Source organism: Brucella oryzae (assembly GCF_041929965.1).
Classification (GTDB): domain Bacteria; phylum Pseudomonadota; class Alphaproteobacteria; order Rhizobiales; family Rhizobiaceae; genus Brucella; species Brucella oryzae.
The window spans coordinates 1-52,173 of sequence record NZ_JBHEEO010000021.1 but is presented as its reverse complement, the minus strand read 5'-3'; the positions used below and the strand labels follow the sequence as shown (position 1 = coordinate 52,173).

Sequence of the window (52,173 nt, the reverse complement as noted above, 5' to 3'; positions counted from 1 at the left end):
ATGTTTCAGACCTCGACGATAGGCCAACGCTGCAGCGAAGGTCAGGAATATCAAATTTCGGCCGGGAACGAACGTGTTAGGGAGGCCCGATTCCGCCATCTCGATCTGCATACCGCTCGTCAGCGCGGTATCGGAGATTTCGCCCAGTGCGGCGAGTGAAATCGTATGATCATCGCCAAGCCGATCCGCCCAGATCGGGTTGATGTTGCGCATCTGAACTCGCAGCGTATCCCTGCATTCGAGTTCAATTCGGTGGCGTTGACCGTAATCGAATCCAACCGTTTCAACGCGCTCGAACCGATCGAGCGCCCAGGCAAGGCAAGTGGTCGAGTCTTGACCGCCTGAAAACAGCACCAATGCAGTGGACGACATGGCGAGCTCCCCGTTATTCACCTTCATACTCCGCCCAGCAGGCCGGCGTCTCGAACACCTTTACCGAATTTAATTCCCCGAGAAGCGGCTTGACCTTTTTCCATATCCAGACGGCGATGTTCTCTGCCGTTGGGTTTTCTAGACCTTCGATATCGTTAAGTGTATGATGATCGAGGCTTTTAAGAACCGGCCCAAAGACTTTCTCCACATCAAAAAAGTCGATCACGAAGCCGGTCTTAGCATCGACGGTGCCTTTAAGTTGCAACTCGACACGATAGGAATGACCATGCATGCGATGGCACTTATGCGTCGAAGGCACGTGAGGAAGTTGGTGAGCAGCCTCGAATGTGAAAGCTTGAGTGATTTTCATGGGATACCGATCATTTTGTGGGTTTGAAGACTGAGGCGCCAGCGCGGATTTTCAAGGCAGAATGCCGTCACGGCAGCGATGTTTTCCTGCTGTTCCGCTCCGTCCATTGGCTGCAAAAAATAATGCTCGAAGTCGAGTTCAGGCAAATCGTCAGGAAGCAAATTGGACTGCGGGTAGACCAGTTTCAATTCACTTCCCGATCTCAGATTGAATGGTGCCCCGGCCTTCGGGCTGACGCAAATCCAGTCGATTCCTTGAGGAGGCTCGATCGTTCCATTTGTTTCAATGGCGATTTCGAAATCTTGAGCGTGAACCGCCGCAATCAGCGCTTCGTCGATCTGTAGAAGTGGTTCGCCGCCCGTAAAGACGACATATCGTCTGGTTTGTCCGCTACCCCAGGCGTGAGCGATTGCGCTAGCGAGTTCTGATGCATCGCGAAACTTGCCGCCACCATCGCCATTCGTGCCGATAAAGTCGGTGTCGCAGAACTGACAGATTGCTTTATGGCGATCCTCTTCACGTCCGGACCAAAGGTTGCAGCCGGCAAATCGGCAGAACACGGCTGCTCTACCTGCCTGGGCACCTTCTCCCTGGAGCGTTTTGAACAGTTCCTTGACCGCGTAACTCATTAGAAACCTGCCACTGCCTGGTTTGGTTTGTCTGCGCCTGCCTGACCCTCGTTGCGTCGACGTCGAACATCAGCGCGCACGATGCCGACGAGGTACTGAGCGAGCGTGACGATGTCTCGGTTGACGTTTTGAACAGACTTCCAATGCCGCTTGTCGTTTTCCGCAAAATTCCATTCGCCAGACGTCCAGGCGCTCTTGTCGACCAAACATGCTATTCCTCGGGCGAAGTCATCAAACGTTCTGGCACCGTCGAGGAGAACCAGAATTTCCATGACATAGCCGAGGGACATGATACCCGCCCCATGTACAAGGCGCGACGTCTTGGGCGTATGGTCTTTCCATGCGTCCTTGAAGACATATTGAACCGCTTGGTAAAAATCGCTGATCAACTTGAAGCAGAGGTCGGCGCCGTCGGGTTCGCGGATCAATTCACGCATGACGCCGTCGCTCAGTGAATTGATGATGACGCGCTGGATCGCCGTATCTCGAATGAGGCCGCCTGGGTTAGTGTGCTGGTAGATCTGGCCTTCGAGCGAGGAACTCTTGTCGTAGTTCAAGCGGGCTGCGATATCGGCCGCGACCGAACGATCACCTAGACGGCGCGGCAAGCCAGTCACGGTCGGTAGCAGTTCATAAATCAGCGACTTTGGAAGCGGCCGCGTGTTGTTGATCAGCACAAATTGACGGCGAAGCTCCTCGTCATCGCGGCAGATGATGGCCGAGACAAAAACCTGGAAATCCTTTTCGACCACCTGGCTGAGCGCGGTCAGACGCTGCTGTCCGTCGACAATCAAGCCAGGCGCACCCGCCGCGGTGTCGATTTCGACCAAGCACCGGCCATCATTATCCTCGTCGCTTATTTCAACATTGCTGGTGAAGGCCACGACGATCGGGTTTGGCAGGATCGCCTCGGGTTTTTCGAGATAATCGCGAATCTCCCGGATATGGCCCGCAATCTGCGGGCGCTGAAATCCACTCAAGCCACCCTCTGCATCGCGCGCGACCCGTTCGATGACCGCGAATTTTTGCAATTCAGACGCCAGCGCTGCAAATGAAAGAACTGTGTGCGCTTCGCTCTGTCTGGCTCTGATCGCTGGAAATCTTAGAATTGTCATTTCGCCCACTATTGCTCGGGAGTTGGTCAACGAGGGCGTTGTAGACCCCCAGATTATGGATTCCGCGCCGCTTATTGCGGTTGCTGGCACGGAAGATCACCACTTCAATTGAAAGTGACGAACAGATAGGGCAGGCGCACTGCTTCCATGGTTTGTCACTTAGCGTCCGCTTATATCTATCTCTCAGATCCTTGACCGCTTTTGCACCGGGCAATTCACTGATTGTTTCGCCCATGACGGCAGGGGTCGCATAGGCGAGCACCGTATCGAGCGTTTCTTCGAGTTCGGCCTGCCCGCGGTCATAGGATCTAAGCGCTGCGAGTGCATTTTTTTCCATCGCCACCAACTGTTCCTGGTTGAGGGCGCCGCGTTTGGCAAGCCTCATCAACTTGGGATTTTCAAGTGCCTGGGGTACTCGGATGGCGGTGTAATAATCGAGTTTCCCTGACTTGTTTGGTAGATAATAATTCGATTTGGCGTCCTTGAAGGCACGGATCAAAGGTGATGTCGTGTCGAAACTTGTTACATTGAAGGGACCGAAGGTGTCGATCTCGTCGGCTTTTGCAAAGCCGAGGATATGAAGACGCGTGTTTTGGGGGATCACCTCACGGATTGCAGCAAGGCAGGCTTTGATCTGTGAAGCTTTCAAAGGGACTGTACCGCCGAGGGCCAGATAATCGTAGCCCATCGCGACCAGTCGCCGGGCGCCTTCAGCCATGCTCCCGGGGGACCATCCCTGGATGACACCCAGGGGCGTGAATCGATTTGACATATGCTGGGTTGAAGTTCGGAACGCCGACGCGTTCTCAAGCGTGATCTCGAAACGCCGGCGAGCCTCCTCCGTGCCTCCCTCGAAACCTTTCAGGCTTTCGTCGAAGTCAAAAATGATATGGTCGACCGAACATCCGTGCGTAAATCTTGCGTCGTCGTAGAATTCCGCGGTGTCGTCGGGTGTGTAAGGCGGCTTGTCTTCTTTGTGGTAAGTGAACGCTCCGCAGTCGCCAAAGATGGGCAGTCGTTCGAACTGCGGTGTGTCAAGACGCAGGAATTCGCGCGCTCCGACTCTACGAAAACGCATGGCCTGAGCTTCGGTATATTTTCCGCCGACGGCAGCGCCCCCGACAATCCCGCGAGACACCAGCATTCCTTGGTAGGGTGCATAGCCCATAATCTCGTGCGGATAGGCATCATCCCAGTAAGGGGTCCTCCCTTCCGAGTAACGATCTCTGAGGAAATCATAGCCGGGATCGACGTGATCGAGACTGTCAGCAAAAATGAATTTCATCGTGCCGGCCTCGATAGCTTGCGGTCAAGTTGCATCAGATGCTCTGCGAGCAATCGGTTGTGTTGTGGCGTCCCCTGGATTTCATTCCACTTTAGTCCAAGCCCTTCCCATGTTCCTTCCGTCCACGCGCAGAGTGGTGCGATCCTCTGCAGCGCCTCTCGGACCTCGGTTTCGGGTGTCAACGAACTGTCGGCCCGCAGCATGACCTGGTCCATAAGTGCGCCAACTGCCTTGATACCGGCTGAATGCATTAACCGGCTTTCAGTTGGCTGCTTTCCCCAAGCGTCTGGAAAAATATCGCGAACGGCTGACCAGTAGAGGACAAGCGCCTCATACATGGCATCTGGGTTATAGATGTCAGGCAGGAGATATTGGCTCAATGCGCCATGAGGCCCTTTGAGATTCTTCCTAATAGCATCAATGAGAGCAGTATCGTTGACCACACTCTGTTCGTTGCCTGTGTCGGAGGCCCGGCGGATCAACCGATAGAATGGAGATTTCTGTTGCCTATTGAGGAGCGTGCACAGCTCGCTTGGCAGACGGTTCGCCGATAAATCCTTCGGCAAAAGTGTTCCGACCTCTGGAAGCAACTCGTTAATCAATCGGACATCAAGCGCTTTAACTTTGTTGACCAGGATAAACTGTTCTCTGTGGACCTGGACGTCCTGAGATACGAAACCTACGACTGGAACTGGAAAACGACTGTCCTTGGCTTTTGCTAGAGCGAGCGAGCGCTGCTGCCCGTCCACAATCCAGGCGGCGCGATGGCCGTCCTTGCCGACCGGAATGCTCAGTGTCCCCGATTGAGAAACTTCAGTCAGGCCATTTGGCTTTGGGCCACGTGAAACGTCAAAAGTAACGCCGGAAGAAAGCGCCAAAGTTATCGCGTTTGGAAAGAGAACGGGGCCGCTGTCGAGAAATTCGATAATTGACTTCACGTGGCTTCGGATTTCCTTGCGCTGGAAACCCTTCAAGTCCTTCTCGTCCCGGTGGATTCGGCTAATATCAGCGATCCGAGTGAGGTCTGAACCGTGCAGGAAGAACGCGTATACGTCGACCCCGTCGCCCTGCTGCGTCCTAACCGCACGAACCATGAGATTGTTCGAATCAGCGCTCATCTGCTTTCTCCTTCCGGATATCCGCTACAAGATTTGAAAAGCGCTTCTGCTCGCATGCGATGTTTAGTTCGTCGCGCAGTATTCGTAAAAGCGTTGTTGACCGCCCCCCGGCACGCGTCCAGTTGGTGCGGACAATGGATTTAACCTCTTCGTCCGACTTTCGGACACCGGCCTTTGCCGTCGGGCGTGTCCATGTTGCCAACGATGCCTCGACTTGCTCGCGATGAACGCGGCTGGAAGAATGCGGGTTTTTGACGAGTATTTCTTCAACGAAGTGACGTGCTGCTCGTGATGCGAAATCCGATCGGGTTCCAGGTAAACTGCTTTCCGGACCATCCAGGCGATCATCATAAGGAAGACGAGCGCTTTCCAGTCGCGGATTGAGATGGGGAACATTCCGCCCGCCAACGATCCTGATTCTTTCGCACAAACGGTTCGAGATATCGTCGAGTGCGGGTGCGACCATGCGCAGATAGGCCGAGGGCAAGGCGATCAGAATTATCCCGCTACTGCGATTGAGAGCCGCCCTCAAAGCCTCGTGGCCACCAAGCGCCCCCCACCAGTCTGCATCACCATGCCCCTCGAGTTTATCGAGAACGCAATCGTCGCCGCCGCGAGAGACAGTAAGATTATATGAAGGGATTACCTGCTGGCTATGGATCAGTCCAAGCCCAGCAGAAACGATGTGAAGCTCGGCTTGAGCAATGCGCGCTGCTAACTTGGCCTCGACGAACGAGCGGCCACAATAGATATCTTCCGCAGGAACCCGTTCCTCAGCTTTTGCTATTCGGTCATTCCACGACTTGACGACAGCCTGCAAAGAGCCCTGCGACAGGTCTCGGGCGCATAACAAAGGGCTGGGGGTAACCCGCTTTCTTTGCGTGCAGGCGGTGAAGACAATTGGCATAACGGGCGTCTCAGTGGGCGTCGCCCATTTACTGGAGTAACTAGGGTGGTCGTATCAATAACTGCGAATTCCTCGTCAGGTCAATACAGAAACTGCAGGCATCGGTTAGAATGACCCAAATTACTGCGGATTATGAAATCTCCTTCAATGCAGTTTCCCCATGATATCCAAGTTTTCATGTGATCTGGTTGTAATCATTCCGCTCAACATGGCAGAATCGGTCCCGACTGCACCGGGTTCGAACGCGGCGCACGGACTTGATTCTCGCCGCACGGCGCCGGTAATTTCTTCAGAACCGACGACCTGCGGCAGTTGGCAGCAGATACGGAGTTGGTTCATATGAACTCAACCCCAACAACGTTGCCGATATTCTTGGAAAGGTGACGAGTGGGCTTGAGGTTCGCTTCTTCAGCGCTAACGCTGATGTTTTGGAACTCCACGACGCTTACAAGAACGGCGTACAGAGGGAAAAGCGCCAACGACTGAGATCGCCTGATCAATTGTCTGGCGAGGTTCGGATCGAACTTCGATGAAGTGAAAGAGCGGATGCGTGTAAAACCGCTCCCATAAGGTGGCGAATGTTGGGCGCGGTTCTCTTCACGCTTCCATCCAGACCTGATTAAGTATCTTAGCGGCCAGCGCGGCCTTATCCTGCGGCAGAAATCGCCCGTAGTGGCTCGCCACCATGTCCGGCGTATCCTGGATTGCATAGCTCGCCTGTTCGTAGGAGCCAGTCTGCTTCAAGATATGAGTGGCCAGGACGTCCCGGACGTTGTGCGGACCATGGGGAAGCAATCCCCTTATCGCGCCTCGGTCGGTATAAGGGTTATAGATACCGTATCGCTGAATTGTGAGCCGCCAAGCCTCGTAGAATGTCGTTTGGTCATAAGCTGCATCCTTGCTGTTTGTTTTTACAGTTTTGACAAATAGCGTGCCCGGATCGCGGGCATTTCTCAACAAGACCGCCCGGTGCCGTTCAATGTAATCATTCAGGAATTTATAGAGGTCGAGCAGATCGGGTAAAACCAGACGAAACGGCTTCGAACCGAAGAAAGACGAATTTGCGTTCTTGAACGCGTTGGAAGGAATGAGCACTTCCCAGCCCTGGTCTCGGTCGCTCCAGCGGATTTCTCCGCGTTTCATATCCTCCAGACGTCGCTCCGGTGTCGGGAAATGTCCACGGGGGCAGACAAGAAGCTGTCGGAGATTCTTTTGACGCAAGCCGAGATGCAATCCAAGCCGCAGCATCAGAAAGGAGCGAACCGCTTCTGCCGCGGGAACCGGATAGCGGTTTTCATCAGGTAATCGTTTAATTATCTCGTCCGTTATTTTCCGATATTCGGCAAGTGGACTATCGGCTTCCAAAACGCACATGATCGGTTCGAACGGATCCCGGTGAACTCGCATCACGCGCTGGATTTCTCTGGAGCGGTGCGTTGCGTGCTTAAAGCACTCCGCGCATGCCCCATGCCAATCCTGCTGTGCAAAATCGATTTCCTCTACGGTCACCAATCCTGGAACAGGCTGCAGCCCTCTGGCTAATTCAGCATGTTGCCACATCCAACCGGTTTCGGGCCGTGTCATGCCGAGTATCGCGCTCAGCATGTCCTGCTCCCACGATGTGTAAAAGCCGCGTCGCTTTTCTCGCCACTGAAGGTACCAGTCCCAAATACCAGGAAAGACCAGCAAGCCGAACGTTATTTGCCGCAGAGGAATACCTCGCCCCCTGACTTCACTATCTGGAGAAGCAGCAAGGGCGCCGAATAAAAGTCCAAGATGCTCAACTTTTTGAGACGCAGTTTCTTCTCCCCAAACACCGTTTCTCTGAAAACCAACTGATGTCAGGGTTGCTGTCTTAAACCGCACAAGGTTGGCCATTTCCATCGCCAGGCGGGGTGGAGCGTCCACAACGCCTGCAAGCAGATCGGGATCTTCGATAAAATCATCTTCATCCACACTTCCTTCGAAATCTAAAGTTTCCGATCTAGTGCGTGGTGACAATACTGCGCCGTAAGAAATTCCGGGGAACCGGATCGCATATCTCTGTTTGGACGCCTTCCTCTGAAACTGGCGATAATCAGTCGAGCCCGATATGATCACACGCCGGACCCATTCGAGGATCTCTTCCCGTTTGCTAAGGGAAAGCTGATTAAAGTCGTCTGGTAAATGCCAGACAATGCGCCGCCGTTCGGCGGCACTAACATCGCTGCCGAGGTCGTGACCGTATATTGATCGTACCTGATGAGGCAGCCTGGATTTAAAATAACCTTCAGGGAGACGATATCGCTTTTCTAATCTCGTAAGAACGTCGAAGCTTTCGGCAGAGCGTGGCGTCTTCGTTCCATTCACCCAATTCGCTATCGTGCGGATGTCGAAAATCTCATGCTGTTTTATAATTGCGCGGTGGAGGCGCCAGTAGGTCTCACCGAACCTGCGCATATGATAATTCAAGGCCTGCTGGAAAGTCTGCGGATCTTCGGTCCACGCAAACAGCGGTTCCGGAAACTCCTCAATAGGATCCGCCGGCGCTAAACCGGGCGACTCTGGACGCACAGGAATTCTCACCGAGGCCGGGGCCCGGTCCTGCTTTGGCAAACGCATGGCGGGGCGACGATCACGTATTTTATGTTTTGGCGCAGTTTGATCGGATTGGGGAACGCTATTGTCGACCCATCGAATTAGGGCTTCTAATGCAGGCCGAATAATATTCTTCAGCTTCCCTGTTAACTCACAATCCACCCGGCTTTCCGATGCGAATGATAACCAGTCTATCTGGCTTCGGCGCATTGGAGGCTTTCGGTGCTGGACAATCAAATCATCGAGGTATGACTTGATCATATCGAGTATTTCTTCGGACACATGCGGCATGACGCGTTTGTCGCAGAATTCAGAGATCATATTCCGAAATTGAAGAGGTGAAGAAGTCTGTGTTTTCATTGCAGTCCAAATTGCTAAATTGACCGGCTTCTTGCCGGGGCGTGGGCTGCTAATGTGAATTGATTAATCAATTCTGAAGCTTACAGAAATTATCGGGGATGCCTGAGGTTCATGTCCCTTCAAGGCGTTGCGGATGGGATGCTGTACGGTTTACTCGGTGGTGCATCGCCAGCTTATCTCGCGCCGAAGATCAGGCAATTGGTCGCCGATTTCGCTGATGAATGGCTCAGCGACGTCCCCGCCGCATTGAGACTTAAACCCGGAAGCTTTCAGTTCCCTGTGGCCCAAAATAGGACGCGCACCTCGAAGCCTGAACAGAGCCAACTTATAATTGCGACATCACCGGAAGCACGTCACTGCAAATGCATCAGGCGGTTGATGTGCTGAGATTTCACGCCTGACGCAAATTGAACAGGGTTGTTGAGGTCGCAGTTTATCGTCGTGAGATCATAGCGTTTCACATTTTCGCAGTAAACAAACGGGTTGTCTTGTTTGTTTGTTGACACCCAGTCGACATCAAGTCATCTTCTGCTGCAGTGGGCAATAACGTCCACGCAGGGGAACAGGTGATCAATCCGTTTAGCTCGTCGATAATTTTCGACATAGGTGAGTTAGAAGCACCTTTCTTCCTAATTCAAAATCAGAAAGGAAGTATCGTGTTACGCGATGAATATGAATCTGCTGGCTATGGCGAGGTTGCGGTCGGATATGGGAAACGTCCCGCAATTCTGGTTATCGATTTTCAAAAATCTCACACATCGCAAGAATATCCTTTTGGCGGCAAGCCACTCGCAGTAAGAGCGCTTGAGAATACCCGCAAACTTCTCGATGTAGCGCGACCACTTTCGATCCCGGTGGCAGTCTGTTTCACAGCATATCAGAGTGAGCGCGACATGCCGTTCTGGAAAATCAAGCCAGTACGCGATAACTACATTATGCCCAACGATGCGATCCAACTCGAAGATAACCTCGTAGACTCGTCATATGATCTGGTTATTCGTAAGACGGGGCCATCGATGTTCTATGAAACAAAGGTTGAGCCATTTCTTACAAAAGCATCCGTAGATACCGTTATCGTAACTGGCGTGAATACGAGCGGTTGTATCAGAGCGACTGTTATTGATAGTTTCCAGCGCGGCTATCGAACGATTGTTCCTGAAGACTGCGTCGGTGATGTTGAAGAAGGTCCGCATCGAGACAATCTACGGGATGTAGGACGGCGTTACGCTGACGTCGTCGATTTGGAAAGTGTCCTCGCATACTTCAAAACACTTTAGAAACTGACACGTCTCCCCTCTCGTGTGTTAAATTCATGAGAGGGGATAGAATGGATAAACACCTAACGAATGTTGGAAATTCATTCCTCTTTGGTATCAGCCGGATCAACTCTACTCTCGACCAAAGAACTGTATAATTCGATAAGCTTTTGACCAGCCTGCACATCTCTATCGAATAGTTGATAGAGTGCAACTCCTCTCATTGTGGACATCATTAAATGTAAATGTTGAACATTCAGGCCCATCTTTCGGTCGGTGAAGTTTAAGCTTCGAAGAAATTCATCTCTAACATTGACCCATCTTGACATTTCATCCCTTAAACGAATGCCTAGATCGTTATCCAAACGTGCCGCAACCATAAGTTCAAGTGACGCTATATACCGTTTGTCTGAAAACAGATTCTCCCACAACTCGGTTATAAGTTGCGCTACAGTATACTCTTCGGTGGTTGGATTGGCGGTGAATGGCCTCACTTGCGACCAATCATTATGAAGTCGCTGCAAAGCTGCAACAAGAAGATCATTTCTTGAAGCGTATTGATGAGTCAGTGCACCGCGAGAGACCTTCGCTTTCTTTGCAATGAATGCAGTTGTTATACAGTGGTAACCAACTTCAGCCAAGGCCTCCAGCGTTGCGTTGCAAATTTTCGCTTGCGTATTTGATGAACGCTCCGCCTGGGTTTGTCGCTTGCCTTTTCTTCCTGCTCTGCCATCCATTTCAGCTGACTTTTCAATCATAGCACTGCTCCGCCACTGGTAACGAACGTCATCTTCGCTTGATCCTCCTAATCCCATATCTTTTCAATGTTGTTAAAAAAGACAGTCGTTTCAATGCCGTATACCACTCGGTGTAACAAAAAAACAAGCCAGCCCGTTTTTAACTGGACACTCATGCCATGGCGTGTAAGATTGGTGAAAATATACTTCATGTATGCACGACAAAAACAAATGGGGAAATAATTATGACGAGTTATGTCCTTTGCGGTGGCCAGGTTCTGGATGTTGATCAAGGTGTTCTGAAATCCGGTGTTGAGGTATTGGTCGAAAACGACCGGATCGTGAAAGTCAGTGAACAGCCAATCACGGAAGCAGGAGCAGAAAGGATCAATCTGGGCGGACGTACGCTTATGCCTGGACTTGTTGATGCCCATGTTCACGTCGCGGCCACCCTCGTGGATCTGGCGGAAAACGCGGCGCTACCCAGCTCGCTCATTGCGTTACGAAGCGCAAAAATTATGCGGGACATGCTGATGCGAGGTTTTACGACCCTGCGTGATCTGGCGGGAGCGGATCTCGGTTTGAAGCTCGCGGTCGATGAAGGCGCCATAGAAGCCCCAAGACTGGTAATTTGCGGCAAGGCATTAAGCCAAACTGTTGGGCATGGCGATTATCGAGCTCGTTATGACAATCGTCCATTGCATGAAGCGCGACTTGGTAGTCTTGGTCGGATCGCTGACGGTGTAGATGAAGTGCGCCGTGCGTCTCGTGAAGAAATCAAGAACGGCGCTCAGTTCATCAAGATTATGGCGAATGGCGGGGTTGCTTCCCCCAACGACCCAATCCACGTGCTGCAATATTCCAACGACGAAATCCGCGCAATCGTGGAAGAAGCCGAGAATTATGGGCTATATGTTGCCGCACACACCTATTCAGATGCCTCCATTCGCAGGGCGGTTGAATGCGGTGTGAAGTCACTGGAACACTGCAATCTCATCACTCCCGAGACCGCCCGAATGGCCGCTGAGGCAGGTGCCATTGCCTGCCCCACACTTGTTGCCTATGAGGGACTGGCACTGGAAGGCGCAAATTTCGGTCTCAACGAAGACTCCCAGGCAAAGATCGATACTGTACGCCGTGGTGGACTGGAATCGCTTGCAATCATGCGGGACGCAGGTCTACCGATGGCCTTTGGATCTGACCTTTTAGGTCAGCTTCACAAATACCAGTCGATGGAATTCTCTCTACGTGCAAGTGTACTCACAAACCGCGAAGTCCTCCATTCTGCAACAAGGGTTTCAGCGAAGCTGTGCGGCATGGAAAATGAGATCGGCGTTATCGCACCAGGAGCTTACGCAGATCTTCTGATTGTTGATGGCAATCCTCTCGAAGACATCACCACGCTGGAACGCCACGATGAATGTCTCACTGCCATCATGAAAGGCGGTAAATTTCACAAGAACAACCTGCCGGAGTAAGCCGTATGGTCCGAGGCAAATCTCTGACGGAGCGCCTGGGACGGTTGGGAGCGGCGACAATGATTGCATTCAGTCTTGTACTGATGCTTCTGCCCCTGGTGCTTGTTTTTTGGCTATCGATCATCTCGAACGAGATACTGTCGTTACCGGTGGAGGGATATTCACTGCACTGGTTTTCTGAGGCCTTTCGACAACCTCAGTTTCTGAGTGGCTTTCTGCTTTCTATCGCAGTTGCAACTTTCGCCATGCTGGCTGGCCTTTTGGTTTCGGTACCAGCAGCAATTGTAATTGTAAGACGTGATTTTCGAGGGCGAAGCGCCTTGATTCAGCTTCTTATGTCGCCCCTAACAGTCCCAGCAATTGTGATTGGCGCAGCGCTCTATATCGCTGTTGTGGAAATTGAGATTGCATCCGGAATGCCACTCGTCGGGTCGACAGGTGTCTTTGTAGCGGGTCATGTTCTTCTCACAATCCCGTGGTGTCTTCGACTACTTCTTGCTTCACTTGAAGGTGCCAATCTGTCTGTGGAAGAAGCGGCGGCATCACTGGGTGCAAAGCCAGCAACGGTCATTCGTTTGGTAACGTTACCCCTTATCAAGCCAGGCATCTTTGCGGCCGCTGTATTTTCGTTCGTCGTTAGTTTCGGAAATCTGGAAGTGTCGATTTTCTTATCGGGACCGGGACAGGTCACGCTTCCCGTGGCCGTGATGCAATATCTTGAATGGAAGATTGACCCAACCATTGCGGCTGTTTCCGTCCTGCAAGTACTCTTTGTGGCACTGATGCTGGTGATTTCAAACCGCTTTGTAAATATTTCGAGGATGGTTTAATGGCTGATGTTCAAATTAAGGGCCTGACCAAAACCTATGGGGCATTCACTGCAGTGTCAGACATGACACTTGATGTCCAGGAAGGCGAATTTCTTATATTTCTTGGCCCGTCGGGTTGTGGAAAAACAACGACCTTGCGCATGCTGGCCGGATTTATTGAACCGGACGCTGGTTCCATACGCCTCGGAAATAGAGAGATTAGCCAGGAGCCACCACATCGTCGTAACATCGGACTAGTCTTCCAAAATTATGCGCTTTTCCCCCATCTCACTATATTTGAGAATGTGGCTTTCGGTTTACGTCGCCGAAAAGTGCCGGAACCCGAACTGAAAAGCCGTGTAACGCATGCACTGGAGTTGGTCGACCTTTCACACTTGTTGGATCGGTTACCCAGGCAACTTTCAGGCGGCCAACAGCAGCGCGTGGCCATAGCTCGGGCCATCGCCATCCGTCCGGACATCCTTCTTTTCGATGAACCTTTGTCCAATCTTGATGCCCGACTGCGCCTTCAGGTTCGCGACGAACTGCGCAACCTGCAAAAGTCGCTCGGTATCACCACCATCATGGTGACCCACGACCAAGAGGAGGCGATGTCAGTCGGTGATAGGCTTGTTCTGATGCGGGCAGGTCTTATTGAGCAAATCGGATCAGCCGAGCAATTATATCAAAAACCAGCCAGCCGTTTCGTAGCTGACTTTATTGGACGAGCCAATTTTCTAGCCGGAACGCCGTCAGATGGTGGAACTTTTACCACAAACGGTGGGGTTCGATTGCTTACGGCGATCCCATCTGCGAAGGCAAAGGAAGTACTTATTCGTCCTGAAGCGTTGCGGTTGAGCCGTTCATCGGCTCCCTCTCTCAAGAACAATCAGACAGCTCGTATTAAAAAACACGTCTTTCTTGGAGGGATGATTGAAATCGACATCGAACTTAGTGACGGACAACATCTGACGGCCATCGCTTCACCTCGTGAAGTAAACGAGGCTGGTATCGATCTTATCCCTGAAAGCGCCATCACAATTAGCGTCGCGCCGGAGGACGTCGTGCCACTGTAGCCTTTCACCATAAGCGAGACGATAGATCTCCATCATTTCTTACTCATGATAAAAAGGGGAAAATGCAATGACTAAAATGACTAGAAGAACTTTTGGCATTCTTTCTGGCGGCCTTCTGGCATCAGGAATGATGCCATCCCTTGCCTCCGCCGCAGGGCGAATTGTAGTCGGAACATGGGGCGGTGATTATCAAAATTTACAACAGATTCACATTACGGACGCTGTTCTTAAGGACAGTGGTACTCAGGTAATTTATGATCCAGCCGCTGATACGGTACGCCGATCAAAAATGCTTGCAGAACGGCGTTTGCCACGTGGGTCGATGGACATATCCTGCCTTACCCGACAGGGTAGCTACGAAATGTATACAAACGGACTGATTGAAGAATTGGACGAGGCCAAGATTCCCAATCTGAGAAAGGTTCAATCGTTCATTCGCGCTCCCTATGCCGTCCCTCATATCTACACTGGCCGCGTGATCCTTTATAACCCCAAACAGGTAACTCCTGCTCCAACATCGTATGCTGACCTGTGGGATCCCAAGTATGCGGGGCGCATTGGTGTTATCGATCTGCAATACCAGACAACAATAGAATCCGCAGCAATGATTGCTGGTGGCGGCGCATCCAACTATGAACCTGGAAAAGCAAAGCTCATGGAGTTGAAGAAACAGGGTGTGAAAATCTATCCTACCAATGAAGCCCTCGCACAGGCGCTGAAATCTGGTGAAATCGTTATGTGCATCATGTGGAATGCGCGTGGCTACATGTGGAAGAAGGCCGGGATCGACATCGAGATAGCTATCCCGAAGGAAGGCATTTCTCTTTATCTGTCGGATATGGTCGTTCCTAAAAACGCGCGAAACAAGGAAGCTGCCTACCAGTATATTAATGCCATGTTGGAAGATCAGCCGCAGGCAGCCTTTGCCGAGCAGATGGGATATGCGCCGACCAACTCTGAAGTAACGCTACCTGCTGAGCTGGCGGCAGCTGTCGCCTATTCTGAAAGACAGCGGGATCAGTTTCTCCTGCCCGATCTGGAGTATGTCGCCAAAGCTGATGCCGATCTTCAGAATTGGTGGAATAAAGAATTCCGAGCCTGAACCATCGCAAACAATCCTGTCCGATGTTGTCGGACAGGATCAACTCGAACTATTCCGGTAGCGCCATGAAAAAAAGTTCATTATCCGCCGCAGCACTTCTTATGCCATCGACTTTGCTGGTCCTAGTGTTCATGGCTATGCCCCTTCTATATTTGTTGCGGTACAGCTTCAATGATTTCGTTCCGGGCGAGTTCATGGTGAACGGCTTCACATTTGCGAACTTCATCACATTCTTTTCGGATGCCTATTACCTCAAGGGTATGGCTACGACATTGATTATGGCGGGCTTGGTGACGGTTGTCTGTATTCTGCTTAGTCTGCCACTTGCAAACTGGATGTCGCGCCAAAGAGGGAACCTGAAGACCTTGTTGCTTATGGCCGTGATCCTCCCGTTGTTTATATCGAATGCCGTGCGCGCTGCAGGCTGGATGGTGGCTTTCGGACAAACAGGCGTGCTGAATTACTTGCTGTTGAAGATTGGATTTATAGCGCAACCTCTGACCATCATGCAGACACCGCTTGCGGTGTTCATAGGCATTACCGCCGTCAATGTTCCTTATGTCGTTTTAACACTGCAGAGTGTATTCGAAGGGCTGGACGAAAATATCGATTATGCATCTGCAAGCCTCGGAGCAACGCCGCTGCAAACGTTTACGCTTGTCCGCATGCCTCAAATTATGCCGGGTCTTCTCGCAGCCTCGGTTCTGTCCTTTATCCTTACGATGAATGCTTATGCAACCCCTGTTCTTCTGGGCGGCTCATCATTCCGGATGATGTCGCCTATGATCGTTACCGAAATTCTGAACCAGTCGAACTGGCCACTCGGGGCGGCTTTGGCTTTCATCTTGTTGACAGTCACGGTGACGATATCTGTGCTCGCGGGGCTTTTCATTCGTCGGCGATATTGAAGAAAGTCTTCGTCTCGGAAGTACGAGTTGTTATTCTCCAGCATCTGTCGAGCGAATAGTTCAATGCTGGCAGAGGGGACAAAAAAGTAACGTGGTGCCCAATTTTTTGGTAAGGGTTGGAATGAAAACCCCAGTTTAGAAAAGAAAACGACTTGGAACAGTTTAACTAGATTGTTCTTAGTAGATCGCGAACCGCTTGCGTCTCACTTTCTTGACTGGCAATCAACTTGGAACGTATTCACACGGATGATATAACTAAGCTGTTACGTTTCAGAATCCATGAAATCCATATTAATCGCGTATCTTATCTCGCCGTTAGAATTGACGATAACGTTCGAGAGGTAAGCCATTTGCTTCGACGTATCCATTAGAGCTGTGCATCGTCGCGCGATTATTTTCTTCCCAAAGTGCTGACTTAGCAGCAGCCAACGCTTGCGCAATCCCAATCTGGGCTGCAGGCGAAATATCTATCTTGTGGCGACGTACTTCAGAAAGAAGTTCACTGTAACTTCTGGCCAGAGAATGGCAGCAGACCGGTCGCACTGCTGTGCTTGGTCTGTCATCCAACGAGATGTCGATGCGTCGTCATGCTTTCTATATAAGGAGCTACCAACCAGTTCAGTAGATCTCTGCTTTCCGATATTGACGTGGAGCTCAGCATCGGAACAATTTCGGCGTTTCATGAGTTTGTCTCCGTATAAAAATGTATGTTTCGGCGCCAGTATGGAGGAGGGCGAGATGGGAGAATTGTTGTTCTGGATTGTTCTCCTTGGTTTGCCCGCGCTTCTCATCGGCGGATTTGCATACGCGCACTATCTGAAGCGTACAGGTGGTACGAGTTCGGGCGAAGATGGTGCTTAACGAAAGCAGGGATAAATCGATGGCACCCCGCGCAAACTGGAAAGGCCAGCTGAAAATTGATCAGCTTTTGTGTCCGGTCGCACTTTTCACGGCGGCATCGACCTCTGAGCGTGTTTCGTTTCATCTGATTAATCGCAAAACCGGAAATCGCCTCAACCGGGAATTCGTAGACAGTGATACAGGCAAACCAGTACCGCGCGAAAATCAGATCAAGGGCTATGAAGTGTCGTCGGGCGCCTATTTGAGTTTCGACGAAGCGGAAATCGCCGCGGCCATTCCCGAAAGCGACAAGACGCTGAATGTCACGCGATTTGTCAAATGCGACGAGATCGATGACGTCTATCTCGACCGGCCATATTATCTCGCCCCTGTTGGAGGCAGCGATAGTTTCGTACTCGTTCGTGAGGGCATGAAAGCCGAAAATGTAGCCGCAATTGCCGAGACTGTCCTTTTCCGCCGCGCGCGACAAGTACTGATCCGTGCCGACGATGATGGTCTGATAGCTACGACGCTTAATTTCGAATATGAGGTACGAGCGGCAGCGGAGGCATTTGCCGACTTGGGCACTTTCAAGTTCGATCAGGAAATGCTCGACTTGGCGCAGCATATTATCGACACCAAGATGGGCAGTTTCGACCCCGTAGGCTTCGATGACCGTTACGATGCAGCACTGACAGATTTGATAAAGGCCAAGATTGAGGGGAGACCGCTCAAGAAGCCGGTTGCGCCGAAGACTGCCGAGGTTATCGATCTCAAGGAGGCTCTTCGCAAGAGTGCAAGCCTGGGTCGGGCGGGGCAGGCGCCGACCAAAGCAACAAAAGGCAAAGCCAAGTCCGGGGCAACATCTGGAACAAAGTCTAGAAAAAAGGCCGGTTGATCATGGGACAGCCGCTTGAAACCTATCGCAGGAAACGCGATTTTACGCGGACTAAGGAACCACGCGGTAAGTCCTCACGAATGAAAGGTGATCTCTTCGTCGTGCAGAAACACGATGCCAGAAGATTGCATTATGATTTTCGCCTTGAGATGGATGGCGTGTTGAAAAGCTGGGCCGTGACGCGCGGTCCAAGCCTTGTTTCCGGTGAAAAGCGACTTGCTGTGCATGTCGAGGACCATCCTCTTGAATATGGGGGCTTCGAAGGCACGATCCCGAAAGGTGAATATGGGGGAGGTACAGTTATCGTCTGGGATACAGGGCGCTGGAAACCCATTGGCGACCCACATAAGCAATACAAAAAAGGACATCTTGAATTTGAGCTCTACGGGGAAAAGCTCAAAGGTCGCTGGCATTTGGTCCGGATGCACGGAAAGCCAGACGAGAAGCGAGAGAATTGGCTCCTCATCAAGGGTGAGGACGAATTCGCCAGAAATCCAGATGAACCTGACATTCTCGAAGAGATGCCGAAATCAGTAAAAACCGGTCGCGTCATCGCCGATGTCGAACACGAAGCGCCAGGTTGGTCGTCGAAAACAGGTCCGATCGACAAGAAGTCGACCGCTCAAGAGAAGGGTGGGGGCGCAAATATCAAAAATGCGAAGAAGCGACCGATGCCGAATTTCGTCAAACCTGAGCTCGCTACGCTCGTGTCATCTGCTCCAGATGGAAACCGCTGGCTTCACGAGATTAAGTTCGACGGTTATCGCATCCAGGCTCATATTGCGGGGGGCAAGGTCGCCCTTTATTCGCGTGGGGGACTGGATTGGACTGAAAAATTTGGCCAGCAGATCGCCAGCGATCTTGTTGGTACGGGTGTGAACGAAGCCATATTTGACGGGGAAATCGTTGTCGAAAACCAGTCGGGACTGTCCGACTTTTCAGCTTTGCAAGAGGATTTAAGCGAAGGGCGTTCGGATCGGTTCGTCTATTATCTCTTCGATCTTCTGCATGTTGATGGCGAAGATCTCCGCCAGATTCCTCTGGTTGAGCGCAAAACGTTGCTTGAAAAATTAATTTCCGGATCATCGTCAACGCTTCGCTTCAGCGAGGCTTTTGATGCCGATGGGGCTGCGGTACTGAAGAATGCCTGCGGACTTGGCCTTGAGGGCATTGTGTCGAAGCTCAGGGAGGCCGCTTATAGAAGCGGTCGCAGCAACGATTGGCGTAAGTCGAAATGCATTGGACGACAGGAATTCGTCATTGCAGGCTATGTTCCCTCGACGGCAACGCGAGCGGCAATCGGTTCGCTCCTTTTAGGTGTACAGGATAAAAAGGGGCTGGTTCCCGTGGGCCGGGTGGGAACGGGCTTTTCGGTTAGGATGGCAAAAGAACTTTACAAACAGCTGCAAGCCATGCGGCTGGAAGAAAGCCCATTCGCTGTGCAACTGACGGCAGATGAAAGGCGCGGTGCCAATTTCGTCACGCCGCAGCTGGTAGCGGAAATCGAATTTCGTGCCTGGACTGCCGATAAGCGATTGCGTCACGCGTCCTTCAGGGGGGTGCGAAACGATAAGGCTGCCAAGGACGTCATATGGGAGAAGCAAACCATGTCACCTCGTATTTCCAGTAACGGCCCCGAGGAGATCGACGTGAAGCTCACACATCCCGACCGGGTTTACTGGCCGGGCGAGGGTGTCACAAAACAGGGTCTCGCAGATTATTATTCCGCTATCTGGTCTCGCATCGAACCTTTCATCGTCAACCGCCCCCTCGCATTGTTACGCTGCCCAACCGGAATTGACGGAGAACACTTCTTTCAAAAGCACGCGTGGAAGGGGTTGAATGAACATATTATCGAGGTTCAGGACCCAAAGAACAAGGAAGAGGAGCCTTATATCAGCATTCGGGACTTCAACGGGCTGATCGGTTTGGTGCAAGCCGCGACGCTGGAAATTCACCCATGGGGTTCGACTCTCAAAAATTGGGAGCTACCGGATACATTGACGATGGATCTCGATCCGGGTGAGGGGGTTCCCTGGCCGCGCGTGATCGAAGCCGCAACCGAGATCAAGGAACGTCTAGAAAAACTCGGATTGACGACGTTTGTTAAAACGTCCGGCGGCAAGGGACTGCATGTGGTCGCGCCATTGAAGCCGAAGGTCGACTGGGACGCCCTCAAGAGCTTTACAAAAGCTATTGCCGACCAGATGGCTGCAGACAGCCCTGATCGCTATGTTTCGACGATTTCCAAGGCCAAGCGTAAAGGAAAAATTCTCATCGATTATCTGCGCAATCAGCGCGGCATGACTGCTGTAGCACCCTATTCGCCGCGGGCACGTCCCGGTGCTGCAGTTTCCATGCCGCTTGGGTGGGAGGAAGTGACGTCAGCAATAGGCCCGGCCCATTTTACTATTCTCAACACACCGACCCGGCTGGTCGCATTGAATAGCGATCCCTGGCAGGATTTTCGCAGCGCGGAAACGCCGCTGCCTAAGCTGAAGAAATAGGCAGAGCTCTTCGCATCAGCTTTTTTTGTTTTCACCGGCGAGGCTTTTTCGTAGAGCATCCATGATGTTGATAACATTGCTTTCGGTTTCTGGTGCAGTCTTGCGCGGCTTCGACCCCGTTGCCGTTTTCTTTTTCTTCTTTGCAGCAATCATCGACTGAAGGTTCTTCTGCATTGGGTCCTGAAGGAAATCGGGATTCCAATCTTCCGTCTTGCCCTTGATGAGCTTGCGGACCATGGAAAGAAGCTTCGTATCGGGTTTGCCTTCCTTAGTATCTGAAAAATAGTCGGTCGCTTTCCGCACTTCATCGCCGAAGCGCAGCGTCCACAGGACGATCCCGTGTCCGCGTGGCTCAAGCAGCACTGCTCTTTCGCGTCGGTACATGACAAGGCGGGCCAGACCGAAGACTGCGCTTTTTTCCATTGCCTCCCGAATGACGGAAAAGGCTTCCTGGCCTACTTTGTCGGATGGCGCGAGATAATGCGGTTTGTCGTACCAGATCCAGCCAATGCTGTCGCGCGGTACAAATTTGTCGATGTTTATAGTTCTGGTGCTCTCGAGTGCCACAGCCTCCAGCTCATCCTCTTCAAGAATGACATAGCTGCCGTCGCCTTTCTCAAACCCCTTGACCTCGTCGTCATCCCGCACGGGCTTGTGCGTAACCGAATCTACGTACCGGCTGATCACCCGGTTGCCGGTCTCCGCATTCAAGGTGTGAAAACGCACCTTCTCGCTGTCGCTGGTCGCAGGCGTCAGCTCCACCGCACAGGTGACAAGCGAAAGTTTGAGATAGCCTTTCCAGAAACTGTGGGGCACGACCTGATCCTCCGGGAAGAACAGGATAACCTGTTTGACGCCCGATAGTTCCCGATCAGATTTGTTCAGCCTGGGAACCAGTCGCGGTTTTTAGTGGTTATACGGCAAGGAAAATACGACTGGGGTTACCCATTGCTTAAAAAGTCTTCCGCTGTCCCACAGCTCAAAAACGCTGCTACTCAGGACGGGCTGCTTCACGTCAGCGACACCGCGCCGGGAATTAGACGGCTGCGTTGTGGGAGTGGTTTTCGTTATGTCCGTTTTGATAAAAAGGCGATTTCCGCTGCTGATCGAAACAGGATTGCTAAGCTTGCCATTCCACCTGCATGGAGCGATGTCTGGATATGTTGCGATCAGCGCGGACACATACAGGCGACCGGTCGCGATGCGCGCGGAAGAAAGCAATATCGTTACCATTCCGCGTGGATGGCGATGCAGGAGGAAACCAAATTCTCAAGTCTGCTAGACTTCGCCCGTGCACTCAGCCGACTGCGTAAAGCACTTGATGCCGATATGCAGCGACGCTCGCTCTGCCGTGAAAAGGTCATAGCGACCGTCATCTGGCTGATGGATCGGCTATTGCTGCGGGTTGGAAATCCAGATTATGCGCGGGACAACAAGAGCTTTGGGGTTACTACCCTTCGCAATCGGCATCTGCGGGATGACGGTAAGGAATTGCGGCTCGTCTTTACCGGCAAATCAGGCAAAATGTGGAGTCTCAAGCTTTCCGACAAACGGGTTGCGCGTATCGTGCGCTCCATACAGGAACTGCCTGGGCAGCAGTTATTTCAATATATTGACGAGGCGGGTGATCGCTGTCCTGTTTCTTCCCAGGATATAAATGACTATCTGCGGGTGACCATGCGAACCGATTTCACGTCGAAGCATTTCCGGACATGGGCTGCAACGGCAACTGCCCTTGAGTTGCTACGCTGCCTCGATTTGCCTGACAGTGACAGGGTGCAAAAGGAGAGGCTTAATAGCGAAATCGATAAGGTTGCGCACCTGCTCGGCAATACCAGAGCGATATGTCGGAAGTCTTATATACATCCTGCCATCCCCGAATACTGGCTGGCCGGAAAACTTGGCTCGCAGATCGATGCCGCTGGAGCTATCCGGCTAGTTGCGCCTGAGCTTAGCGATGCCGAGCGTCGCACTTTGAAATGGCTGCTTTTCATCGAGGCGGAAAAGAGCTGACCAACGGATGACGATGGCTGTTGACGGTTCACGATCTCGCGGCACGATGCGGTTATTGATTGGCAGGCGCAGAACGCCATTGGTCATCATGATGGCTCGATCAGTATGTTTTAGGTTAGTGGAAAGACTTAATTAACCGCTTTTAACAGCAGGTGGCGAAATGTCGGCTCTCGATCTGGTTGTGACATTAATACTACAGACATATTTCATTCATGAGTTATCCTTTAAATAACGAAATAACCTTAGGCTATTAGATCACGGAGAAATGCCATGAAAATTAAGTCTCTTCTTTTGGCGTCAACTGTTGCTCTTATTGCTACAACCGGTGCGAAAGCTGCTGACGCTATCGTTGAGGAGCCTGCGCCAGTAATCGTTGCTGAACCTGTTTTTAGCTGGACTGGCGCTTATATTGGTGGGCAGATTGGCTACGGGTGGGGAAAATCGGAATTCGAAGATGCTTTCCGTGTGAAACCGGACGGTTTTCTCGGTGGTCTTTATGCCGGTTATAACTTTGATGTCGGCAATAACTTCATTCTCGGTATCGACGGCGATATCACCTATAATAATCTAAAGGACAACTACAGCGCTACTGACGGAGATATTGCTGGTGACCTTGAGAGCAAGTTGCGGTGGTCGGGTGCTGTTCGCGCACGGGCTGGTGTCGCATTTGATCGCTTCATGCCCTATATCGCGGGCGGTGTTGCCTTCGGTAGCGTGAAAAACACGCTTTCAGCAACGGACGGTGTGGATGAAATCAGCGTATCGCAAAGCAAAACCTATACTGGCTGGACGGCTGGTGCGGGTGTTGACTACGCTGCTACTGACAACCTCATTCTGCGCCTTGAATATCGCTACACTGATTACGGTAAGAAGGACTTTGATTTTGGCACGGATGTAAGTGTCGAAGACAAGTTCAAAACACATGACGTTCGTTTGGGCGTAGCTTACAAGTTTTGACAAGCGTAATCTCGGAAATATAGAAAGGCGGCCCGTGGGGCCGCCTTTTTGTTGCAGAGGCTCTTACGAATAATATTCGCCTGGCATTTACGGCTTGAACCCAATATGTTTTTCCTTGGTCGCCTTTGAATCTTCCGCATACCGGTATGGAAAAATTTATGGATAGTGCAGTGCTTTTCTTGCATGCGCGTGGACAGTCGGCCGATGAAATCCGGATGTTGGATTGGAACAGCAATCCAATCGGAAAGCCAGAAAAGTGGCCCACTTCTCTGATAACTGCGGTTCAGATGATGCTGGCTTCGCATTTCCCAAAGGCTATTATCTGGGGACCGGAATTCACCACGATTTATAACGACGCCTTCCGACAGATTCTCGGTGAGAAAGAGAACTGCATGGGAGCATCATTCCGCGATATTTGGGCCGAGGCTTGGGATGAAATTCAACCGATGGTCCAGAAGGCCTATGCGGGTGAGGCCATTTTTATAGAAGACTTTCCCTTGGTGATTGATCGGCACGGATATCCTGAGCAATGTTATTTTACTTTCTGCTACAGCCCGATTTACGATGAAAGAGGGCGAGTGGCTGGCATGATGGATACCGTCATCGAGACCACGACAAGGTTGAGGCGGAAAAGCATGCTCGCATACTGAATGCCGAACTCGCTCATCGGATCAAGAATACCTTTAGCGTCGTAGCAGCGATTGCTGGCCAGACCTTCAATAACAATGCTGATGAAGAGGTGATCAACACCTTTACCAGGCGCCTGTTTGCACTCGGAAATGCACACGATGTGCTGCGATTGGGCAAAAGTTCTGAAGGTTCCCTTCGTCAGATTGTGAGCGGAATAACAAACGCGCTGGCGGTGGCGGATCGCGTGCAGATAAGCGGACCGGACGTTCTGATCGGCCCTAAAGGAGCTTCAACGCTTTCGCTTCTAATCCACGAACTGACCACCAATGCGATCAAATATGGCGCTCTTTCAAACAGTGAGGGGCGTGTGCTGTTGGAAGTGGCTGTCTCAAAAAGGCAAGACGATGCGGTCTTCTCGTTGCATTGGGCTGAGTTTGGCGGGCCACCTGTTATCGCGCCAACTAAGACCGGATTTGGCTCCAAGCTGATAAGAATGGGGTTGTTGGGCGCCGGCGAGGTTGACGCTGACTACCGAACAGAAGGGTTTGCTGTGAAATTCTCTGCCCCTCTTCGCCAATTGCAGGGTGAGGGTCGTCTTTTTGACTCTACTTAGTTGGATCAGGAATGCTTCATTCCAGTCCCTTTTCGTCATGATCTTCCTTATGAGCAGCAGACAGATGGGTATTTGACGTGTTTGGGCCGCCTTGAGATCGGTTCTGAAAGGTCATGCTCGGCCAAAGAGTTACGCCAGGATTCCTGACATCGAAGCGGCCTGTTCGAAAGCAAGTCTCGCGTCTTCGGTACTTCCAATGTCGTGCGTGCATAAAAGGCAAGCCTCGATAGCGACGCCGAGACTACCTAATTCGAACCTATTCCATTGAGACAGTGTTATATTCTCGGCATCTGCTACGGTTCTCACCGTCTGCGTAATGCCGTCCGCAATTTCAATGACGACAGCGTCATCCCAGTGCACCTGTTCCATGTCGAAATCCTTTATACAGTGAACCCTTCACCAATTCGAAAGTTCCGTGGTTCAACAAGTTTATCGCCAGGAGTCGATCAGCTCACCCGTGCAGACGAGTTCCAATTGCTCACTAAATCGTTGGTGACAAAGAGAGATAATTGCATCGTGGGTTTGATTGGAAACGCTGCATACTGCGTCGTGGACAATGATCACCCGATATCCGCGATCTACCGCGCCCAATAGTGTTGCGAGAACACAAAGATCGGTCTCCGCTCCGCTGACGATCACAGTATGAACGCGCCGTTTGTGCAGATATCGCTGGAGGAAGCCTTCGGTCCAGGGGGAGTAAACAGTCTTATCAAGTACAACAGCAGGTGGCGAAAAATCTCCTAACGGGTCGACGAGGTCGATGAATGACGGATCAATACGATTGAGAGTAAGGGTTTCCCACTTGCGGTAGTAACCTCTCCATGCTCCTAGGGCAGCGTCGGGTGACCTTGGAGGTATAAAGCGGGTAAAGATCGTTTCTTCACTGCGCTGGGAGCAGATATCCACGATATTGGGCAAGATCGCGTCAATCCATGGCACGTGCCAAGGCGAAGCAGGTCCGAAAAGATTCTGCATGTCTATGCATAGATGCATGCAGCCGTCTCGCAAATCTCCGCGTAGAAGCCCGGTTTCCAGAGGCATGTTATCCTTCAAGTCTTTCTACGACGATCTGCCCACAGGCTCCCTCAAGCAGACGCAACATCCGCGCCCTTGCTTCGTTCACCGCGTCGGCTGTTGACAAGTGAACATGCTGCGGGTTCTGGAAGTAGACAGAAACGGCAGTTCCTGCATCGTCAAAAAACTGAACCGTATAGGCTTCATCGTCTTCCATCGAAACGACTTGGGTTTCCATAGTCATTTGCCAAACTCCTGCCAAATATGCCGAACCAGCCAGCATTGCTTTCGTTCCAGATTGAAATTCTCGCGGTTTCAGCGACGAGGCGAAGCCGAATACGGCTGGTTCCAACGCTCATCGCGTTCCGCTTCAAAAACCGTACGCTATCGTACAGACAGTCCTTGAGGAGGAACTAACTGGCTGGCTGGGCCTTACCTTACCTGGGGAAGGAGGAGACAAATGCCCTCGATATCCGAGTTCGAAGAAGAGTTGCTGGCACTTGGACCTGCGCTTCACCAGTTCGCCAGAACGATGTGCCATCAGCGTTCCGACGTGGAGGACCTTGTTCAGGAAACGCTATTAAAAGCTCTACGCCATCGCGATAAGTTCGTCCCCTATGGATCGCTCAAATCCTGGCTGTTCACCATCATGAAGAACACATTCTGCACCAGGATCAAGAGATCCCGCCGCGAAGATGCAATTGAGGAGTGGGAGGGGCCAAAAATCAGCCCATCGCAGGACTGGGCTATGGAATTGCAGGATGTCGGGCGGGCTTACAGTAAACTGTCGTCGGCACATAAGAGCGTTCTCGATCTGGTGATATTTAGCGGGCTGAGTTACGAAAAGGCAGCGATGGCGACAGGCTGTACGGTCGGAACGATCAAGAGCAGGCTTAATAGAGCCAGAGCGCAACTCGAGCGCAGCTTGTATACGGCTGAAAAGAGTCTTCGGAAACGATAGCTTAAACGAATTTCTGCAAGTGATTAGAGTTGGCCGCGAAATCCTGATGTCGGGGGGCAAATCGTGGGGGAGTAAGTCTTGCTGCCAGCTCTGAAATGTAATCAAGGTCGCGCAAGCCGCTTTCATATAGTCGTATGATGCATCCTGCAAGCTCAGAGGCTGAATAAGGACGGTCGCTTTCTTCGAGAATTATCGCAGACCGAGAAAAGCAACTACGCATGAAATTAACTTCATCTGAGGAGTAAATCCTGCTGGCTTCATTAAATAACGGCATAACAGTCTCCATCAAGAAACGAAGCTTCAACGATACGCCGTTTACTGCACATAGATAGTCTTAAAACTTCTTCTTTCGCTTTGGTACGATAGCGTACGGAATGGAGACGGTAACCGGTGGGTTTTGGGAACCAACCTTTGTTCTGCGTGTTCCTCTTCATGATGATGGAATGAGGTTCACCATATGCCGTTTCCGCCACAAAATACCATGGCCAACAAACTCTTGGCTTTGCTTCCGTCGTCGGATTATGAGGCCATCATCCGCGACACGATCTATGTGGAACTTCCGCGTGGGACGATACTTGCAGAAACGGGAAAACCGATCGCGAAGGTTTATTTTCTCACGACAGGTATCGGTTCGGTTATTGTGACAACCGCCGAAGGAAAACGTGCAGAAGCGGGAATTTTCGGCTTCGATGGGTATATTCCAACCTCTGCAATCGCTGGCGTCGAAAACAGTTCTTATGATGTCCTGGTTCAGGTTGCTGCGCAAGGTTATGAAATGCCTTATAAGAAGTTTCGGTGGTGGATGGACGAAAACCGCAGTTTTTCCAGGATCATGATCCGCTCTATCGAAGCGTTTTCCGTTCAGCTTGCCTATACCGCCGTCTCGAATGCCATTCATGAAGTCACGCAACGATTGGCCCGATGGCTCCTGATGTGTGATGATCGAATATTAGGCAATGAAATAGCAATCACTCACGAGTTTCTGTCGATAATGCTTGCCATTCGTCGTCCAAGTGTCACGACTTCTCTTCATGTTCTTGAAGGATTGGGCTTGATCAAGTCCAAACGAGGAGTTGTCTTTATTCGGAATCGTCACGGGCTGGAAAGCTATGCTCGAGACGCCTATGGCTGGCCGGAAAAGGAATACTTGCGGCTGATGCAGGGATTTCGACCTGTCGGTGACGCCTAGTTTTGAGGGCCGAAAAGCTGGCTATATTCTTCTTCGGGTTTTCCATAGGCTTCGCCGGCGAAATCTTCGAGCCCTCTCCGGTCACGTATTGTGATGCGGCCTCGCTCTGATCGCACCAGTTTTTTGCCTTCCAGTAGGTGAAGTCCTGTCGTAATGCTGGGGCGTCTTACACCGAGCATGAGAGCTATGAAGTCGTGGGTCAGGATAATTTCATCCCCGTCAACACGATCGTGCGACATCAAGAGCCAGCGCGCCAGCCGTTCGTGAATATGCAAGTTTACGTTCGCCCAGACAGTATAAGAAACCTGTGAGGCGAACGTCTGAATGTAGCGAGCCAATAAACTGGCAAACACGCTGTTGCGATTGATTTCCGCTTGTGCAGCACTGACGGCTATCCGATAACCATATCCGCTGACTTGCATGATCACTTCATGAATGCTGGTTGTAGCCCCAACCGCTCCTGAGGTTGGTGAAAACCCTTCGCGTCCGACCATGCCAGCCTCTGCCAGCTGACCTCTGGTCGTTACGGCGATGACCGAACTGATCCCGCCGCAAAGAAAGTAGAGATAGTCGATCGGTTGATTGGCCCTGACAATAACCTGACCGCGCTCAAGCGTGACAGGTTCCAGGGACGAATAAATACTATTGAGAATATCTGGAGGCAGACTCTTCAACAGGCGGTTGTTCAGTTTAGATTCGTCGTACATCTGTGCTACTTCGGGCAAAGTATCAGCTATTCGCCGTCGTGCCCCCCCACTCTCTTTGACGGTTGGGATTCTATAACACTCTGATTCGGCAAATGATTTTTGGTACGGTAGCAGACAAATCTGGAAATGTGCTGCGATCGAATTTTCCTTTGACGGCAAGCTGAAACTTTTTGTCCCGCTATTGGTTGCATCTTCACAACCCGAAAACAGGAGGCCCAGATAATGCAATTCAAACTGCTGGGAGAGGGAGCGGGGCAGCGGATCTTTGTCGTCATTCTCGTTCCGGAAGAAGCGGTGGTCGCGACACTTACCCGGTTTGTCCGGGAACAGGATCTAACGGCAGCCTCGGTGACCGCGATTGGAGCTTTCCGACGCGCTACACTTGGATTTTTCGACCTTGAGCAACAAGACTATCACCGGATCGAACTTGACGAGCAATGCGAGGTACTCAGCTTGCTGGGTGATTGCGCTCTGGACGAAGAGGGCAATCCAAGCCTTCATTTGCATGTGGTTTTGGGAATGCGCAATGGTGAGGCGAAAGGCGGGCACCTGATTGAAGCCTTGGTGCGACCGACGCTCGAAGTAATTATCAAGGAAAATACCAGCACTATGGTGAGGACCTATCGACCGGAATTCGGCATAGCGCTGATTGATCCACGAAAATAACAATGCAGGGGAGCGATGGCCGCAAAGCGAACGAGTACGCATCACAAAATTGGCTTGCCACCCGTGACTGCTATGGTGGCGCCGGATGTGAAACTCGATAGCGGGTCCGCCAGCATGACATAAGCCGAAGCGAGTTCCGCCGGTTGAGCAGGTCTTTTCATCGGTGTCTGTTTACCAAAATTCCGCACCGCATCCTCTGGCAGAGTCGACGGTATGAGCGGGGTCCAGACCGGACCGGGCGCAACCGCGTTGGCGCGGATTCCCTTTTCTGCAAGAAGCTGTGCAAGACCTGCGGTGAAATTCTGGATCGCACCCTTTGTCGTCGCATAGGCCAAAAGGGTTGGATTTGGCATATCCGAATTGATGGAGGCCGTGTTGATAATGGCAGCGCCGGGTTTCATATGGGGAAGGGCTGCTTTTGTCAGATAAAACATCGCGTGAATATTGATGCGAAATGTCAGCTCCCATTCTTCGTCGCTGATATCATCGAGTTGGGAGAAACTTGCCTGATGAGCCGCGTTGTTCACCAGAATATCGATTCCGCCTAGTTCGCCTACCGCACGATCAATCAACTCGCGACAGGTTTGGGCATGCTGGATATCGCATTTCATCAAGACAGCTTTTCGACCCTCTTTCTCGATAAGTCCTTTGGTCTCAAGCGCGTCTTCATCTTCTTCCAGATAGGCGATCAAGACATCCGCACCTTCCCGCGCAAATGCAATTGCAACAGCGCGACCAATGCCGCTGTCTCCTCCGGTGATGATTGCTCGCAGCCCCTTCAGTTTTCCTGAACCCTTATAGGTGGCTTCTCCGTGATCCGGCTTTGGATTCATCTTATCGGTAATGCCCGGCATCGGCAGGTGCTGGGTTGCGAACGGCGGTTTGGGATATCGGCTTTCCATCTCGGCTTGTCCTTCCTTTTCGCCCTATCGTCCTAACAACGAAATACGCTGCCTGTTCCAGGCGTTCAGAAGCATTTGAAGGAGAAACAGTGATCAATCGATTTGGAAGGACTATTACTGTTCCACATTACGATGAAGAAACAGTGCTTCCGCTATCGTGGATAGGTCATTGTTGCGAGCGCTGAATATAAACCCAGCGAAGCGCTGGCCATCCAGCCTGGGATTGTCCGACAGGGCAAATATAAAGGGTACGGCGCCTCGTTCCAGTTCGGAGATGAGTGGAAGTACCGCTTCCGGCTCCAGAGCGACATCCATAACGACGGCGTCAATGGCTTCGCATTCCAGATAGTCCAACGCCTGGCTGGCCGTTGTGACGGGACCGAGTATTACGGCGCCAGCATTCGCTAATCTGAATTTCGCTTCTTCCGAAAGCAGAAATCCATCTTCGAAAACCAAAATGCGCTTTCCTGCGAAAAGACGCATAGCATCATTGTTAGGACTAATCATTACAAGCAGTTGGCCATGTCTATTACCGAATGACAAGATGTCTCGTGCAGAATTTACATTCCGAGCGATGACACGATTTCGGGAGTGCCGATGCTTGGATAACACCATCTAGGCTCCATCCACGATATCGTGAAGTTTATGACGGGCGCGGTGCAGACGGCTTTTGACCGTTCCGATCGAGCAATCGCAAAGCCTGGCTGTGCGTTCATAACTTTTGCCTTCCAACGCCACCAGCATCAGAACGCGGCGATATTTAAGGGGCAGCGTTTCCATTGCTGTTTGCACGTCGTGCGCCTCAAGCGTGAACTCTTGAGAAGGTTTGACCGAGGCTGTTGGCGATACACATTCGGTCAGGCCCGGCGCCTCGCGCTTTTGAATGCGAATACGCGTGCAGAACGTGTTGCGCATGATGGTAAAAAGCCAGGATTTAAGCGGCGAATAGGGTATGTATTTTTCCCGGTTAGCGAGCGCCTTCATCAGTGTTTCCTGCACCAGATCCTCTGCATCTTCTCTTTGATTATAGAATGTGCGGGAAAACGCGCGCAAAGCCGGTATCATCTCAACGAGATGTTCCGGCTCCAGCATGTAGTCGGGATTTGGCTTGAAAGACATCGTCTTAGCCTTTCCGAACAAAAGTCCGGTTTGAGAATGGGGCGGCACGAGGCCGCCCCTTTGAATTACGAATTCTTATGGCTCTGTTGACCTGCCTTTACATGCTGCTCATGGGTTCCCCCACGGGAAGACGTCTGCTGTTGCTTGTCGCCGCCTCCGCTGCTCGCATGTTTGCCATCGTTTTTGTGGCTCTGCTGGCCGGCTTTCACGTGTTGTTCGTGTGTGCCACCTTGCGTGTGGTTCTGTGCCATTCTCTTTCCTTTCAGTGGTTTTAGACCATTGATTGTTGGGAGTGGAATTTGTCGCGCGTGACATAAGCCTAACCAGAGATAGCAAATGATGTTCCGGGAAAACGACTGTAATAAACTTCACGTTTCGGCGGCGCGCTCGAACTCCGCGACTTTGGCCAGTTCTTTGAGAAACATCGCCCGTTCGCGATCAAAGCCGGTCTGGGCACGTAAACGTAGCAGGTAGGATGGGTGGATCGTCACAAGGATAAGGTGGTTCCCGAACTCGAGAGGGATGCCGCGCGCTGCCGCGATTTTAACCGGCTTGCCGAGAAGGGAGCGGGCGGCAACTGCGCCCAGCGCAACGATGATCCGGGGTTCGACCAGTTCAATTTCACACTGAAGCCACCAGCGACAGGCCTCGATATGGCTGGTCGACGGGCGCTGGTGAAGACGTCTCTTACCGCGCTGGGTGTGTCGAAAATGTTTAACCGCATTGGTGATGTAGCATCGCTCTCGTTTGATCCCGACTTCACTGAGGCACCTATCGAAGAGTTGGCCAGCCGGGCCGATCAAGGGGCGGCCTCCGATATCTTCCTTGTCGCCGGGTTGTTCGGCAACGAAGAAAATTCGGGCATCAATGGGCCCTTTGCCGAAAACGGTTTGTGTTGCATTTCGATAGAGCTCGCAACGCTGACAAGTCTGCGCTTCTGTGCAGACTTGTTGAAGGATGTGCTGGCGACGCGTGATTGCTGAAGATGTCATTGCCGACCTGTGGCCGAAGGTGGCGGCTGCGATTCCGTGGATGCAGGTGGTTTGCTGTTGTCATCCATGAAACCGCGCCCGGGGCGCATTTTTCCGTAGAATTCAACGGCGCCCCAGACAATCATTGCCAGTGTAAGACTGGAAATGAGTATTGTGAGAATACGTCGTCCATTCAGACCTTGTCTGGCCTTGCGTGGATCTACCTCTTTCATAGAACAATCCACCTAGCCCCAGCGCTGGCGTTCGCGTTCAATTTCGTCTGCGGTGTAAGGTGCGCCCGACGCATTGAAACTTTCCCATCCTTCTTCAAGATAAGCGTCACGTCTCTGACCGATATTGACGCGTCCCCAATCTTCCAGAATAGCTTCGACTTTCCTTCGCTCGGCTTCATCGCAACGAACTGCAACCAGCGTGCTACCACGGCGAATGGCTTCGCTATAGGCCTGCGCCTCTTCTTCCGGCACGCCGGTTTCGATAAGCGCACCCACAATACCGCCGGCGACACCGCCAGCCGTGGCGCCGCCGACCAGCCCGACCAGCGTGGCTGTCAGCCAGCCACCGGCCACGACCGGACCGACCCCCGGGATGGAAAGCAGGCCCAGCCCGGTCAACAATCCTGCACCCCCACCTGCGACGGCGCCGAGCCCGGCACCAGCTTCTACGCCTGTGACGGCACTCTGTTCGTCCTTGAGAGCTTCGCCTGCATATCGGCCGTCGGTGTTATTCGAGATCAGGCTGATATTTTCAGCCGGAATCCCTGCTTCTTCGAGAGCACGAACGGCATCGGCCGCTTCGTCGTGGTTGTCGAATAGACCCGTGATATATGCCATTTTAATCTCCTGTTTGGTTTTCCGATCTCAACCCGTCATTGCGTGGTGATATTTCCTTGAAAATCGAGAAGGACCTTCACGGGCTGACCGTCGCGCGCAGCATCGGCGCGCCAAACGCCATCTTCACCGAGTTGAAGATTCATGACGTTGGTGAAACCCTCTTCGGTCAGGCGTTCCTTTGCCTGATCCTCGGTAAAACTGTTCTGCCCAGGCACCGGTGCCTTCGGATTTTTCTCTCCGGGCGTGGTGATTGCGGGAGTCTGAGGTTCTTCAGTAGGTGTGGTTTGGGCATACGCCGCTGGCGCGAGCAGCAAGAAGGTTGCCTCTGCGAGATATCGAATAGACCGTTTCATCGTTGGCTCCCTTGTTTCTGAGGGACTGCCCCAACTAATGAACCCGTACATTGTTCCGTTAGCGTGCGCCGAGAACCATTTCTCTGATCCAGCGGGTCAAAAGCTGATTGTAAATCTTTTGATGATGGTCTTCGGTTAGTGCGTGATCCGCGCCACCCAACATCCGAACGGTCAACGAACGGGAATTGATGAAAGCAGTTTGATAACTTGCGACCGTCGGATGGGGAACGATGGTATCATGCTCGGACTCGACCAGCAGCACGTCGCCTCGAAATTCCCGTGCCTGTCGAAGCGCACGATTGTCATCAAAGCTTATGAGCGCGGAACGATAGGATTGCAGATCGTTGCGATCAAGCCTTGCTTTAGGGACTTGCCAAAGCTGGTCGCGATAAAGTGCGGGGGCTCTTAATGCTAGCCAACGGACGGGCCGAAACTCGGTCAGCAAAGTGGCGAGATAACCGCCATAACTGCTGCCTATGACGACAATCGAACCGTCTTCGACCATCTTGAGACTGGCCAACCGGTCATAGGCGGCAATGGCATCGTCAAGGTTTTCACCGCGCGTTACGGTTTTGTTGCTGGACAGTAATTCCCCGTGGCCGCGCATGTCGAAGGTAAGACAAACGCAGCCGAGAGAGGATATCGCATTTGCTCTTTCGATATCGCGCTCCTGGCTGCCAGCCCAACCGTGCAGAAACAGAACGCCTGGAATGGTGGTATCCGGAGAGATGACAGTCGCGGCCAGTTCGTACTGGTCCACGCTGACGGCGGTGACGTTACGGATCATGATAGATTTTCTCAATTCGCGCATATTTGTGGAGGGGTCGCCCGAAATCGTCATCACCGACATAGACGATGAAATCGTCCTCTCTGAATGTAGGCGGCGGATCGTAGCTCTCGCGCACCACGGCTTGGACGGCGGTAACGGTTTCGTCCTGCGCTAGTTTTTCCAGTGCCAGGACTTCAGCGGGGGATGCACCGCCAACACGCCATGACTGTTCCAACACGCCGCAGCGGACGCCATTTTCCGTGATCGGTCCGACAAGAACGTCGTAATTTCTGCGCGACGCAACCAGCCCAAGGTGTTGCCGGGCAGCTTCATCGTAGCGTCTGGCATTCTCAACGATCCTGTGCGCAACGGGCGATTGGAGTTGATTAAGCAGAGCGTCCCAGCTGCCGCGCACCATACGTAAACGGGTGCCCGCATAAACCGCGTTCCCGTCATTGTCCTGAGAAGTATATTGACGGCCGAGATAGCTTCCGATGTGGTTTTCAATCTGGACCTGTCCGACGGAATAGGTGGTGGAGTTTTCAACGTCCTCTTCGACGACGAGCCCGTTTGCAATGTCGCCGTCTGAAACGGTTTCCAAAAATCCATCGAGGGAACGAACGGTTTCGATGACGGTCTGGTCTTTGCCGCCGGATGCATAGGGTTTTTTGAACCGAATCTTGTGCTTCTTCAGCAGAGCACTTGCGGCATCCAATGCGTGGCGGCGTGAAAAGACCGAAAAGCCCGACAGAACACAATTCTCTAAACAGGCTGCGAAGTTCCCCGCCCAACCTTCCGGCAAATTATCGTCGTCGTGCCAGTGCGGATGGGTAACGAGTTTTGTCGTCATAAAGCTGTGGTGGACAATGCCGCCGTAGAAGCTCTCAATGTGCATTTCGGGATGCCCGTTCTGCCGAACCAGAGCAAAAGTCGGGACGAAAAAAGTTCCGTCGCTCTCGTCAAAGCTTTGCAGAGTAGGCAATAACTGCCTGCCGGTGAGCGAAGACAGGCGGGTAGCCAACGCTTCCACGCTGGCTACGCCATGGGGACTGTCGGAAGATCGGCAGACGACGCGTATTTTACGCATGGGATCATCCCGGAACTGGGCAGTTTCCATGTCATCACCTTGCTGCCAGTCTTGAAAACACTGCGATCAGGCGGCTTCCGCGCGGAGATTGGCGGAGGATTCGGCGAGTTTCGTGAGATCCTTATCGGTCTGGCCTTCCTCCTGTAGGGTCTGGTCGAGAAGTTTCGCTACATCCTTGTGGCCCAGGGTTTCGGCCCAACGTTTCAATGTGCCGTAACGCGTGATTTCGTAATGTTCGACCGCCTGGGCTGCGGATATCAAACCGGCATCGAGAGCAGGGCTATTCGAAAATTCCTCAATGATTTCCTCCCCTTCAGCGATGATGCCTTCAATGGCATCGCAGGTTTTGCCCTGCGCGCGCTTGCCGAGAATCTCAAAGCATTGTTGCAGACGTTCCACATGCCCTTCGGTCTGCTCCCGGTGCTTTTCAAACGCATTCTTGAGCTTTTCGTCAGTGGCTGCGCGGGACATTTTAGGGAGGGTTTTCAAAATCTTGCGCTCCGCATAATAAATGTCCTTGAGCGTGTCGTAGAAAAGGTCGTCGAGATTGCGTTGCTTGGTGCTGGCCATTTCTGGCTCCTCCTTATGGTTATGAACTGTCCTCGTCGTGCGGTTGAAAATCACGACGACGGCGCCCTAACCCGCCAGCAACAAATTTGTTTCGCACCCTTGGAAAAATTCCGATGAGCAGTTGGTCGGTCAGGGCTGTGTCGGGGAACTGGACGGTTGGGTGGGACTTTCTGGAGAGACATCGCCCTTGTCCGATGTGATGAACAGGGTTCCCAGCCCGAACAATGCGGCGGCGAACATGATGACGGCGAGCCACTTCAGGATAATCATCGTTATTTCCTGTTCGTTTTGTCAGGACTTCGATTTATGCTCCGGCTTCCCCTTCCGTTTGGTAGAGGCCATTTGCTCAAGCTCTTTCTCGCTCATGGATTTGGCCATCTCCTTGGATGCTCCACGGAGTTCGCTTTTCGATTTGTCTCCACGTTTCGCAGCCAGCGCCGCGCCGGCAGCCTGTTGCTGTGCTTTGGATTTTGCAGGCATCTTCATCTCCCGTTGTATCTCGATCGGTCCTGGTAATGGATTTCGTGTCTCATTTTCCGCGAACCGGGTTGACAAGATCATGTGGGCGCTCGCCATTGGAGCGTTCAAAGTCGAAGTTCTTTTGCAGGTTGTTCGGTTGGAGCTGACGCGGATTGCCAGGCGCGTTGGATTGCTCGTGCGTCGGACGTGCCTGATGGTCCCGTGTTTCCTGCTGGGATGGTTCGCCCGCTCCGACGCGATCCTTGTTAAAAAAGAGCAATCTGATGTTTGAAGGACCGCTGCAGAACATAATACTTCCTCCGTTCGGAATACCGATGGTTAAACGAGCTTCCGAACCGGCTTGCAGACACTTTGTTCCATCAATAGACGCGAAACTTTGCGATCTAGCCACTGTGACGGACAAGTGAAAAGGAACATGCCCAGCTCTCGGCGGTTATTGAAACTCGTAATAGAGGAGTTTTGATATGGTCCAGGCAAAGAAATGGTCAGCCGAAGTGACCGAACATAGCGACGCGCTAGATCTCGAGCCGCATGTATTCGAGCAGGACGATCCGAAGAAAATCGCAGCTTCTCTGAAACGCTCGGCTGACAAGAGCCACAAGCGCAAGGCGGAGCCGTTTCGCTCGGCCATGTCCATGCTGACCTTCTATATCAACCGAGCTGGCAAGAATTTGCCGGAAAAGCGCAAACAAGTGTTGGAAACCGCCAAAGAAGAATTGCGCAAGGCTTACGGCAAACCAGATCAGGCTTAACCTGCTTTGGACAAGGGAGAGACCAATGAAAATCTATATCGCTGAATGGTGGACAATCGCTCTATCTGCGGGTTCCGCGACAGCGTCCGACCCGCCGGAAATTCCCGAAAATGAACCTGAAGGCATTCCGGTCGAGCCGCCGGAGACCATTCCGCAACCAGATAAGGGGCCATTCAGCCCCGACGAACCCGAACAGATACCGCCCCTTCCGATACCAGAACATCCATCACCCGGGCCGGTCAATCCGGGCCAGCCGACAATGCTTTGCGCGCCACCCTCCTGTTATTCTGAACCGGGATAAGGAGCGGCCTTCAACAATCGTGCCAGATGTACGCAATTGGCAGCCAGTATTTTGGTGGCGGAAACGACTGTTTCGGGTACTTCTTCCAGATCGACGAAATTGGTTGATTGCATCGCCTCGCCCACCCAATAGGTTACGCCGTTGGCAGGCAGGGTGAAGCCCACATCGTTCAACGCCTGATAGAGCTGGGATGACACGAAATGCGCGCCGTCCTCGTTGCCGACCACGGCCGCGACGGCCACACGCCCGTAAGACGGCATTCGGTTGGCATCATCGGTCTCTGAAAGAAATGCATCCATACGTTCCAGCACGCGCTTGCAGAGGCTTGATGGTTGTCCGAGCCAGATCGGCGTGCCGAAAATAAGAATATCCGCATCTAGGATTTTGGTTCTGAGTGCCGGCCACTCGTCGTCTTCGCTTTCGTGCGATGTGACACCGGGTTCGATGTTGAATTCACTCAGCCGCACATGCTCCGTTTGCACGCCATAAGGAACAAGATGCGTATCGAGATAATGTAGCATCCTGTCAGTCGAGGATGGATTCTGGTCGGCACTTCGTTTCAAGGTGGCATTGAGCGCGATAGCTTTGAGCGGAGGAAGGGGAGACACAGTCATTGTCCACCTCCCTTTCTCCTAGTGTGCTTGGGTTCACTTAACGCATCAGCAACGTTCTTGCGGTCTGGGTCGGCAAGACTGTGCCCGGCGGCATCGCGTTTCTTTGCGGGATCGTCGTCAGCGGGTTCGTAACTACGAGGCCGGTTTTCCGGCGGGCCTTCCCATTTCGGCTTCTGATCGGTGGTGCCGGCTTTCGGATCGTGTTTCATGGAAACCTCCGTTTATTGAGACCGCGGCCCAACCTTTCAAACCTCGGATTGTTTCATTGAATGAAAAGGAGCACCGAATGATGGAGCGGGAAATGGCAAGGTTGAAGCAATGAAATTCTGCGGAACAATTGGTTTTCCTCATGGTTTGGACCGGGAGGCCTACGATGATGAAAACAGTTCCACCGGATAAAAGCTCTGGCGCTCGAGCAAGAGGGGCAATCCAACGGGGTGAAACCGGCGACAAGGTTCCCGGCTTTGATCCTGCGGCAGCACCAATGGAAACAGATGCAGAGGCTGGCGGTAGCTCTCAACCGGCTGGGGATCACGGGACACGGCCGTTAACGGCTCCGGTAAAACCCGATGACAGCAGCGCTTCCAGTCATGCGTCCGGCCTGCGCGCATGGGCATCGAAAGAGAATGCGCGATCCGCAAGAAAAACTACGCAGATGCGTGAAGGTCCAGCCTACATGGTTTGGTGGTTCATCATTGCCGTGGTTGTCATCGGATATTTTGTAGTCTCATGGATGTGGCCATGAACAAGCGATCAGAACATGAACGAGGGGAGGGACGTAAGGCTTCGCCGCGAGCGCTCGGATATTTTCCGCGCTTCGCATTAGTCATAGTGGCAGTTCTGCTCCTTCTCCTTCTCGGGTGGAGCCTGACCGGTGGCGGCTCGGTGTCGCAAAAGAAAGGCATCCAGACACCTTCTCCCATAGGCTCCGCCGACCAGCCGAAGACCAAGCCGCCGGTAAAAAATGACCGACCACAAACCGGCACGGGCGGCGACCAGCCGGTGCAGCCGCCCGCTCACCAGAAATGAGGATCAATCATGAACGAGAAATCAACCACCCCACTGACGGATGATGAAGACATCAAGTTCCTGGCCGAGAACTCGGATATTTCTCCGCTGCAGGCCCGCCAGTTGATCGAACGTTTTGGAAGAGATCGACAAAAATTGCTTGAAGAAGCAAAGAAATTTAAAGCGGAAGGGTAGAACCATGGCGCAGATCACACGTGACCACGATGAGATCCGCCAGTGGGCTGAAGACCGAAACGGGCGGCCCGCAATGGTGGAAACCGGTAGTGAAGGCGGTATATTGCGTATCGATTTCGCAGAAAAAGACCAGAATCTGGAGGAAATCAATTGGGATGATTTCTTCGCCATCTTTGACGATAGAAAGCTGGCTTTTCTCTACGAAGAAACGGAGGATAGCCGCTCTAACAAGCTTATAGATGCTGAGCAGAATTCCTGATTGCGACTAACCCGCAAACCCTAGTTCGGCTGGGAATTCAGGAAGGGGCCTTCGAACCGGGCAGAACGTTCACATTCGCTGCGACAGGCGTATCAGGGTGACGCTCCATATATCTCTTGTGAGCAAGTCGCGACGCCAGTTCCGCGATGTAGGTCAAATCCCTCAGCCCGTTCTGGTAAAGCATAATGATTGCAGACGAAAGGTCACTCGCAGTATATTCCCTGTCGCTTTCTTCAAGAATGATCGCGGCGTTGGAAAAGCAGCTGCGCATGAAGTTCACTTCTTCTGGCTTATAAATGCGGCTCGCTTCGTTGAAGAGTGGCATCTCCTTCTCCTTTCGGAAGCATCAACGATACGCTTCCTGACTGTTTAAGATAGCCCCATTTGATCACTTCGTGTTTCGAGCGTGCCTAGGGATCAAGGCAAGCGTCCGCTGCCGTCTTCGGGGTGGCGTTCGAGATTCTGTCGGTTGAGACAGTCGAGAACCCGCTTGCCTCGTCTTCATTCAATGCGATCTGTAGCTTGCCTTCGAAAGTGATCGGATTGCCCTTAAAGGCGTCGATCACCGACCAGGTCCCATCCCCATCTTTCTGAAGTTTGTATCCGTTCTCTACCATGGTCTTCTCCTGTTCTTCGCGGCCTAAATCATGTCAGTCCATGTCGGGCCAGGCCTTGTCTCCCACAAGCGGTACGAACATCACGCCGCCAAGGTCCTCCTCGTCGAATTCCACCGTAGATTTACGGGTGATGCGTAGAAGGCGTTGGGCTCCCGCCATACTGCCGACGGGTATGATGAGCCGCCCGCCTGTTTTGAGCTGTTCCTTAAGAGATTGAGGGATGTCCGGCGCGCCTGCTGCAACAATGATCGCATCGAAAGGAGCCACTTCCGGCCAACCATTGCTGCCGTCGCCCGTACGCACATGGATATTATTGCAGCCGAGGTCTTCGAAGCGTTGTTGGGCGGCTTCGGCAAGGGTGGAATACCGTTCGACAGTAAATATCTGACCGGCAATCATGTGCCATGATCGCTGCGGCATAGCCAGAGCCGGTTCCGATTTCAAGAACGCGCTCAGCCTCACCTAGCCGGGCCGCTGCGATCATGAAGGCGGTCATATATGGTTGTGAGATCGTCTGGCCATTTTTGATTGGTAGAGGTGTGTCTTCATAGGCAAACTCGATAAAGCCTTCATCGATGAATTTCTCACGAGCCACCGTGCCCATCGCTTCCAGCACGCGCGTGTCATGTATGCCGTGATGGACAAGCTGCTCCACCATTTGGACACGAGCTTTCTCAAGATTTCTCATTGTCGCTCTCTCGAGTCGAAATGGACCAATCCAGTCTCTGTAGACATCAGCAGGAAAAACGAACGGTCCGTCCAAATGGTTCCAATGAACGGCTCATAACCAGGCGTGGAACCAGCATCGCGCCAATTAAATGTGAAGCAGGATGTTTTCATGAGAAAAGCCGAACTTTGACTATGATCATGACAGCCCGATAGATCACCTTGTCGGTTATCAATTTTCGGCTTTGAAGGTCGCGTCGAGGCGAGGAAAGTATACTAGACGGCAATCATAATCAACGGTCTGGCCGAGAATGTTAAATGGACAGGTAGTGAAAATAACATTGACAAACTTTGCCAATCTGCGATTTTAATTGCAGTGAAGGGAGAATTTGATGGTAACGATGAACGTATCGCTCCCTCATCCTATGAAAGAATGGGTTGAGGCTCAGGCCAAAACGGGACGCTATTCGAATGCGAGTGACTATGTACGCGATTTGATCCGTAAAGATCAAATGCGCAGCGATAAGATCGCAGCGATGCAGCGCTTTGTTGACGAGGGTTTACAAAGTGGCCCAGGAAGTCGTTCACAGGACGAACTCTTCGCAGTGGCACTCGCTAACACCGAAAAATCTCTGAAACGCAACTGATGGAATTTAAACTCTCTGGTCTTGCGGAAGACGATATCATTGCTATCGCCGAGCAGGGTATAGCAATGTTTGGGCCTGTGCAGGCGAAACGCTATCATGCAGAGTTGTTTAACACTCTGGATTTAATTGCAAAGAACCCACAAATGGCACGTGCACGTGAAGAAATTTCTCCACCTGTGCGGGTGCACCCGTTTAAAGCCCACCTCATTATTTATCAAATTGAAGTAGACGGAACAGTTTTTGTAATTCGGGTACGTCATGCATTTGAAGATTGGGTCGGGGATCTGTTTTAATCTTTGCCTTAATCGTTAAATCTTGTTCCGCACCCAAATTGCTTTTTTGATACGATATTTTACCGGTCATACTCTTGAGTGTCGCAAGTTTTGGGACTTTTGCGACGGGAACGGTGATTATACAAATGCCGATGCAGATGGAGTGTGATTTATGGCAAGCCTGCCCGACCTAATCCAAGCCTATATTAATGCCTACAACAACAAGGATGTCGACGGGATGCTAGTCTGCCTCTCCGACAAAGTGTCTTTCCGGAACATTTCGGGTGGTCAGGTTACGGCCGAGACATCGGACAAGCAGAGCCTTGAAGAGATGGCGAAATTCGGAGCATCGGCGTTTGAAACGCGGCGGCAGACCGTCACAAACGCAATCACCGTCGCGGACACGACACTAGTTGAGATCGCATATTCCGCTGTGGTGGCGATTGACCTTCTGAACGGATGGAAAGCTGGGCAGGAACTGGCCTTCTCCGGTGCGTCGTCGTTCCGTATCGAGGATGGCAGGATCGTCAGCATCGTTGACGAGATCTGAGGGCCGAGAAGGGCCAGTTTGCTATCGCACAATTCCAGAAATCTGCGAGAAGTGGGCATGGAAATGCGATAGTGAGTATCCAGGTGGCTCAGCCTGGTTTCAGGATGTTTGGCGCAGCTTAGAATGGCCACCTTTGGATTCCGATGGTGAGATATTTACACAGCTTGATGACAGCATAACCAGCGGTGCCATGTCCGTAAATATATCCCAACTTGCTGATCTACAGCAAATAATTGACTTCTCGTCTAAAACAAAAGAGTTGATGGTTAGTAAGCTGGATTTTTAGAATAGTCGTCGCTCTGGGGAAACGATATCAAAAGATTTTCCCTAGTTTTCTCAAACTAATATGTATATCCTTCATGTCTAATCGATATTCGTAAATATATTCATTAAGCGTGCGGTTGCTCTTCTTTTGATTAAAGCGTGCGCAGATGTAAGCCATGTTTTCTGCTATTGATAAGCCTCCGCGTGCGACCGGATATATGTGATCAGGGACATTTGCTCCAGGGCCGAAAAGTTTTCCGCAATACGGACATTCTGCACCCTTTTTGAGTTTCCCTCTCCTAATCCCTGCACACTGGTAGTTCGCTGTCCTATTGAGGGAATGTGAATAGAGTTTGGCGCGCCCATATACTTGTCCGCGTCGCCAGCATTATTGTCCAAACTCAATATATGTCGCAGCCTGTGGCACCCACTCGGTGGGAATGAGCAGCTTCCTGCAGTCCATAAGGTCATTTATCGCATTAAGCAGGTGTCTGTGACACAAATACCAGAACGACTTGCCAGTCAAAGAGCTTTGGTTAAAATAGAGATTGCCACTCATTGTGACATTCCGTGTAAAATAAGAAGCTCTGCTTTTCAATGAGCAACTGAAAATAGTGAAAGTCGAAATTAAGAAGGGTTGGAATGTTTAATTTGCTTGGATTTGAATTTTCCAGTTCCATTATTACAACGCCTGTATCGGTTATTATTGCCATTCTGGCGATATATCTGGGACTGCGTTGGCTTAAGAGCTTCTTTGTCATGACACCCCAGCAGCACGTCAGAATTCTTGAAACGTTCGGCCGTTACACTGGCTATCGTAAAGCGGGTTTGTCGATCAAATTTCCTTGGCCATTTCAGCGCGCTCGCTCGCCGTTTTCCTTACAGACGAAACAGATCTCTCTTCAGCTTGGCGTCAAATCCAAAGACAACGCCTTTGTCACCATGCCAATCAGCCTGCAATATCGGGTTATTCCTTCCGCGGTAGAGGCGGCCTTTTACGAATTGCATAATCCCGAAGAGCAGATCGAATCCTACGTCGCAACAGATGCGCGCGCGGTCGCTGCGGCGAGAACATTCGACCAACTTTATACTGATCGCGACGAATTCACGCGCACTGTCCGTGAATCTCTAGACGAAGCTATCAATGCATATGGTTATGAGATCCGTGCCGTGTTGATTGATGACCCGCGGCCAACGCCGGAGATGATTTCAGCCTTCAACGAAGTGCTTGCTTCTCAACGCAGATTGGAAGCGGCGCACAATGATGGAGAGGCTGAGAAAATAAAGCGGACAAAGAGTGCGGAAGCTTCTGCTGCTGCGATGTCAATTACGGCGCGGGGAATCGCAGCCAGTCGCAGCATTATCGCAGAAGGCAATGCGAGAGCCCTTGCGGCCTTTCGAGCGGATACGACACTGACAGATGCCGATGCCATGGCATTTATGATGGAAATCAATCGGCTTGAGGCGCTGAGGGATGCTGCGTCCCACGGAGGAAAAACAGTGTTGGTTACAGGAGATGCACATGGTGGAAATTATGAAACCAGAGCACTCTTAAGTGCGTTGGCAGACGACGGCGGACTGAAATCAGAAAGAGATGCTGGGCGGGAAACTGGTTTGATCGGCACCGTGAAACAGCAGAACGCTCCGTTAAAGACAAATGAGGCCAACGACGAACGGATCAAAAAGAAAAATGATTAGTGGCTCGGGTCAAAAGCTTCCCGAAGCGGATGAAGTCATCAGGATTTCTGCACGGAGAAGAAAGCCCCTATTTAAATCATTGGTGGCTGTGTTTGTTTGCGCCATCTCCGCGGGACACGCAGTTTCCGGCGATGTCGTCGAAATTGATTTGCAGCACGGACTATCGGCCTGCGTCGATCTGAAGCCCGGGCAGGTGAAGAGGCAGGCGAACATTGTTTCCTTCGACGCGAGGTTTATATTGCACCGGTCGATCGGAATGTGTGGATGCATGTCTGCATTGGTAAATTACACCGCAAGTGTGGAAGTCAACGGCATACGGCAGAAACTGCAGCAAGGCATCATTTCACTTGCAGGAGAAGGCGATAGAAGACTGATCCTCGCATCGGATCAGAATTTGATTGCAGGTAAAGATGTCCGCGTCGAACTGTCCTGCGTCGGGGCACTGTGACTGAATTGATTTTGCTGCATGAACGCTATCATGACGCGAGTTTTGACTAATTTTCCAGCTTAGCGATCCAGATTCACTCTGGTCGCGCTTAAGTTAATGTAATGGTGCCCTGAATGAAAAATAGAACGTTTATAGCGGTCGTCATCGCGGTAGCACTGGCCGGGACTGATGTCCCTGTCCGGGCTGACGGTTTCAAAATCCACGAGCTCACGCCCATCAAGCAAGAGTTCTGGTCAATTTTCGATGCCTCCGCGCATCATGCAGAAGAACCGACTAACTTTCGGATGTCCTGCTGCGGAACAGATGACGACCAGCATTTGATGATCGCTATCGATCGCCATGTCGACGAGCAGGGACAGGAAAACAGAACCGACGAAGCTTATCTCAAAGAGTTGGACGTCAGTTCCGAAAAAATCGGTTTCAAAATCGAGAAAATCGATGTCTCCCCTGCGATTGGACGACTTATCCGCCTTCCGAATGTAGGTGGTCTTAAGGGGGTGGATATTTTTGTCGTAGAAGCCGGAGACAGGCTCACAATCCAGTCGGCTGCGCCGACTGAAGAGACCGCAGAGAACAATGCACGGAAGGCCTTGGAAATAGCAAAGAAGTCCATCATTGGGCGATGACCTGGTCTACGGGTAAGCGCTTTATTCAATTGTCTTCTGTTAAGTTTCAGCCCAGCGGTCCGTACGAAGATTTCATAGATAAAAAACTGAAATCGAACGCAGTGTCATCCTTCGCTTGAGCAATCACAGTGCTTGCAAACGATAGGCAACTGCGAAAGCGGATAGGTCGTCGTGTATTTCAGTTACATTGCCGGCAGATCGCAGTTCGATGCGATCATCAGTGTGGGTGCAAACATCAATGATTGCCTCACCGAGGACGAATGCGTCAAAGGAAGCGTTAAGTAGCTGGCCGCCCCCTTCATTCAGGGCTTGTATCGCTTTGTAGAGTGCCTCGGCCTGAGCGGGATTCAAAATCATGATGTGACTCCATCTTGGTATTGGCAGTCAGCATAATCCTGCCCGTGACGCTTGGTGGTCGTCATGCACTAATCCAGACCAGAAGTTGTGCGGAATGGTAATCCTCACTCTTGGCCTTATTAGAGAGCCTTTGGAAGGAGAGAACAAAGGCTTCGAATTTTCATCATCGAAAGGCGAACAGATGACTTACACGTGGGAAGTCATCTGTTTTGTCAGCACCCTGGTGCAGATGCTACGGAGCAATTCGCCTCAGGTTCGACCCAGACGTCTACGCAACTCTTCATTCTCAGCACGCAGCTTTGCAGCAAGTTCCTGGCGTAGCTTGAGGTTCTCTGCTTCCAGTGCAACCAAGCTGGAAAGATCATCGCTGGACGACCCTGCCGACGGCGCGGGCGCTTTCTTTGTAGCAGCGTTCTTCCAGTTATAGTAGGTCTGCTCACTCACTTTAGTCTGCTGCAATGCAGCCTTGAGAGTGGTCTTGCCGTCTTTTGTTGCTTTTTCGATCGAAGCAAGGATGGAGGCGCGCTGGGCCGGCGTGTACTTGTTGCGCTTGTTCTCTACCGGTGGTGTTGCAGCGGGTGCTGCTTTTGAAGCAGCTTTGGCCGCTTTCTCTGGTCTGGATGCGGCGCTCGTGGTTTTAGCGGCAGGTGCTGCAGCCTTTGCGGGCCTAGGCTCAGCTTTTTTGCGTGGCGCACGGGTTTTCTTCGTGATGCCTACAGGCTCGGCGGTTCTAACCTCAACTGGTGTCTCGTTTACTGCTGCAATGGTTTCGTCTGCCATGGTATGCTTCTCCAGATCGATGTTTGGAAATTCATTTAGGCGTCAAAAATACAGGTCAATGGTTGATGTAACAATAAGGCCGTGTACATCATGTGTTCAAGATGAGATGAACTTGCTTTCAGGACATATCGATCAGGTCGGACATTCTGTTAAGTGTTGAAAATCCGCCGCATAATTTGTAGCTACTGCTAAAAGCCCTTTGAGACGCGCGGAGCGTACCTTCAAATCTCCTCTGGAAAGCTACTCACGGATGAAAAATCCAAACCGTAATATTGTCGTTGAATATAAGAACAAGCGTACTCGCAAGGGCTCGTCATCTTTGTGGGGAAATCTGGATCTGAAGTCGATTGCCCGGCAAGTGGAGGCCGATGCGCCCCAATCTCCAGTGGAGGTTCGGGCCCAGCCTGATCTGCCCAAGCCGATCGAGCGCAGAACTGAGACCACGACCATAAATGCTGTGCCGCAAACTGAGCCGGTCATCGAGCAAGTTGAAGAGGCTTTGAGTGAGCAAGAACTTTCCAACATGGACGCCTCGAAACCGGAAGAAGCACTCCTTGCAATGGAAGAGCTGCAAACGGAAAACATGGTGGGAAATCCTGTTGTCAGTGAGAAAAAGCCGTCTGTTGCACGTCGTAAGAAAAAATCAGTCCCGGTTAAACGAGAAGCGGTAAGTCGGATCGCAGCTGAGCCCGATATTCAGGCTGAATTGTCAGCTCTTGAAATAGAGAATGCCGATCTGAAACGTGAACTGGCCGCCAGATTACGCATGGAGAACAGACAGTTGCACAAAATGCTCCAACGATTGGTGCAGCAGTAGAGAAACGGTCGCCAAGACTGCCCTGTCGTCCTCGATAACTGATCTGTTCATGCGTTCTGGTGACATGTGTAACGGCTATGGTCGCCAAAACTATTGAGTTGTCAGGCTTAAGGTGACAGCATTTCTGTGCACTGTTGTGGCTGTTATAGAGAGGTCGATCACGATGAAGTCACTGGGGGAACGTCTCGTTGCGCGGTTGAAGAACTGGCGATCGAAGAAGAAGTCGACTTTGCCGGATGAATTGCCTGATGCTGGACCTGCAGCCGGCGAAAGCTCTGAGCAGCCTGAACCTATATTGGCAACGCGACTATCCATCAAAGTTACGACCACAGATCCCGATGAAATAAATGGCAAGGCAGCAGCCCCAAAGGTCGAGCCCGTCGCTTCTTCTGAGGTGTTATCGTCCGCTGAAGAGCCGAAAGTCCCTCAAGAATCGCCAGTTGTTGTGGAGCCCGAGCGGAAAGAGGAGGGGATAGATGAAATTCTAGCCTCGCCTCCCGTTCTCAAATCACCGCAAAAGCAACGGCGCGTGAGAAAGCCAGGCCCCCAGACTGAAGACGGACCGGTGACAGACGAAGAACTGGAAGAGCTGGAAGCGGAAAATGCGCGGCTCAAGCTCCTATTGAATGAGCGGTTAAAAGCGAAGCAGCATGGTTCTGAAAACTGACAAGCTACTAAACTTCGGATAATTTTGATTCAGACACAGGGTATAGTGATGGCAGTTACATTGTTGCATGGAATCGGAAATCTCGTTTGCGACGGCGTTGATGTGGGCGGAGTCGAATTCAGCATTGCTAGCCCTGAAGATGGTCCGGATGTGACCAGGCGCGGAAAAGTGTGGGGGAACAAAAAGGCAGTTGCAGCAGCAATGAACGCCACCAAGACAGAACTTGCCGTGCCTGAAACCGGAGGCTTGCTTCTCCTGGATATTCAGGATCTGGACCGCGACGGTGGGGCGCTGTTCACTGTTTTACAGCCTGTCACCGTCTGACGACGGAACGGTCGTAAACTTATGTCGATCAACAAAAGTCAAAGATGATCGAAATTTGACTTTATGATAAATACCACTCCCAATATGCAGGAGCGGGGTCATGCATGGTCGTCTCGATTATCATAAATCAAAAGCGTTAAACGCCCTTCTCACCACCGAAGTCAATGAACGGTCGAAATCAGCACAGGATCGTCGTTTCGACGATTGGTTTGGCGAACTGTTTTCTGTACGATAGTCATTATGGTGTGCATGTGCTGTGTTGCGACGTTCATGGTCATCGTCCACATCATCTAAATCCCCGACGCTCTTCCCGGACCGCCGGGGATATGCAGACATCTCCGGTCACGTTATCCGTGATGTTTACACGCGGCGGATCCTATCAAGCACGATCTCAAATTTGAAGTGTGCAGGAAACAATATCCGAAAACACGTATCGGGAATTTGGTAGGCGTCCGGGGCAGCGTGTCTAGGAATCGGATAGTATTGCGGTTCATTCACCGTTAGAGTCTATATCGAGTCACAAAATGCTCAAAACTACTTCGCATCATGCGGATATGAGTCATCGTGAAAGAAAAGGGTTCCGGTGCCGAAATGCTGTTATTAGCAGGCGCGGTATCCTGGAACCGATAGGAAACAATGCATCCTTTGGGCGCAACCAGCTTATTTCATTTGATTGGGACAATACGGTCGCTGCTTTCTCGAAGAAGTCATAGCGGGGAGAAACATTGCATCGCCGGTTAACCGGATATCGCTTTGGCTGGAGTCAACCACTATAGAACCGAGCGCAGGTCCGTTTGAACGAAGTCGTCTCCTACATAGAGCAATGGACAGCCATGCTCGTGAGCAACTTCATAGGAAAAGCAGTCACCATAGTTGAGCGAAGCTGGGTGAATGCCTTTGCCCCATCTGGCGTAAGCGTTGGCGACCCGGCGTGCGGAAGCGGCTGTCACGGATACGATTTCGAAGCCGAGCCCGGAAATCAACGCGTCAACCTCTTCACCGACATTACGTCGCGCAGCAACAATGAGGGCTTCAGTAACTGTTCCGGCGGAAATCAATAGCTCATCAGACTGTTCAATTGCCGTCATGCAAGCTTCGCCTTTGGGCTCATTGAGCACGATCGCCATGAGCGCGGATGTATCGACGGCGATCATATGGGCATCCCATCGTCGTCATAAAGAAAGTCCTGACTACGCGCAGCATTAGCCCCGGGTAATGCTTTCGCCGCCGCCGTTGCCCTCACCCTTTCCATCAGTGCGCGTCGGCCCTTGGGGCCGGGCGCTGCCGCAACGGCTACAAGCCGTGCGATCTCATGGCCGCGACGGGTCAAAATGACTTCATCCCCGGCTTCAGCTCGCTTTACCAGTTCGGTGAGCTGGCCTTTCGCGTCACTGACAGATACGCGCATGGTCCATGTTCCTTTGTGTTTCGCACATACTTAACATAATATATGGTCCATGTTATGGTCCATGTCAATATTGACCAGACAACTGATATTGAATCTGATGGGTTGGTCCCGAACATTACAGCCTATGAGGACGCATCATTTCCAGCGCATCGATTACGTATGCTTGGCGCAAAAACAACATGCAAGGACAGATGGCGGCAGATTATAAATGAAGTCGAACGCATTCGAACGAAACATCGTCTGACCCTTCAGGAAGGTGTTTCAGAAGCGCAATTCCGTGAAATGACCGAAGTTGGCGTGCGTCTTGTCGTCCCAGCTGGAATCCATGACGCCTATCTGCAAGCGGTGCGCCCACATCTGATCACGCTCGAGGAATTCATCGGAGATGTTCGCACGGTGTGACAGCGGCAGTCACTATGCTACGTCCGCTGCTAGGAAGTATGACAGTCATTTGTCCTCCTTACTGGTCGCAAGACCCGTTACCGTAAGACCATAAACGAAATGAGCCGCGGGAATGCACGTGGATTGCCCGATCTGGCATGATGCGTTCAAGCTAATTGCATTGTTGATGGCATCTCGGCATCTTTATTGATGATGCCGGAACATAGGCCTGCTTGGGTGGATTATGTTTTGGGTGTGGAATAAAGCAGAAGCCAGATGTGATCCGCTTTTCTCTGCTGTAACGGATATGTCCGTGAGGATTTGGGGCGTGGGGTATTCGGATTGCGGGCGGTTGAGTTGTTTTGCGGGGCAGGGGGCATGTCCCTTGGATTGAAACGTGCGGGTATCGAAGTGGTCGGGGCATATGATGCCTGGAATCCGGCGGTGGAGACCTACCGTCATAATGTCGGGCGACAAGTTCACAAACACGATTTGAAAGATATTTTCGCTGTTGCGCCTGTGATCGGCGGAATGGCCCCGGATCTGATCGCTGGCGGACCGCCATGCCAGGATTACTCGGTTGCGGGCAAGCGGGTGGAAGGAGATAATGCGTCGTTGACGCGGGCTTTTGCAATGCTCGTCTGTCTCGCCAGACCGCAATGGTTCGTCATGGAAAACGTTCCACAGGCAGCCCGCTCCGAAGCGTGGGCGGATGGGCGTAAAATGCTGGTGCGGGCTGGATACGGATTGAGCGAGTGCAAGCTGGACGCTTCCTGGTATGGCGTTCCGCAGCTCCGAAAGCGTCTGTTCGTTATTGGGCGTCTAGGAGAACGGCATGGGTTCCTCGATTCGAGCCTTGTTAAGGCGCGGTCGGAACGCCAGACGGTCATCAGCGACGTACTGGATATACCGCAAGGTTGGGTCTATGCGCGGCCTTTCCGCGCCGGGCGCGGGGTTCGTGGTATTCACGAACCGTTTCCCACCGTGACGCGAACAGCTTGGGAACGGCTAACGGCTCGCTATCTGAACAATCCCCATCCTGCAGATCCGGTTCCGGCTTCGCAGGCAGCAATGCTGACGACCCGACAGCTGGCGATGCTACAGGGTTTTCCGGAAGGCTGGCAGTGGAAGGGCGCGACACGACAGAACATTCATCAAATGATTGCCAACGCCGTGCCCTCGCCACTGGCCGAAGCAATCGGTCGTGTTATTCTCGCGCGCGAGAATGGTCGAACCATTCCCGAAATCGAAGGCCGCTTTGTGAACTGGCTGATGGAAACGGGGCGCTCGCCCCAATCGGCACGCAATGTCAAGTCGCATGTCAACCGGGCGCGCCGTCTTTTAGGAGGACGAACATTCTCCGATACAGGACTGGAATTGGCCCGGCTGGAACTGAATACCGAATTCGAAACACTGACGGTTCGGACGAGATCGGATCTGCGTGCCGCTCTTCGTCTTTATGCAGAGTATCTCGATCGCAAAGGCAAAGCCGCCCATTCTCGCATCGCGAAGATTTCAAGAATGGCTGCTTGAGGATACGTATTCATCGAGCGCGTGAACCGGAGGCTGGAGCAATTCGGTTATCTGTTGCAAAGAAGTCAGGCGACTTCCTCATAACCACGTTTGCGACGAACCGCGACAAGTCTACGAAGAAGTGCGTTGGCTGATGCTTCGTCCAGAAGTGTTTGCTGCACGGATTGTCCAAGTGTCCCGATCCGTCCCCAGGATCGCATGACGCACCATTCGCCGAACAAATTCGGTTGAACCGATAAGGTGTAGAAGCGCCGCATATTGTTGTGTAGCTCGATCTTACGAAAATGTATCGGAAGTGAACTCTGTTTCGACATGCGCGTAGAATCCGACATCGAAGCGAGAGCGTCCAACGCATTTTATGAATCGATCCTCGCTGATCGATTCATGCCGTTGATGAAATCGCAGCGAGTCCATGGCGATATAAAAATCTGGCGCGATTTTAAATGCCAGGATGGCAGATCTCCCGGAAATGGAGCGATCGGTGCAGAAGCGCTCATTGTCACGTTTCCACCGCTCGTCTGGCGGTAAAGGCTGGGCATTTCAGGTCGTGATGCAATGGGAACGCTGATATGACTTGCCGGTGGGGCAACTTGATGTGGCGCTACCGTATTTCAGGGTACCCACATAGCGTATCAAATCAGAATAATTTGCAATCTTGCGATTCCAGCTTTTGGATTAACGTTGCGGGCATCCGGAAAACTGTTACGAAACCGGATTATCCGATTCATCGATAAACGACGTTTGAGAGTCGGGAACCGATCCAGGACGGTCCCACCGTGTTCGAGGGAGCGTC

Annotated in this window: 71 protein-coding genes and 2 pseudogenes (1 of these 73 only partly in view); 35 read left to right on the top strand and 38 right to left on the bottom strand. The window is 51.9% G+C overall.

Features of this window, described 5'->3' with window-relative positions; genetic code table 11:
• The 8 genes from queC to JNC70_RS18380 form a co-directional block, all read right to left on the bottom strand.
• Positions 1–372: the 5' portion of a 7-cyano-7-deazaguanine synthase QueC gene (gene queC, locus JNC70_RS18415; RefSeq protein ID WP_374788833.1), read on the bottom strand. It extends 330 nt beyond the left edge of the window; 372 of the gene's 702 nt are visible here — the first part of the coding sequence; the start codon lies at positions 370–372; its stop codon lies off the left edge, out of view.
• A 13-nt stretch (positions 373–385) separates the two neighbouring features.
• On the bottom strand, positions 386–742 hold the full coding sequence (gene queD / locus JNC70_RS18410) for a 6-carboxytetrahydropterin synthase QueD (protein WP_374788832.1): 357 nt from the start codon (positions 740–742) through the stop codon (positions 386–388).
• Positions 739–1,371: a 7-carboxy-7-deazaguanine synthase gene (gene queE / locus JNC70_RS18405; protein ID WP_374788831.1), complete on the bottom strand. Its 633-nt coding sequence runs from the start codon at positions 1,369–1,371 to the stop codon at positions 739–741. The genes queD and queE overlap by 4 nt, the downstream gene beginning before the upstream one ends.
• Complete coding sequence (dbpB, locus tag JNC70_RS18400) at positions 1,371–2,486, bottom strand: DGQHR domain-containing protein DpdB (protein ID WP_374788854.1); 1,116 nt, start codon at positions 2,484–2,486, stop codon at positions 1,371–1,373. Before dbpB (JNC70_RS18400) ends, queE begins: the two co-directional genes overlap by 1 nt.
• Positions 2,404–3,771, bottom strand: a complete 1,368-nt coding sequence (gene dpdA / locus JNC70_RS18395) for a tRNA-guanine transglycosylase DpdA (RefSeq protein ID WP_374788830.1) — start codon at positions 3,769–3,771, stop codon at positions 2,404–2,406. Before dpdA ends, dbpB (JNC70_RS18400) begins: the two co-directional genes overlap by 83 nt.
• Positions 3,768–4,889, bottom strand: coding sequence for a DGQHR domain-containing protein DpdB (gene dbpB, locus JNC70_RS18390; protein ID WP_374788829.1), 1,122 nt, complete (start codon positions 4,887–4,889; stop codon positions 3,768–3,770). Before dbpB (JNC70_RS18390) ends, dpdA begins: the two co-directional genes overlap by 4 nt.
• Positions 4,879–5,709, bottom strand: coding sequence for a DUF6884 domain-containing protein (locus JNC70_RS18385; RefSeq protein WP_374788828.1), 831 nt, complete (start codon positions 5,707–5,709; stop codon positions 4,879–4,881). The genes dbpB (JNC70_RS18390) and JNC70_RS18385 overlap by 11 nt, the downstream gene beginning before the upstream one ends.
• Positions 5,710–6,393: 684 nt before the next feature.
• The gene (locus tag JNC70_RS18380; RefSeq protein ID WP_374788827.1) at positions 6,394–8,733 is read right to left on the bottom strand and encodes a hypothetical protein; all 2,340 of its coding nucleotides are present in this window, start codon (positions 8,731–8,733) and stop codon (positions 6,394–6,396) included.
• Between the two features lie 566 nt (positions 8,734–9,299).
• On the opposite strand from JNC70_RS18380, the gene JNC70_RS18375 reads away from it, so the two are divergent.
• Positions 9,300–10,010, top strand: coding sequence for an isochorismatase family protein (locus tag JNC70_RS18375; RefSeq protein ID WP_235824472.1), 711 nt, complete (start codon positions 9,300–9,302; stop codon positions 10,008–10,010).
• Positions 10,011–10,090: 80 nt separating this feature from the next.
• On the opposite strand, the gene JNC70_RS18370 is transcribed toward JNC70_RS18375, so the two are convergent.
• Positions 10,091–10,747: a TetR/AcrR family transcriptional regulator gene (locus tag JNC70_RS18370; protein ID WP_374788826.1), complete on the bottom strand. Its 657-nt coding sequence runs from the start codon at positions 10,745–10,747 to the stop codon at positions 10,091–10,093.
• Between the two features lie 224 nt (positions 10,748–10,971).
• Between JNC70_RS18370 and JNC70_RS18365 the strand changes: the two genes are divergently transcribed.
• The 5 genes from JNC70_RS18365 (at position 10,972) to JNC70_RS18345 (ending at position 16,099) form a co-directional block, all read left to right on the top strand.
• Entirely contained in the window at positions 10,972–12,204 is a 1,233-nt protein-coding gene (locus tag JNC70_RS18365; RefSeq protein WP_279722152.1) for a metal-dependent hydrolase family protein, read from the top strand.
• Between the two features lie 59 nt (positions 12,205–12,263).
• Positions 12,264–13,034, top strand: a complete 771-nt coding sequence (locus JNC70_RS18360) for an ABC transporter permease (protein ID WP_125302431.1) — start codon at positions 12,264–12,266, stop codon at positions 13,032–13,034.
• Complete coding sequence (locus JNC70_RS18355; RefSeq protein ID WP_374788825.1) at positions 13,034–14,089, top strand: ABC transporter ATP-binding protein; 1,056 nt, start codon at positions 13,034–13,036, stop codon at positions 14,087–14,089. Before JNC70_RS18360 ends, JNC70_RS18355 begins: the two co-directional genes overlap by 1 nt.
• A gap of 67 nt (positions 14,090–14,156) precedes the next feature.
• Positions 14,157–15,191: an ABC transporter substrate-binding protein gene (locus JNC70_RS18350; RefSeq protein ID WP_374788824.1), complete on the top strand. Its 1,035-nt coding sequence runs from the start codon at positions 14,157–14,159 to the stop codon at positions 15,189–15,191.
• Positions 15,192–15,256: 65 nt separating this feature from the next.
• On the top strand, positions 15,257–16,099 hold the full coding sequence (locus tag JNC70_RS18345; RefSeq protein WP_244634809.1) for an ABC transporter permease: 843 nt from the start codon (positions 15,257–15,259) through the stop codon (positions 16,097–16,099).
• Positions 16,100–16,414: 315 nt separating this feature from the next.
• On the opposite strand, the gene JNC70_RS18340 is transcribed toward JNC70_RS18345, so the two are convergent.
• On the bottom strand, positions 16,415–16,642 hold the full coding sequence (locus tag JNC70_RS18340) for a type II toxin-antitoxin system CcdA family antitoxin (protein ID WP_374788853.1): 228 nt from the start codon (positions 16,640–16,642) through the stop codon (positions 16,415–16,417).
• Positions 16,643–16,837: 195 nt separating this feature from the next.
• Between JNC70_RS18340 and JNC70_RS18335 the strand changes: the two genes are divergently transcribed.
• The 3 genes from JNC70_RS18335 to ligD are packed head-to-tail and all read left to right on the top strand — an operon-like array spanning position 16,838 to position 20,344.
• On the top strand, positions 16,838–16,960 hold the full coding sequence (locus tag JNC70_RS18335; protein ID WP_255414847.1) for a hypothetical protein: 123 nt from the start codon (positions 16,838–16,840) through the stop codon (positions 16,958–16,960).
• A 19-nt stretch (positions 16,961–16,979) separates the two neighbouring features.
• Positions 16,980–17,837: a non-homologous end joining protein Ku gene (gene ku, locus JNC70_RS18330; protein ID WP_374788823.1), complete on the top strand. Its 858-nt coding sequence runs from the start codon at positions 16,980–16,982 to the stop codon at positions 17,835–17,837.
• 2 nt (positions 17,838–17,839) lie between these two features.
• On the top strand, positions 17,840–20,344 hold the full coding sequence (ligD, locus tag JNC70_RS18325) for a DNA ligase D (protein ID WP_374788822.1): 2,505 nt from the start codon (positions 17,840–17,842) through the stop codon (positions 20,342–20,344).
• Between the two features lie 15 nt (positions 20,345–20,359).
• Here the strand turns inward: ligD and ku (JNC70_RS18320) are convergent, their stop codons facing one another.
• On the bottom strand, positions 20,360–21,160 hold the full coding sequence (ku, locus tag JNC70_RS18320; RefSeq protein ID WP_374788821.1) for a non-homologous end joining protein Ku: 801 nt from the start codon (positions 21,158–21,160) through the stop codon (positions 20,360–20,362).
• A 93-nt stretch (positions 21,161–21,253) separates the two neighbouring features.
• On the opposite strand from ku (JNC70_RS18320), the pseudogene JNC70_RS18315 reads away from it, so the two are divergent.
• The 5 genes and pseudogenes from JNC70_RS18315 to JNC70_RS18295 form a co-directional block, all read left to right on the top strand.
• Positions 21,254–21,535 (top strand): annotated as a pseudogene (locus JNC70_RS18315) (DNA topoisomerase IB-related protein); the annotation flags it as partial.
• Positions 21,536–21,592: 57 nt separating this feature from the next.
• Positions 21,593–22,357, top strand: a complete 765-nt coding sequence (locus tag JNC70_RS18310; protein ID WP_240579436.1) for a DNA topoisomerase IB — start codon at positions 21,593–21,595, stop codon at positions 22,355–22,357.
• A gap of 270 nt (positions 22,358–22,627) precedes the next feature.
• Entirely contained in the window at positions 22,628–23,314 is a 687-nt protein-coding gene (locus JNC70_RS18305) for an outer membrane protein (protein WP_109988285.1), read from the top strand.
• 158 nt (positions 23,315–23,472) lie between these two features.
• Positions 23,473–23,964: a PAS domain-containing protein gene (locus tag JNC70_RS18300; protein WP_374788820.1), complete on the top strand. Its 492-nt coding sequence runs from the start codon at positions 23,473–23,475 to the stop codon at positions 23,962–23,964.
• A complete protein-coding gene (locus JNC70_RS18295; protein ID WP_374788852.1) occupies positions 23,958–24,557 on the top strand; it encodes a sensor histidine kinase in 600 nt (199 codons plus the stop codon). The genes JNC70_RS18300 and JNC70_RS18295 overlap by 7 nt, the downstream gene beginning before the upstream one ends.
• Before the next feature lie 129 nt (positions 24,558–24,686).
• Here the strand turns inward: JNC70_RS18295 and JNC70_RS18290 are convergent, their stop codons facing one another.
• From JNC70_RS18290 to JNC70_RS18280, 3 genes are read right to left on the bottom strand one after another with little or no spacing between them, the layout of a single operon-like run.
• Positions 24,687–24,926, bottom strand: a complete 240-nt coding sequence (locus JNC70_RS18290; RefSeq protein WP_374788819.1) for a DUF982 domain-containing protein — start codon at positions 24,924–24,926, stop codon at positions 24,687–24,689.
• 60 nt (positions 24,927–24,986) lie between these two features.
• On the bottom strand, positions 24,987–25,598 hold the full coding sequence (locus JNC70_RS18285) for a cysteine hydrolase family protein (RefSeq protein ID WP_109988288.1): 612 nt from the start codon (positions 25,596–25,598) through the stop codon (positions 24,987–24,989).
• Position 25,599: 1 nt separating this feature from the next.
• Positions 25,600–25,923, bottom strand: coding sequence for a hypothetical protein (locus tag JNC70_RS18280; protein ID WP_146206487.1), 324 nt, complete (start codon positions 25,921–25,923; stop codon positions 25,600–25,602).
• Between the two features lie 108 nt (positions 25,924–26,031).
• On the opposite strand from JNC70_RS18280, the gene JNC70_RS18275 reads away from it, so the two are divergent.
• The gene (locus JNC70_RS18275; RefSeq protein WP_374788818.1) at positions 26,032–26,532 is read left to right on the top strand and encodes an RNA polymerase sigma factor; all 501 of its coding nucleotides are present in this window, start codon (positions 26,032–26,034) and stop codon (positions 26,530–26,532) included.
• 457 nt (positions 26,533–26,989) lie between these two features.
• Entirely contained in the window at positions 26,990–27,721 is a 732-nt protein-coding gene (locus JNC70_RS18270; protein WP_094515391.1) for a Crp/Fnr family transcriptional regulator, read from the top strand.
• Here JNC70_RS18270 and JNC70_RS18265 read toward each other — a convergent pair.
• Complete coding sequence (locus JNC70_RS18265) at positions 27,718–28,428, bottom strand: Crp/Fnr family transcriptional regulator (RefSeq protein ID WP_374788851.1); 711 nt, start codon at positions 28,426–28,428, stop codon at positions 27,718–27,720. The genes JNC70_RS18270 and JNC70_RS18265 overlap by 4 nt on opposite strands.
• 222 nt (positions 28,429–28,650) lie before the next feature.
• Between JNC70_RS18265 and JNC70_RS18260 the strand changes: the two genes are divergently transcribed.
• Entirely contained in the window at positions 28,651–29,094 is a 444-nt protein-coding gene (locus tag JNC70_RS18260; protein WP_374788817.1) for a PPC domain-containing DNA-binding protein, read from the top strand.
• A 41-nt stretch (positions 29,095–29,135) separates the two neighbouring features.
• Here JNC70_RS18260 and JNC70_RS18255 read toward each other — a convergent pair whose 3' ends face one another.
• The 12 genes from JNC70_RS18255 to JNC70_RS18200 form a co-directional block, all read right to left on the bottom strand.
• Positions 29,136–29,996, bottom strand: a complete 861-nt coding sequence (locus tag JNC70_RS18255) for an SDR family oxidoreductase (protein WP_374788816.1) — start codon at positions 29,994–29,996, stop codon at positions 29,136–29,138.
• Positions 29,997–30,110: 114 nt separating this feature from the next.
• A complete protein-coding gene (locus tag JNC70_RS18250) occupies positions 30,111–30,452 on the bottom strand; it encodes a response regulator (RefSeq protein ID WP_235969155.1) in 342 nt (113 codons plus the stop codon).
• Between the two features lie 159 nt (positions 30,453–30,611).
• Complete coding sequence (locus tag JNC70_RS18245) at positions 30,612–31,115, bottom strand: sigma-70 family RNA polymerase sigma factor (protein WP_109988296.1); 504 nt, start codon at positions 31,113–31,115, stop codon at positions 30,612–30,614.
• A gap of 65 nt (positions 31,116–31,180) precedes the next feature.
• Positions 31,181–31,366: a hypothetical protein gene (locus JNC70_RS18240; protein ID WP_109988297.1), complete on the bottom strand. Its 186-nt coding sequence runs from the start codon at positions 31,364–31,366 to the stop codon at positions 31,181–31,183.
• Between the two features lie 117 nt (positions 31,367–31,483).
• Entirely contained in the window at positions 31,484–32,107 is a 624-nt protein-coding gene (locus JNC70_RS18235; protein ID WP_374788815.1) for a UdgX family uracil-DNA binding protein, read from the bottom strand.
• A 224-nt stretch (positions 32,108–32,331) separates the two neighbouring features.
• Positions 32,332–32,937 carry a hypothetical protein gene (locus JNC70_RS18230; RefSeq protein ID WP_374788814.1) on the bottom strand — a complete coding sequence of 202 codons (606 nt, stop codon included), beginning with the start codon at positions 32,935–32,937 and terminating at the stop codon, positions 32,332–32,334.
• A gap of 35 nt (positions 32,938–32,972) precedes the next feature.
• Positions 32,973–33,290 (bottom strand): PepSY domain-containing protein, encoded by a 318-nt coding sequence (locus JNC70_RS18225; protein WP_374788813.1) that lies wholly within the window; start codon positions 33,288–33,290, stop codon positions 32,973–32,975.
• A 58-nt stretch (positions 33,291–33,348) separates the two neighbouring features.
• Entirely contained in the window at positions 33,349–34,077 is a 729-nt protein-coding gene (locus JNC70_RS18220; protein ID WP_374788812.1) for an alpha/beta hydrolase family protein, read from the bottom strand.
• On the bottom strand, positions 34,067–35,146 hold the full coding sequence (locus tag JNC70_RS18215) for a DUF3182 family protein (protein WP_374788811.1): 1,080 nt from the start codon (positions 35,144–35,146) through the stop codon (positions 34,067–34,069). Before JNC70_RS18215 ends, JNC70_RS18220 begins: the two co-directional genes overlap by 11 nt.
• 66 nt (positions 35,147–35,212) lie before the next feature.
• Complete coding sequence (locus JNC70_RS18210) at positions 35,213–35,716, bottom strand: YciE/YciF ferroxidase family protein (protein ID WP_374788810.1); 504 nt, start codon at positions 35,714–35,716, stop codon at positions 35,213–35,215.
• A 129-nt stretch (positions 35,717–35,845) separates the two neighbouring features.
• Positions 35,846–35,986: a hypothetical protein gene (locus tag JNC70_RS18205; RefSeq protein ID WP_155269255.1), complete on the bottom strand. Its 141-nt coding sequence runs from the start codon at positions 35,984–35,986 to the stop codon at positions 35,846–35,848.
• A 21-nt stretch (positions 35,987–36,007) separates the two neighbouring features.
• Positions 36,008–36,196, bottom strand: a complete 189-nt coding sequence (locus tag JNC70_RS18200; protein ID WP_374788809.1) for a DUF3008 family protein — start codon at positions 36,194–36,196, stop codon at positions 36,008–36,010.
• A gap of 464 nt (positions 36,197–36,660) precedes the next feature.
• Here JNC70_RS18200 and JNC70_RS18195 point away from each other — a divergent pair, with 464 nt between their 5' ends.
• Positions 36,661–36,948, top strand: a complete 288-nt coding sequence (locus tag JNC70_RS18195; protein WP_374788808.1) for a DUF3175 domain-containing protein — start codon at positions 36,661–36,663, stop codon at positions 36,946–36,948.
• A 25-nt stretch (positions 36,949–36,973) separates the two neighbouring features.
• Positions 36,974–37,249, top strand: coding sequence for a chitin-binding protein (locus JNC70_RS18190; protein ID WP_374788807.1), 276 nt, complete (start codon positions 36,974–36,976; stop codon positions 37,247–37,249).
• On the opposite strand, the gene JNC70_RS18185 is transcribed toward JNC70_RS18190, so the two are convergent.
• Together JNC70_RS18185 and JNC70_RS18180 are read right to left on the bottom strand one after the other, a co-directional pair.
• Entirely contained in the window at positions 37,231–37,863 is a 633-nt protein-coding gene (locus tag JNC70_RS18185; RefSeq protein ID WP_374788806.1) for a flavodoxin family protein, read from the bottom strand. The genes JNC70_RS18190 and JNC70_RS18185 overlap by 19 nt on opposite strands.
• Entirely contained in the window at positions 37,860–38,072 is a 213-nt protein-coding gene (locus tag JNC70_RS18180; RefSeq protein ID WP_374788805.1) for a hypothetical protein, read from the bottom strand. The genes JNC70_RS18185 and JNC70_RS18180 overlap by 4 nt, the downstream gene beginning before the upstream one ends.
• A 164-nt stretch (positions 38,073–38,236) precedes the next feature.
• Between JNC70_RS18180 and JNC70_RS18175 the strand changes: the two genes are divergently transcribed.
• Genes JNC70_RS18175 through JNC70_RS18160 form a run of 4 tightly spaced genes read left to right on the top strand, consistent with a single transcriptional unit; the run spans position 38,237 to position 39,325 of the window.
• Complete coding sequence (locus JNC70_RS18175; protein WP_374788804.1) at positions 38,237–38,608, top strand: hypothetical protein; 372 nt, start codon at positions 38,237–38,239, stop codon at positions 38,606–38,608.
• Positions 38,605–38,892 (top strand): hypothetical protein, encoded by a 288-nt coding sequence (locus tag JNC70_RS18170; RefSeq protein ID WP_374788803.1) that lies wholly within the window; start codon positions 38,605–38,607, stop codon positions 38,890–38,892. Before JNC70_RS18175 ends, JNC70_RS18170 begins: the two co-directional genes overlap by 4 nt.
• A gap of 9 nt (positions 38,893–38,901) precedes the next feature.
• Positions 38,902–39,066 (top strand): hypothetical protein, encoded by a 165-nt coding sequence (locus tag JNC70_RS18165; RefSeq protein ID WP_086000501.1) that lies wholly within the window; start codon positions 38,902–38,904, stop codon positions 39,064–39,066.
• Between the two features lie 4 nt (positions 39,067–39,070).
• Positions 39,071–39,325 (top strand): hypothetical protein, encoded by a 255-nt coding sequence (locus JNC70_RS18160; RefSeq protein WP_374788802.1) that lies wholly within the window; start codon positions 39,071–39,073, stop codon positions 39,323–39,325.
• A 37-nt stretch (positions 39,326–39,362) separates the two neighbouring features.
• Here JNC70_RS18160 and JNC70_RS18155 read toward each other — a convergent pair whose 3' ends face one another.
• The 3 genes and pseudogenes from JNC70_RS18155 to JNC70_RS18145 all read right to left on the bottom strand — a co-directional run bounded on the left by JNC70_RS18155 (position 39,363) and on the right by JNC70_RS18145 (position 40,546).
• Complete coding sequence (locus JNC70_RS18155) at positions 39,363–39,650, bottom strand: hypothetical protein (RefSeq protein WP_374788801.1); 288 nt, start codon at positions 39,648–39,650, stop codon at positions 39,363–39,365.
• A gap of 85 nt (positions 39,651–39,735) precedes the next feature.
• Positions 39,736–39,942, bottom strand: a complete 207-nt coding sequence (locus JNC70_RS18150) for a hypothetical protein (RefSeq protein ID WP_374788800.1) — start codon at positions 39,940–39,942, stop codon at positions 39,736–39,738.
• A 33-nt stretch (positions 39,943–39,975) separates the two neighbouring features.
• A pseudogene (locus JNC70_RS18145) lies at positions 39,976–40,546 on the bottom strand (protein-L-isoaspartate(D-aspartate) O-methyltransferase).
• Positions 40,547–41,000: 454 nt separating this feature from the next.
• Between JNC70_RS18145 and JNC70_RS18140 the strand changes: the two are divergent.
• From JNC70_RS18140 to JNC70_RS18130, 3 genes are all read left to right on the top strand, one after another.
• Positions 41,001–41,255 (top strand): type II toxin-antitoxin system ParD family antitoxin, encoded by a 255-nt coding sequence (locus tag JNC70_RS18140; RefSeq protein WP_021586553.1) that lies wholly within the window; start codon positions 41,001–41,003, stop codon positions 41,253–41,255.
• The gene (locus tag JNC70_RS18135; RefSeq protein WP_374788799.1) at positions 41,255–41,548 is read left to right on the top strand and encodes a type II toxin-antitoxin system RelE/ParE family toxin; all 294 of its coding nucleotides are present in this window, start codon (positions 41,255–41,257) and stop codon (positions 41,546–41,548) included. The genes JNC70_RS18140 and JNC70_RS18135 overlap by 1 nt, the downstream gene beginning before the upstream one ends.
• Before the next feature lie 151 nt (positions 41,549–41,699).
• Complete coding sequence (locus JNC70_RS18130) at positions 41,700–42,077, top strand: nuclear transport factor 2 family protein (protein ID WP_374788798.1); 378 nt, start codon at positions 41,700–41,702, stop codon at positions 42,075–42,077.
• Positions 42,078–42,390: 313 nt separating this feature from the next.
• Here the strand turns inward: JNC70_RS18130 and JNC70_RS18125 are convergent, their stop codons facing one another.
• Positions 42,391–42,645 (bottom strand): HNH endonuclease, encoded by a 255-nt coding sequence (locus JNC70_RS18125; protein WP_374788850.1) that lies wholly within the window; start codon positions 42,643–42,645, stop codon positions 42,391–42,393.
• 338 nt (positions 42,646–42,983) lie between these two features.
• Here JNC70_RS18125 and JNC70_RS18120 point away from each other — a divergent pair, with 338 nt between their 5' ends.
• From JNC70_RS18120 to JNC70_RS18110, 3 genes are all read left to right on the top strand, one after another.
• Positions 42,984–44,039 carry an SPFH domain-containing protein gene (locus JNC70_RS18120; RefSeq protein WP_374788797.1) on the top strand — a complete coding sequence of 352 codons (1,056 nt, stop codon included), beginning with the start codon at positions 42,984–42,986 and terminating at the stop codon, positions 44,037–44,039.
• Complete coding sequence (locus JNC70_RS18115) at positions 44,032–44,487, top strand: DUF2195 family protein (RefSeq protein ID WP_374788796.1); 456 nt, start codon at positions 44,032–44,034, stop codon at positions 44,485–44,487. Before JNC70_RS18120 ends, JNC70_RS18115 begins: the two co-directional genes overlap by 8 nt.
• 113 nt (positions 44,488–44,600) lie before the next feature.
• Positions 44,601–45,113, top strand: a complete 513-nt coding sequence (locus JNC70_RS18110) for a hypothetical protein (RefSeq protein WP_374788795.1) — start codon at positions 44,601–44,603, stop codon at positions 45,111–45,113.
• 123 nt (positions 45,114–45,236) lie between these two features.
• On the opposite strand, the gene JNC70_RS18105 is transcribed toward JNC70_RS18110, so the two are convergent.
• Both JNC70_RS18105 and JNC70_RS18100 read right to left on the bottom strand, forming a co-directional pair.
• Entirely contained in the window at positions 45,237–45,470 is a 234-nt protein-coding gene (locus JNC70_RS18105; protein WP_374788794.1) for a hypothetical protein, read from the bottom strand.
• A gap of 249 nt (positions 45,471–45,719) precedes the next feature.
• A complete protein-coding gene (locus JNC70_RS18100; RefSeq protein ID WP_374788793.1) occupies positions 45,720–46,250 on the bottom strand; it encodes a transposase in 531 nt (176 codons plus the stop codon).
• 250 nt (positions 46,251–46,500) lie between these two features.
• Here JNC70_RS18100 and JNC70_RS18095 point away from each other — a divergent pair, with 250 nt between their 5' ends.
• The 4 genes from JNC70_RS18095 to JNC70_RS18080 all read left to right on the top strand — a co-directional run bounded on the left by JNC70_RS18095 (position 46,501) and on the right by JNC70_RS18080 (position 48,293).
• Complete coding sequence (locus tag JNC70_RS18095) at positions 46,501–47,067, top strand: hypothetical protein (RefSeq protein ID WP_374788792.1); 567 nt, start codon at positions 46,501–46,503, stop codon at positions 47,065–47,067.
• Between the two features lie 163 nt (positions 47,068–47,230).
• Positions 47,231–47,734 (top strand): hypothetical protein, encoded by a 504-nt coding sequence (locus JNC70_RS18090; RefSeq protein ID WP_374788791.1) that lies wholly within the window; start codon positions 47,231–47,233, stop codon positions 47,732–47,734.
• A 48-nt stretch (positions 47,735–47,782) separates the two neighbouring features.
• Entirely contained in the window at positions 47,783–48,058 is a 276-nt protein-coding gene (locus JNC70_RS18085) for a hypothetical protein (protein WP_235913340.1), read from the top strand.
• Between the two features lie 100 nt (positions 48,059–48,158).
• Positions 48,159–48,293, top strand: a complete 135-nt coding sequence (locus JNC70_RS18080) for a hypothetical protein (RefSeq protein WP_268891693.1) — start codon at positions 48,159–48,161, stop codon at positions 48,291–48,293.
• A gap of 535 nt (positions 48,294–48,828) precedes the next feature.
• On the opposite strand, the gene JNC70_RS18075 is transcribed toward JNC70_RS18080, so the two are convergent.
• On the bottom strand, positions 48,829–49,212 hold the full coding sequence (locus JNC70_RS18075; RefSeq protein ID WP_112591076.1) for a type II toxin-antitoxin system VapC family toxin: 384 nt from the start codon (positions 49,210–49,212) through the stop codon (positions 48,829–48,831).
• The gene (locus JNC70_RS18070) at positions 49,209–49,466 is read right to left on the bottom strand and encodes a type II toxin-antitoxin system Phd/YefM family antitoxin (RefSeq protein WP_112591074.1); all 258 of its coding nucleotides are present in this window, start codon (positions 49,464–49,466) and stop codon (positions 49,209–49,211) included. The genes JNC70_RS18075 and JNC70_RS18070 overlap by 4 nt, the downstream gene beginning before the upstream one ends.
• A gap of 54 nt (positions 49,467–49,520) precedes the next feature.
• Between JNC70_RS18070 and JNC70_RS18065 the strand changes: the two genes are divergently transcribed.
• Both JNC70_RS18065 and JNC70_RS18060 read left to right on the top strand, forming a co-directional pair.
• Complete coding sequence (locus JNC70_RS18065) at positions 49,521–49,868, top strand: type II restriction endonuclease (RefSeq protein WP_247997902.1); 348 nt, start codon at positions 49,521–49,523, stop codon at positions 49,866–49,868.
• A 357-nt stretch (positions 49,869–50,225) separates the two neighbouring features.
• Positions 50,226–51,380 (top strand): DNA cytosine methyltransferase, encoded by a 1,155-nt coding sequence (locus JNC70_RS18060; RefSeq protein ID WP_247997901.1) that lies wholly within the window; start codon positions 50,226–50,228, stop codon positions 51,378–51,380.
• 65 nt (positions 51,381–51,445) lie between these two features.
• Here JNC70_RS18060 and JNC70_RS18055 read toward each other — a convergent pair whose 3' ends face one another.
• Positions 51,446–51,694, bottom strand: coding sequence for a WGR domain-containing protein (locus JNC70_RS18055; protein WP_240579044.1), 249 nt, complete (start codon positions 51,692–51,694; stop codon positions 51,446–51,448).
• Between the last annotated feature and the right edge of the window lie 479 nt (positions 51,695–52,173).

Excerpts from the sequence above, each read along its gene's own strand:
- queD (WP_374788832.1), bottom strand. The coding sequence starts at position 742 with ATGAAAATCACTCAAGCTTTCACATTCGAGGCTGCTCACCAACTTCCT.
- queE (WP_374788831.1), bottom strand. The coding sequence starts at position 1,371 with ATGAGTTACGCGGTCAAGGAACTGTTCAAAACGCTCCAGGGAGAAGGT.
- dbpB (WP_374788854.1), bottom strand. The coding sequence starts at position 2,486 with ATGACAATTCTAAGATTTCCAGCGATCAGAGCCAGACAGAGCGAAGCG.
- dpdA (WP_374788830.1), bottom strand. The coding sequence starts at position 3,771 with ATGAAATTCATTTTTGCTGACAGTCTCGATCACGTCGATCCCGGCTAT.
- dbpB (WP_374788829.1), bottom strand. The coding sequence starts at position 4,889 with ATGAGCGCTGATTCGAACAATCTCATGGTTCGTGCGGTTAGGACGCAG.
- JNC70_RS18380 (WP_374788827.1), bottom strand. The coding sequence starts at position 8,733 with ATGAAAACACAGACTTCTTCACCTCTTCAATTTCGGAATATGATCTCT.
- JNC70_RS18370 (WP_374788826.1), bottom strand. The coding sequence starts at position 10,747 with ATGATTGAAAAGTCAGCTGAAATGGATGGCAGAGCAGGAAGAAAAGGC.
- JNC70_RS18365 (WP_279722152.1), top strand. The coding sequence starts at position 10,972 with ATGACGAGTTATGTCCTTTGCGGTGGCCAGGTTCTGGATGTTGATCAA.
- JNC70_RS18360 (WP_125302431.1), top strand. The coding sequence starts at position 12,264 with ATGATTGCATTCAGTCTTGTACTGATGCTTCTGCCCCTGGTGCTTGTT.
- JNC70_RS18355 (WP_374788825.1), top strand. The coding sequence starts at position 13,034 with ATGGCTGATGTTCAAATTAAGGGCCTGACCAAAACCTATGGGGCATTC.
- JNC70_RS18350 (WP_374788824.1), top strand. The coding sequence starts at position 14,157 with ATGACTAAAATGACTAGAAGAACTTTTGGCATTCTTTCTGGCGGCCTT.
- JNC70_RS18345 (WP_244634809.1), top strand. The coding sequence starts at position 15,257 with ATGAAAAAAAGTTCATTATCCGCCGCAGCACTTCTTATGCCATCGACT.
- JNC70_RS18335 (WP_255414847.1), top strand. The coding sequence starts at position 16,838 with ATGGGAGAATTGTTGTTCTGGATTGTTCTCCTTGGTTTGCCCGCGCTT.
- ku (WP_374788823.1), top strand. The coding sequence starts at position 16,980 with ATGGCACCCCGCGCAAACTGGAAAGGCCAGCTGAAAATTGATCAGCTT.
- ligD (WP_374788822.1), top strand. The coding sequence starts at position 17,840 with ATGGGACAGCCGCTTGAAACCTATCGCAGGAAACGCGATTTTACGCGG.
- JNC70_RS18310 (WP_240579436.1), top strand. The coding sequence starts at position 21,593 with ATGCAGGAGGAAACCAAATTCTCAAGTCTGCTAGACTTCGCCCGTGCA.
- JNC70_RS18305 (WP_109988285.1), top strand. The coding sequence starts at position 22,628 with ATGAAAATTAAGTCTCTTCTTTTGGCGTCAACTGTTGCTCTTATTGCT.
- JNC70_RS18300 (WP_374788820.1), top strand. The coding sequence starts at position 23,473 with ATGGATAGTGCAGTGCTTTTCTTGCATGCGCGTGGACAGTCGGCCGAT.
- JNC70_RS18290 (WP_374788819.1), bottom strand. The coding sequence starts at position 24,926 with ATGGAACAGGTGCACTGGGATGACGCTGTCGTCATTGAAATTGCGGAC.
- JNC70_RS18285 (WP_109988288.1), bottom strand. The coding sequence starts at position 25,598 with ATGCCTCTGGAAACCGGGCTTCTACGCGGAGATTTGCGAGACGGCTGC.
- JNC70_RS18275 (WP_374788818.1), top strand. The coding sequence starts at position 26,032 with ATGCCCTCGATATCCGAGTTCGAAGAAGAGTTGCTGGCACTTGGACCT.
- JNC70_RS18270 (WP_094515391.1), top strand. The coding sequence starts at position 26,990 with ATGCCGTTTCCGCCACAAAATACCATGGCCAACAAACTCTTGGCTTTG.
- JNC70_RS18265 (WP_374788851.1), bottom strand. The coding sequence starts at position 28,428 with ATGTACGACGAATCTAAACTGAACAACCGCCTGTTGAAGAGTCTGCCT.
- JNC70_RS18260 (WP_374788817.1), top strand. The coding sequence starts at position 28,651 with ATGCAATTCAAACTGCTGGGAGAGGGAGCGGGGCAGCGGATCTTTGTC.
- JNC70_RS18255 (WP_374788816.1), bottom strand. The coding sequence starts at position 29,996 with ATGGAAAGCCGATATCCCAAACCGCCGTTCGCAACCCAGCACCTGCCG.
- JNC70_RS18245 (WP_109988296.1), bottom strand. The coding sequence starts at position 31,115 with ATGTCTTTCAAGCCAAATCCCGACTACATGCTGGAGCCGGAACATCTC.
- JNC70_RS18240 (WP_109988297.1), bottom strand. The coding sequence starts at position 31,366 with ATGGCACAGAACCACACGCAAGGTGGCACACACGAACAACACGTGAAA.
- JNC70_RS18235 (WP_374788815.1), bottom strand. The coding sequence starts at position 32,107 with ATGACATCTTCAGCAATCACGCGTCGCCAGCACATCCTTCAACAAGTC.
- JNC70_RS18230 (WP_374788814.1), bottom strand. The coding sequence starts at position 32,937 with ATGGCATATATCACGGGTCTATTCGACAACCACGACGAAGCGGCCGAT.
- JNC70_RS18225 (WP_374788813.1), bottom strand. The coding sequence starts at position 33,290 with ATGAAACGGTCTATTCGATATCTCGCAGAGGCAACCTTCTTGCTGCTC.
- JNC70_RS18220 (WP_374788812.1), bottom strand. The coding sequence starts at position 34,077 with ATGATCCGTAACGTCACCGCCGTCAGCGTGGACCAGTACGAACTGGCC.
- JNC70_RS18215 (WP_374788811.1), bottom strand. The coding sequence starts at position 35,146 with ATGCGTAAAATACGCGTCGTCTGCCGATCTTCCGACAGTCCCCATGGC.
- JNC70_RS18210 (WP_374788810.1), bottom strand. The coding sequence starts at position 35,716 with ATGGCCAGCACCAAGCAACGCAATCTCGACGACCTTTTCTACGACACG.
- JNC70_RS18205 (WP_155269255.1), bottom strand. The coding sequence starts at position 35,986 with ATGATTATCCTGAAGTGGCTCGCCGTCATCATGTTCGCCGCCGCATTG.
- JNC70_RS18200 (WP_374788809.1), bottom strand. The coding sequence starts at position 36,196 with ATGCCTGCAAAATCCAAAGCACAGCAACAGGCTGCCGGCGCGGCGCTG.
- JNC70_RS18195 (WP_374788808.1), top strand. The coding sequence starts at position 36,661 with ATGGTCCAGGCAAAGAAATGGTCAGCCGAAGTGACCGAACATAGCGAC.
- JNC70_RS18190 (WP_374788807.1), top strand. The coding sequence starts at position 36,974 with ATGAAAATCTATATCGCTGAATGGTGGACAATCGCTCTATCTGCGGGT.
- JNC70_RS18185 (WP_374788806.1), bottom strand. The coding sequence starts at position 37,863 with ATGACTGTGTCTCCCCTTCCTCCGCTCAAAGCTATCGCGCTCAATGCC.
- JNC70_RS18180 (WP_374788805.1), bottom strand. The coding sequence starts at position 38,072 with ATGAAACACGATCCGAAAGCCGGCACCACCGATCAGAAGCCGAAATGG.
- JNC70_RS18175 (WP_374788804.1), top strand. The coding sequence starts at position 38,237 with ATGATGAAAACAGTTCCACCGGATAAAAGCTCTGGCGCTCGAGCAAGA.
- JNC70_RS18170 (WP_374788803.1), top strand. The coding sequence starts at position 38,605 with ATGAACAAGCGATCAGAACATGAACGAGGGGAGGGACGTAAGGCTTCG.
- JNC70_RS18165 (WP_086000501.1), top strand. The coding sequence starts at position 38,902 with ATGAACGAGAAATCAACCACCCCACTGACGGATGATGAAGACATCAAG.
- JNC70_RS18160 (WP_374788802.1), top strand. The coding sequence starts at position 39,071 with ATGGCGCAGATCACACGTGACCACGATGAGATCCGCCAGTGGGCTGAA.
- JNC70_RS18155 (WP_374788801.1), bottom strand. The coding sequence starts at position 39,650 with ATGCCACTCTTCAACGAAGCGAGCCGCATTTATAAGCCAGAAGAAGTG.
- JNC70_RS18150 (WP_374788800.1), bottom strand. The coding sequence starts at position 39,942 with ATGGTAGAGAACGGATACAAACTTCAGAAAGATGGGGATGGGACCTGG.
- JNC70_RS18140 (WP_021586553.1), top strand. The coding sequence starts at position 41,001 with ATGGTAACGATGAACGTATCGCTCCCTCATCCTATGAAAGAATGGGTT.
- JNC70_RS18135 (WP_374788799.1), top strand. The coding sequence starts at position 41,255 with ATGGAATTTAAACTCTCTGGTCTTGCGGAAGACGATATCATTGCTATC.
- JNC70_RS18130 (WP_374788798.1), top strand. The coding sequence starts at position 41,700 with ATGGCAAGCCTGCCCGACCTAATCCAAGCCTATATTAATGCCTACAAC.
- JNC70_RS18120 (WP_374788797.1), top strand. The coding sequence starts at position 42,984 with ATGTTTAATTTGCTTGGATTTGAATTTTCCAGTTCCATTATTACAACG.
- JNC70_RS18115 (WP_374788796.1), top strand. The coding sequence starts at position 44,032 with ATGATTAGTGGCTCGGGTCAAAAGCTTCCCGAAGCGGATGAAGTCATC.
- JNC70_RS18110 (WP_374788795.1), top strand. The coding sequence starts at position 44,601 with ATGAAAAATAGAACGTTTATAGCGGTCGTCATCGCGGTAGCACTGGCC.
- JNC70_RS18105 (WP_374788794.1), bottom strand. The coding sequence starts at position 45,470 with ATGATTTTGAATCCCGCTCAGGCCGAGGCACTCTACAAAGCGATACAA.
- JNC70_RS18100 (WP_374788793.1), bottom strand. The coding sequence starts at position 46,250 with ATGGCAGACGAAACCATTGCAGCAGTAAACGAGACACCAGTTGAGGTT.
- JNC70_RS18095 (WP_374788792.1), top strand. The coding sequence starts at position 46,501 with ATGAAAAATCCAAACCGTAATATTGTCGTTGAATATAAGAACAAGCGT.
- JNC70_RS18090 (WP_374788791.1), top strand. The coding sequence starts at position 47,231 with ATGAAGTCACTGGGGGAACGTCTCGTTGCGCGGTTGAAGAACTGGCGA.
- JNC70_RS18085 (WP_235913340.1), top strand. The coding sequence starts at position 47,783 with ATGGCAGTTACATTGTTGCATGGAATCGGAAATCTCGTTTGCGACGGC.
- JNC70_RS18080 (WP_268891693.1), top strand. The coding sequence starts at position 48,159 with ATGCATGGTCGTCTCGATTATCATAAATCAAAAGCGTTAAACGCCCTT.
- JNC70_RS18075 (WP_112591076.1), bottom strand. The coding sequence starts at position 49,212 with ATGATCGCCGTCGATACATCCGCGCTCATGGCGATCGTGCTCAATGAG.
- JNC70_RS18070 (WP_112591074.1), bottom strand. The coding sequence starts at position 49,466 with ATGCGCGTATCTGTCAGTGACGCGAAAGGCCAGCTCACCGAACTGGTA.
- JNC70_RS18065 (WP_247997902.1), top strand. The coding sequence starts at position 49,521 with ATGGTCCATGTCAATATTGACCAGACAACTGATATTGAATCTGATGGG.
- JNC70_RS18060 (WP_247997901.1), top strand. The coding sequence starts at position 50,226 with ATGTCCCTTGGATTGAAACGTGCGGGTATCGAAGTGGTCGGGGCATAT.
- JNC70_RS18055 (WP_240579044.1), bottom strand. The coding sequence starts at position 51,694 with ATGTCGAAACAGAGTTCACTTCCGATACATTTTCGTAAGATCGAGCTA.